Annotated in this window: 47 protein-coding genes and 1 pseudogene (2 of these 48 running past the window's edge); 26 read left to right on the top strand and 22 right to left on the bottom strand. The window is 42.5% G+C overall.

Features of this window, described 5'->3' with window-relative positions:
• From gltB to PSYC_RS09685, 4 genes are all read left to right on the top strand, one after another.
• Nucleotides 1-36 carry the 3' portion of a glutamate synthase large subunit gene (gltB, locus tag PSYC_RS09700; protein ID WP_011281132.1) on the top strand. Its footprint begins 4,428 nt before the window's first position, so 36 of the gene's 4,464 nt are visible here — the last part of the coding sequence; its start codon lies off the left edge, out of view; its stop codon occupies nucleotides 34-36.
• Between the two features lie 183 nt (nucleotides 37-219).
• The gene (locus tag PSYC_RS09695; RefSeq protein ID WP_011281131.1) at nucleotides 220-1,641 is read left to right on the top strand and encodes a glutamate synthase subunit beta; all 1,422 of its coding nucleotides are present in this window, start codon (nucleotides 220-222) and stop codon (nucleotides 1,639-1,641) included.
• Nucleotides 1,642-1,941: 300 nt separating this feature from the next.
• Nucleotides 1,942-3,177: an FUSC family protein gene (locus PSYC_RS09690; RefSeq protein WP_011281130.1), complete on the top strand. Its 1,236-nt coding sequence runs from the start codon at nucleotides 1,942-1,944 to the stop codon at nucleotides 3,175-3,177.
• Between the two features lie 295 nt (nucleotides 3,178-3,472).
• Nucleotides 3,473-4,264 (top strand): 3-oxoacyl-ACP reductase, encoded by a 792-nt coding sequence (locus PSYC_RS09685; RefSeq protein WP_011281129.1) that lies wholly within the window; start codon nucleotides 3,473-3,475, stop codon nucleotides 4,262-4,264.
• Nucleotides 4,265-4,768: 504 nt separating this feature from the next.
• On the opposite strand, the gene PSYC_RS09675 is transcribed toward PSYC_RS09685, so the two are convergent.
• The 3 genes from PSYC_RS09675 to parC form a co-directional block, all read right to left on the bottom strand.
• Nucleotides 4,769-5,566, bottom strand: a complete 798-nt coding sequence (locus tag PSYC_RS09675) for a Cof-type HAD-IIB family hydrolase (protein WP_011281128.1) — start codon at nucleotides 5,564-5,566, stop codon at nucleotides 4,769-4,771.
• 113 nt (nucleotides 5,567-5,679) lie between these two features.
• Nucleotides 5,680-6,687: an NYN domain-containing protein gene (locus PSYC_RS09670; RefSeq protein WP_011281127.1), complete on the bottom strand. Its 1,008-nt coding sequence runs from the start codon at nucleotides 6,685-6,687 to the stop codon at nucleotides 5,680-5,682.
• Entirely contained in the window at nucleotides 6,684-9,002 is a 2,319-nt protein-coding gene (parC, locus tag PSYC_RS09665; RefSeq protein ID WP_011281126.1) for a DNA topoisomerase IV subunit A, read from the bottom strand. The genes PSYC_RS09670 and parC overlap by 4 nt, the downstream gene beginning before the upstream one ends.
• Before the next feature lie 721 nt (nucleotides 9,003-9,723).
• Between parC and PSYC_RS09660 the strand changes: the two genes are divergently transcribed.
• The 5 genes from PSYC_RS09660 to PSYC_RS09640 all read left to right on the top strand — a co-directional run bounded on the left by PSYC_RS09660 (nucleotide 9,724) and on the right by PSYC_RS09640 (nucleotide 16,698).
• Nucleotides 9,724-11,451: an AMP-binding protein gene (locus PSYC_RS09660; protein WP_011281125.1), complete on the top strand. Its 1,728-nt coding sequence runs from the start codon at nucleotides 9,724-9,726 to the stop codon at nucleotides 11,449-11,451.
• A 765-nt stretch (nucleotides 11,452-12,216) separates the two neighbouring features.
• Nucleotides 12,217-13,941 carry an AMP-binding protein gene (locus tag PSYC_RS09655; protein ID WP_049750959.1) on the top strand — a complete coding sequence of 575 codons (1,725 nt, stop codon included), beginning with the start codon at nucleotides 12,217-12,219 and terminating at the stop codon, nucleotides 13,939-13,941.
• Between the two features lie 360 nt (nucleotides 13,942-14,301).
• Complete coding sequence (gene rph, locus PSYC_RS09650; protein WP_011281123.1) at nucleotides 14,302-15,018, top strand: ribonuclease PH; 717 nt, start codon at nucleotides 14,302-14,304, stop codon at nucleotides 15,016-15,018.
• A 182-nt stretch (nucleotides 15,019-15,200) separates the two neighbouring features.
• The gene (locus PSYC_RS09645; protein WP_011281122.1) at nucleotides 15,201-15,692 is read left to right on the top strand and encodes a hypothetical protein; all 492 of its coding nucleotides are present in this window, start codon (nucleotides 15,201-15,203) and stop codon (nucleotides 15,690-15,692) included.
• Between the two features lie 181 nt (nucleotides 15,693-15,873).
• On the top strand, nucleotides 15,874-16,698 hold the full coding sequence (locus tag PSYC_RS09640; protein WP_011281121.1) for a hypothetical protein: 825 nt from the start codon (nucleotides 15,874-15,876) through the stop codon (nucleotides 16,696-16,698).
• Nucleotides 16,699-16,808: 110 nt separating this feature from the next.
• On the opposite strand, the gene hemJ is transcribed toward PSYC_RS09640, so the two are convergent.
• The 6 genes from hemJ to serB form a co-directional block, all read right to left on the bottom strand.
• Nucleotides 16,809-17,243 (bottom strand): protoporphyrinogen oxidase HemJ, encoded by a 435-nt coding sequence (hemJ, locus tag PSYC_RS09635; protein ID WP_011281120.1) that lies wholly within the window; start codon nucleotides 17,241-17,243, stop codon nucleotides 16,809-16,811.
• 91 nt (nucleotides 17,244-17,334) lie between these two features.
• A complete protein-coding gene (bioB, locus tag PSYC_RS09630; protein ID WP_011281119.1) occupies nucleotides 17,335-18,471 on the bottom strand; it encodes a biotin synthase BioB in 1,137 nt (378 codons plus the stop codon).
• A 209-nt stretch (nucleotides 18,472-18,680) separates the two neighbouring features.
• Entirely contained in the window at nucleotides 18,681-19,187 is a 507-nt protein-coding gene (locus PSYC_RS09625; RefSeq protein WP_011281118.1) for a hypothetical protein, read from the bottom strand.
• A 175-nt stretch (nucleotides 19,188-19,362) separates the two neighbouring features.
• Entirely contained in the window at nucleotides 19,363-19,752 is a 390-nt protein-coding gene (gene aciT / locus PSYC_RS09620; RefSeq protein ID WP_011281117.1) for an AciT family ciprofloxacin tolerance protein, read from the bottom strand.
• A gap of 390 nt (nucleotides 19,753-20,142) precedes the next feature.
• Nucleotides 20,143-21,168 (bottom strand): DUF368 domain-containing protein, encoded by a 1,026-nt coding sequence (locus PSYC_RS09615; protein WP_011281116.1) that lies wholly within the window; start codon nucleotides 21,166-21,168, stop codon nucleotides 20,143-20,145.
• 308 nt (nucleotides 21,169-21,476) lie between these two features.
• Complete coding sequence (gene serB / locus PSYC_RS09610) at nucleotides 21,477-22,679, bottom strand: phosphoserine phosphatase SerB (RefSeq protein WP_011281115.1); 1,203 nt, start codon at nucleotides 22,677-22,679, stop codon at nucleotides 21,477-21,479.
• A gap of 447 nt (nucleotides 22,680-23,126) precedes the next feature.
• Here serB and PSYC_RS09605 point away from each other — a divergent pair, with 447 nt between their 5' ends.
• The 5 genes from PSYC_RS09605 to PSYC_RS09585 all read left to right on the top strand — a co-directional run bounded on the left by PSYC_RS09605 (nucleotide 23,127) and on the right by PSYC_RS09585 (nucleotide 27,194).
• Nucleotides 23,127-24,668 carry a hypothetical protein gene (locus PSYC_RS09605; RefSeq protein WP_011281114.1) on the top strand — a complete coding sequence of 514 codons (1,542 nt, stop codon included), beginning with the start codon at nucleotides 23,127-23,129 and terminating at the stop codon, nucleotides 24,666-24,668.
• Between the two features lie 194 nt (nucleotides 24,669-24,862).
• Nucleotides 24,863-25,099: a PA3496 family putative envelope integrity protein gene (locus tag PSYC_RS09600; protein ID WP_011281113.1), complete on the top strand. Its 237-nt coding sequence runs from the start codon at nucleotides 24,863-24,865 to the stop codon at nucleotides 25,097-25,099.
• A 367-nt stretch (nucleotides 25,100-25,466) separates the two neighbouring features.
• Entirely contained in the window at nucleotides 25,467-26,024 is a 558-nt protein-coding gene (locus PSYC_RS09595; RefSeq protein WP_011281112.1) for a UPF0149 family protein, read from the top strand.
• A gap of 162 nt (nucleotides 26,025-26,186) precedes the next feature.
• Complete coding sequence (locus PSYC_RS09590) at nucleotides 26,187-26,663, top strand: YbjQ family protein (protein WP_011281111.1); 477 nt, start codon at nucleotides 26,187-26,189, stop codon at nucleotides 26,661-26,663.
• Nucleotides 26,664-26,714: 51 nt separating this feature from the next.
• On the top strand, nucleotides 26,715-27,194 hold the full coding sequence (locus tag PSYC_RS09585; protein ID WP_011281110.1) for a YbjQ family protein: 480 nt from the start codon (nucleotides 26,715-26,717) through the stop codon (nucleotides 27,192-27,194).
• Here the strand turns inward: PSYC_RS09585 and PSYC_RS09580 are convergent.
• The gene (locus PSYC_RS09580) at nucleotides 27,191-28,276 is read right to left on the bottom strand and encodes a formate/nitrite transporter family protein (RefSeq protein ID WP_041757777.1); all 1,086 of its coding nucleotides are present in this window, start codon (nucleotides 28,274-28,276) and stop codon (nucleotides 27,191-27,193) included. The two genes, PSYC_RS09585 and PSYC_RS09580, sit on opposite strands and share 4 nt — an antisense overlap.
• A 320-nt stretch (nucleotides 28,277-28,596) precedes the next feature.
• On the opposite strand from PSYC_RS09580, the gene PSYC_RS09575 reads away from it, so the two are divergent.
• From PSYC_RS09575 to PSYC_RS09555, 6 genes are all read left to right on the top strand, one after another.
• Complete coding sequence (locus PSYC_RS09575; RefSeq protein ID WP_011281108.1) at nucleotides 28,597-31,551, top strand: valine--tRNA ligase; 2,955 nt, start codon at nucleotides 28,597-28,599, stop codon at nucleotides 31,549-31,551.
• A gap of 194 nt (nucleotides 31,552-31,745) precedes the next feature.
• A complete protein-coding gene (locus tag PSYC_RS09570) occupies nucleotides 31,746-33,551 on the top strand; it encodes a hypothetical protein (RefSeq protein WP_187147098.1) in 1,806 nt (601 codons plus the stop codon).
• A gap of 8 nt (nucleotides 33,552-33,559) precedes the next feature.
• Nucleotides 33,560-33,712, top strand: coding sequence for a hypothetical protein (locus PSYC_RS11710; protein WP_187147141.1), 153 nt, complete (start codon nucleotides 33,560-33,562; stop codon nucleotides 33,710-33,712).
• A complete protein-coding gene (locus PSYC_RS09565; protein ID WP_227500330.1) occupies nucleotides 33,672-34,028 on the top strand; it encodes a hypothetical protein in 357 nt (118 codons plus the stop codon). Before PSYC_RS11710 ends, PSYC_RS09565 begins: the two co-directional genes overlap by 41 nt.
• Before the next feature lie 166 nt (nucleotides 34,029-34,194).
• Nucleotides 34,195-34,617 carry a YbaN family protein gene (locus PSYC_RS09560; RefSeq protein WP_011281105.1) on the top strand — a complete coding sequence of 141 codons (423 nt, stop codon included), beginning with the start codon at nucleotides 34,195-34,197 and terminating at the stop codon, nucleotides 34,615-34,617.
• Between the two features lie 245 nt (nucleotides 34,618-34,862).
• Nucleotides 34,863-35,072, top strand: coding sequence for a cold-shock protein (locus PSYC_RS09555; protein ID WP_010201661.1), 210 nt, complete (start codon nucleotides 34,863-34,865; stop codon nucleotides 35,070-35,072).
• Between the two features lie 269 nt (nucleotides 35,073-35,341).
• On the opposite strand, the gene PSYC_RS09550 is transcribed toward PSYC_RS09555, so the two are convergent.
• Nucleotides 35,342-36,424, bottom strand: coding sequence for a YeiH family protein (locus tag PSYC_RS09550; protein WP_011281104.1), 1,083 nt, complete (start codon nucleotides 36,422-36,424; stop codon nucleotides 35,342-35,344).
• Between the two features lie 242 nt (nucleotides 36,425-36,666).
• On the opposite strand from PSYC_RS09550, the gene PSYC_RS09545 reads away from it, so the two are divergent.
• Complete coding sequence (locus PSYC_RS09545) at nucleotides 36,667-37,602, top strand: LysR substrate-binding domain-containing protein (protein WP_011281103.1); 936 nt, start codon at nucleotides 36,667-36,669, stop codon at nucleotides 37,600-37,602.
• A gap of 179 nt (nucleotides 37,603-37,781) precedes the next feature.
• Here the strand turns inward: PSYC_RS09545 and PSYC_RS09540 are convergent, their stop codons facing one another.
• Nucleotides 37,782-38,243, bottom strand: coding sequence for a universal stress protein (locus tag PSYC_RS09540; RefSeq protein ID WP_011281102.1), 462 nt, complete (start codon nucleotides 38,241-38,243; stop codon nucleotides 37,782-37,784).
• A 317-nt stretch (nucleotides 38,244-38,560) separates the two neighbouring features.
• Between PSYC_RS09540 and PSYC_RS09535 the strand changes: the two genes are divergently transcribed.
• Complete coding sequence (locus PSYC_RS09535) at nucleotides 38,561-41,635, top strand: insulinase family protein (protein ID WP_011281101.1); 3,075 nt, start codon at nucleotides 38,561-38,563, stop codon at nucleotides 41,633-41,635.
• Between the two features lie 330 nt (nucleotides 41,636-41,965).
• Here the strand turns inward: PSYC_RS09535 and PSYC_RS09530 are convergent, their stop codons facing one another.
• The 3 genes from PSYC_RS09530 to PSYC_RS09525 all read right to left on the bottom strand — a co-directional run bounded on the left by PSYC_RS09530 (nucleotide 41,966) and on the right by PSYC_RS09525 (nucleotide 42,992).
• Nucleotides 41,966-42,529, bottom strand: a complete 564-nt coding sequence (locus PSYC_RS09530) for an NUDIX hydrolase (protein WP_011281100.1) — start codon at nucleotides 42,527-42,529, stop codon at nucleotides 41,966-41,968.
• A gap of 173 nt (nucleotides 42,530-42,702) precedes the next feature.
• Nucleotides 42,703-42,783 carry a hypothetical protein gene (locus tag PSYC_RS12050; RefSeq protein ID WP_406621543.1) on the bottom strand — a complete coding sequence of 27 codons (81 nt, stop codon included), beginning with the start codon at nucleotides 42,781-42,783 and terminating at the stop codon, nucleotides 42,703-42,705.
• Nucleotides 42,747-42,992 (bottom strand): hypothetical protein, encoded by a 246-nt coding sequence (locus tag PSYC_RS09525; protein WP_264622157.1) that lies wholly within the window; start codon nucleotides 42,990-42,992, stop codon nucleotides 42,747-42,749. Before PSYC_RS09525 ends, PSYC_RS12050 begins: the two co-directional genes overlap by 37 nt.
• Nucleotides 42,993-43,185: 193 nt before the next feature.
• Between PSYC_RS09525 and PSYC_RS09520 the strand changes: the two genes are divergently transcribed.
• Nucleotides 43,186-43,923, top strand: coding sequence for an NUDIX hydrolase (locus PSYC_RS09520; RefSeq protein ID WP_011281099.1), 738 nt, complete (start codon nucleotides 43,186-43,188; stop codon nucleotides 43,921-43,923).
• A gap of 252 nt (nucleotides 43,924-44,175) precedes the next feature.
• Here the strand turns inward: PSYC_RS09520 and PSYC_RS09515 are convergent, their stop codons facing one another.
• Nucleotides 44,176-45,540 carry an oxygenase MpaB family protein gene (locus PSYC_RS09515; protein ID WP_011281098.1) on the bottom strand — a complete coding sequence of 455 codons (1,365 nt, stop codon included), beginning with the start codon at nucleotides 45,538-45,540 and terminating at the stop codon, nucleotides 44,176-44,178.
• Between the two features lie 337 nt (nucleotides 45,541-45,877).
• Nucleotides 45,878-47,080 carry a Na+/H+ antiporter NhaA gene (gene nhaA / locus PSYC_RS09510; RefSeq protein WP_011281097.1) on the bottom strand — a complete coding sequence of 401 codons (1,203 nt, stop codon included), beginning with the start codon at nucleotides 47,078-47,080 and terminating at the stop codon, nucleotides 45,878-45,880.
• A gap of 569 nt (nucleotides 47,081-47,649) precedes the next feature.
• Here nhaA and PSYC_RS09505 point away from each other — a divergent pair.
• Complete coding sequence (locus tag PSYC_RS09505; protein ID WP_011281096.1) at nucleotides 47,650-48,405, top strand: TSUP family transporter; 756 nt, start codon at nucleotides 47,650-47,652, stop codon at nucleotides 48,403-48,405.
• Between the two features lie 152 nt (nucleotides 48,406-48,557).
• On the opposite strand, the gene PSYC_RS09500 is transcribed toward PSYC_RS09505, so the two are convergent.
• From PSYC_RS09500 to radC, 3 genes are all read right to left on the bottom strand, one after another.
• Nucleotides 48,558-49,931, bottom strand: a complete 1,374-nt coding sequence (locus PSYC_RS09500; protein ID WP_011281095.1) for a dicarboxylate/amino acid:cation symporter — start codon at nucleotides 49,929-49,931, stop codon at nucleotides 48,558-48,560.
• A 385-nt stretch (nucleotides 49,932-50,316) separates the two neighbouring features.
• Nucleotides 50,317-53,301, bottom strand: coding sequence for an acyl-CoA dehydrogenase (locus tag PSYC_RS09495; RefSeq protein ID WP_011281094.1), 2,985 nt, complete (start codon nucleotides 53,299-53,301; stop codon nucleotides 50,317-50,319).
• Between the two features lie 324 nt (nucleotides 53,302-53,625).
• On the bottom strand, nucleotides 53,626-54,309 hold the full coding sequence (gene radC, locus PSYC_RS09490) for a RadC family protein (protein WP_011281093.1): 684 nt from the start codon (nucleotides 54,307-54,309) through the stop codon (nucleotides 53,626-53,628).
• A 118-nt stretch (nucleotides 54,310-54,427) separates the two neighbouring features.
• Between radC and coaBC the strand changes: the two genes are divergently transcribed.
• Together coaBC and PSYC_RS09480 are read left to right on the top strand one after the other, a co-directional pair.
• A complete protein-coding gene (gene coaBC, locus PSYC_RS09485) occupies nucleotides 54,428-55,813 on the top strand; it encodes a bifunctional phosphopantothenoylcysteine decarboxylase/phosphopantothenate--cysteine ligase CoaBC (protein ID WP_011281092.1) in 1,386 nt (461 codons plus the stop codon).
• Between the two features lie 280 nt (nucleotides 55,814-56,093).
• Nucleotides 56,094-56,867, top strand: a complete 774-nt coding sequence (locus PSYC_RS09480; protein WP_011281091.1) for a sulfite exporter TauE/SafE family protein — start codon at nucleotides 56,094-56,096, stop codon at nucleotides 56,865-56,867.
• A gap of 12 nt (nucleotides 56,868-56,879) precedes the next feature.
• On the opposite strand, the pseudogene PSYC_RS09475 reads toward PSYC_RS09480, so the two are convergent.
• Both PSYC_RS09475 and PSYC_RS09470 read right to left on the bottom strand, forming a co-directional pair.
• Nucleotides 56,880-57,242 (bottom strand): annotated as a pseudogene (locus tag PSYC_RS09475) (histone deacetylase); the annotation flags it as partial.
• A 142-nt stretch (nucleotides 57,243-57,384) separates the two neighbouring features.
• Nucleotides 57,385-57,671, bottom strand: the 3' portion of a protein-coding gene (locus PSYC_RS09470; RefSeq protein ID WP_227500329.1) for a hypothetical protein. It continues 751 nt past the right edge of the window; only the last 287 of its 1,038 coding nucleotides appear in the window; its start codon lies beyond the right edge, outside the window; its stop codon occupies nucleotides 57,385-57,387.

The raw sequence follows: 57,671 nt of genomic DNA, 5'->3' as shown, positions 1-57,671 counted from the left end.
ACTTTGCTTAAGACCACGACCGCTGATCCGCAATAATTGATCTGATTTATGGATAGCATTGTGTAGCATAATCTATAGATGTTAGAGATACACAATGTTATTTTCAAGATGAATTTATAGATGTTTTGAGCAGGTAAATGACAGCGCGTATAAGTAAATTTGCCTCATGGAGGCTACCTATACTGACTGTCGTCATCCACTATAAAAGAGAGTTTTACCATGGCAAAACGCTTAGAAAATAGTTTTCAGTTTTTAGATGTGCCACGGCTTGAGCCGATCAAAAAAGACATCGCCACGCGTTCAACGGAATTTGTTGAAATTTATCAACCGTTTGAAAGTGAATCAGTCGCTCAGCAATCGCATCGCTGTTTAGAATGTGGCAATCCGTACTGCGAATGGAAGTGCCCAGTACATAATTATATTCCTAACTGGCTAAAACTGGCAGCTGAAGGTCAAATCTTCCAAGCTGCAGAATTGTGTCATCAAACCAATACCTTGCCTGAAGTCTGCGGGCGTGTTTGCCCGCAAGACCGATTGTGTGAAGGCTCTTGTACGCTTAATGACGGCTTTGGTGCCGTGACGATTGGCAATGTTGAGAAGTATATCAATGACACCGCTTTTGCACTCGGCTGGCGTCCTGATATGTCTGAGGTAATTTGGACAGATAAAAAAGTTGCCATCATCGGTGCAGGACCTGCAGGACTTGGCTGCGCTGATATCTTGGTTAGAAATGGTGTTAAACCCGTTATCTTTGATAAACGCCCAGAGATTGGTGGTTTATTAACCTTTGGTATTCCAGAGTTTAAAATGGAAAAAGACGTCATGCGTAACCGCCGTGTCATCTTTGAAGGCATGGGTATGGAATTTCGCCTTGAGACAGAAATTGGTACTGATGTCAGTATTGATGAGCTGTTAGGCGAATATGACGCTGTGTTTATGGGTATGGGTACTTATACCTATATGCGTGGCGGTTTTGCTGGTGAAGAATTAGAGGGTGTTTATGACGCCTTAGATTACTTGATTGCCAATGTCAATCGCTGTAATGATTGGGAAAAAGACCCAGCAGAGTATATCGATTTGAAAGGTAAAAAAGTGGTGGTACTTGGCGGCGGTGATACTGCAATGGACTGCAATCGTACTAGCATTCGCCAAGGCGCACATCAAGTGGTCTGTGCTTATCGCCGTGATGAAGAAAATATGCCAGGCTCACGTCGTGAAGTGGTCAATGCGCGCGAGGAGGGGGTTGAGTTTTTATTTAATCGTCAGCCCACTGAAATTATCGGTCTCAATGGTAAGGTCAATGCGGTCAAGGTCGTCACTACCCAATTGGGTGCACCAGACGAAAACGGTCGTCAGTATCCTGAGCCGATTGCCAATTCAGAGGAGATTATCCCCTGTGATGCGGTGATTATGGCGTTTGGTTTTAGTCCAAGCCCTGCTGATTGGTTTGAATCGCAGCAGATTTCTATGGACAAATCTGGTCGGGTATTGGCAGCAGAAAAACAAACCTTTAAATTTCAAACTAATAATCCCAAAATATTTGCCGGTGGCGATATGGTTCGCGGCTCTGATTTGGTAGTTACTGCCATCTGGGAAGGTCGTGAAGCAGCTGAAGGAATTTTAGATTATTTAGAAGTATAGTAATCAGTCTGATTACCAGCCAAATGCTCGCTTATAGTTGAAATACTTTAAAGTCGCTACCGTATTGCTGGTGTAAATTTTTTGCAGCCTCTGTCTGCGTAGGCACAGCAAGCAAGAAAAATTTGCACCAGCAGTACGTGTTGTATCGATATTACTTTTCACCGACTATAATCGTGCTTTTTTCTGGTGATATGCTAGCATGCTTTGACACTTAACGTCTTTTATCTTTTAATAGGTAAAAGGCGTTATTTTTATACCCTTTTTAATTCCAATTGCTCTTAATCATAAGAGGCGTGCTGCGTGAAACCGACTATTTGGCAACGATTTACCGCACCGCTTATTGAGCCTTACGCACGCTATCAGCATGCTGACGTACTGCATGCGATACGTTTGGGTAGCGCCGTTCTCATTGCACTAGTGGTGAATGAGTTTACGAACCTGCCACATGGTGAGTGGACAACCATTACTGTGTTTGTGATATTGGGCTTGTTGCAGTATCAAGGGGCGATTTATACCAAGGCAAAAGAGCGGATTTTGGGTACCATACTCGGTGTAGGTGTCGGACTGAGTTTTTTATGGCTGATTCAAGATATCGGTGGCTGGTTGTGGTTGTATTATGCGCTGATTGGTATTATTAGCGGCATCATCGGTTATGTGGCAGTCAAGCAGTTGGGCTATATAGGTCTGCTAACGGGTATTACGATGTTGATGATTGTCTCAAGCCCTGATCACACCAATATCGCCCAAGATGGTCTCTATCGCGCCTTTAATATCTTGCTTGGTGCTGGCGTGGCAGTCGCGGCAACCTTGATTTTACCGCTAAAATCCACCTTGATGTGGCGGTTTTTATTGGCAAGCAATCTTGAAACATGCAGCAATCTGTATGCAGGGGTTGGAAATCATATTGATGCTGAGGTGTTGGTGCCTAAGCCGTTTAAATTTAGCAAGGCTACTAGCTTATCAAGTTTGACTTATCCTGCGAGCCGATCTGTACCTGATACACCAGTTAATAAATCTTTGGTTAAAGCATTACAAAAAATTAATAAGCGCTTGTTAGCTGTACGCCCGCATATCGCTGCGACTGCCAGCGAATCCGGAATCGACAAAGAGACGTTAGAGACGATTCAGCGCACGCATCGTAATATTATTGGTACTATTGATTTATTATTAAGTGCTGCGCCGCGCTTGGCTAATATTGAAATTGACGATGAAAATCATATCCTACTTATACATTATCAACATGAATTGACTCAAGCGATGCAACATATGGCGGCGGTATTGCGTAGCCCAAATGACGAGGTTTTTCGTCCCATTACCCGAATCACGGTATCAGAATATCCAAGTGTGGAAAATTTAGGCTTTGAGTGGCAAGGCTACTTTTGGTTGACCCAAACCTTACAAGTACAGTTGCAGGGGCTCAGTGACTTACTACAAGAGACTAAGCTGCAATGGTTTGCTGCTTCTGGTCTGCGCTACCAGCGCCGTGAACAACGCCGAATTGAACACAAAGGTAGCGAAACCGATTTGCATTTATAAACACCAAATATAATGCACAAAAAAACGCTGAACATTTGAACTGCCCCCCATATAGGGAATCGAGTATTTGTTCTCTGGGTCAACCTTGGTATTGGTATGCGCAATAATTCAAAGGGCAATAATTCAAAGGGCGGTGGCTTCAATGGGTTCGGCGCTAGCCAATGCTAGGAGTACTGCTTACGCAATAATATCGATCAATCAATCATGCTATGATGAATGTGATTTGGTCTTTAGTCAGCGCTCTATAAGTATAGTCATACTCTAACCATAACATAATAATAAAGGATGCAACATCATGGCTCAAACTGTTATTCCGGCACTTCTTACTGATAAAGTCGCCATTGTCACAGGCGCAAGTCGTGGTCTCGGCGCGAAAATTGCTGCACAGCTGGCAGCAGCAGGTGCGAGCGTTTGCGTTAATTATTTGAATAGTAAAGAGGCGGCTGAAAAAGTGGTTGCTGATATCAAAGCAGCAGGTGGGCAAGCGTTTGCCTATCAAGGGGATGTGACTGATTTAGCGCAAATGCAAGCAATGGCAGCAGCAGTTATAGAGCGTTTCGGACGTATCGATATATTGGTTAACAATGCTTTACCGAGCTATCAATTTAATCCGAGCGCTGATTACACCAGTATTGAGACCGTTAAATGGGCACATTTTTCCCAGCAAATTGACGGCATTGTTCAAGGCGCAGTCAATACGGTACAAGCGGTATTGCCACAAATGAAAACTCAGCAGATGGGTAAGATTATCAATATTTCAACCAATCTGGTTTATAATCCGGTGGTCACTTATTATGACTATACTACCGCAAAATCTGCACTCATTGGTCTGACACGCAATTTAGCGGCGGAGCTGGGGCAATATGGTATTCGGGTGAACTTATTGGCAGGTGGACTACTCAAAACGACTGACGCTAGTAAATTAACGACCGAAGAAGTCTTTGATTATATCGCCACGACGACGCCACTGCGCCAAGCGACCTCAGTTGCCGACTTTGCCAATTCAGTATTGCTGATGGCATCTGACTTAAGCTTAGCCATCACGGGTCAATCTATTGCCGTTGATGGCGGTCTGACGATGCCTTAATGATTACACTATTGAGTAACTAAATTGATTTGATTGTACAACAGAGACGATATAACGAATCGTAAAATCGCTGGACTTATTGCTGCTGTGCTAGGTCTGTGCGCAATCATTGCTTTTTTCAATGCTGGTATGGACACGCCCCTCTTAAGCTGGCCATTAGAAGCCTATCTTGGCGTGGCATTCACTATAGTTAAAATACTTTACGGTCGCTACCGTATTGCTGGTGTAAATTTTTTGCAGCCTCTGTCTGCGTAGGCACAGCAAGCAAGAAAAATTTGCACCAGTAGTAGGTGTTGTATCGATATTACTTTTCACCGACTATATTGGCTGGTTGACCGGTATGCCCACATTTTTGGCTTATTTTATCGCGGCATTGATATTTATTTTGATCGCTGTTGCACTTTATAATCTTGGTAGTTGGGTTGATGGATTGGTAGCTGGAAGAGGCTAAATAACGTTGAGGCCTTACATTTTTGACCATGTCATTTAATAGATTTTTTAATCCTATTGGTCCATATGTAAGTGCTTAACAACCGCTTGAATACCATGCTCTTCAATCGTACCGGTGACAAAATCCGCACGCGCGATCAGCTCGGGTTTTGCATCGCCCATTGCCACCGCATAGCCGACCAAATCAAACATTTCTAAATCATTCAACCCGTCACCAAACGCCATACAATCCTTCGCATCAATATTGTAATGCAGGCATAAATCTATGATACCGCGTGCTTTGGATGCTTCTGCTGGTAATATATCTGCGCCAATATGATGCCAATGTACCAGTTTTAAATCATCCTGAGTAAAATCGACATCCTGCATTTTCTCTTCTTGATTGTTAAAGAATACAGAACATTGATAAACCGTATTTGCCTTATGATAGTCTGGGTCAAGAATAGAGTTTGGCGTGATTGCATTGTATTCACGCAGTCGCTCATTCTCATGTGACCATGCAATATGAGTCGCTGAGTCAAATTTGTGAATGAGTTCACTTTTTTGGCATAGCATGACAATCTTGTTAGTCTGCGTAGCTGTTAATGGATAATGACTAATCATGCCATCTTTATTAAAGCTATATTGTCCATTCATACAGATAATGGCGTCGAATACATCAGCCTCAAATAAGGCTAGTATATCCGCAGGCAATATGGCTTTGGAACGTCCGGTTGAAATCACCAGTTTAATATCAGTTTGGGCGAGCGCTTCAAGCGTTGCTTGGTTGTGAGCGGCTATAATACCGTTGCGGCTTAAGGTGTCATCGATGTCAAAAAAGATGATTTTGGGAGTGGGTGTTTTATTATTCATAGTGGCTTTGGCAGTCCTGTTTATAGTAAGTAATGAGACCCATAAAATTCTAAATAATATAAAAATATTAGGCTTTACTACTTCCTTAATATTAATTTATTAATCAGTTTTAATTAGGTAGTAATCCGAATAAGACTTTTATCATCATTAAAATTTACATATTTTGGATCAATAATTAAAATCTTTTGTTCAATCTCGTGTTCTGAAAGGTGAGTTAATATTGGATGATTTCTAACTTGAGATTTTAGATTCTCAATAAGATTGGATAAAAAAACCCAACCATTACTATTAGCATCTTCCTTAGTCATTTCAATAACCGTGGTACGAATCATCTCAATAAAGAGTGGGAAGTTAAACTTTCTAACGAGCATATGGCTGTCTTCAATTTTACATTCAAACTTTAATAGTTTTTTTAACAATCCTGACAGTTTTGCGCGCCCGTATGTACGTGTATCAAAGTCTGGTCTTACGTTATTAATATAATTACCTATCTCCGCTAAGCTTGCCCAACCTTCATCATCAGAGTTATCTTTAATAGCTTTATAAATAAGGTTGAGAGTAGGTATGTCTACTTCAATATTTTTAATATGTGTTGGATTTGTCTGTAAACTCACCGCTTTACTGTCAACTTTAACGGTACTAGAGCTAATGTGAGCGCTTGAATTTCTCGCTATTAAAATTTTGTTTTCATGCTCAGGCAAAAGGTTTTCAACATAAACAAATTTATCACAGGCATTTACGAACGACTTAACCGTACTCTTTTTTCCAAATCCATAGACAAGTAATCCACTTTCACGAATACGAGATGCTAATGGCGTGAAGTCACTATCACTGGAAACAATACAAAAGCCATCGACATCCCCTGCATATAGTATGTCCATAGCATCTATCACTAACTTCATATCAGTAGCATCTTTTTGACTAACATAAGCAAACTGTTGTACTGGTGTAATTGCATTAGGTAGCAACTTATCTCGCCATGATTGCAGCGCTTCTATACTCCAATCACCATAAATACGTTTGATACTAGCAATACCATATTTCGCAATTTCTTCTAAGATAGGCTCTATACTACGGTGTGATGAGTTATCAGCGTCAATTAAAACAGCAAATTTTTTCATTGTATAACCTCAACACTCGTCACATTCTGAAAGCCTCTTGGCAACTGACCACCACGGCTACCGCGTTTGGAGGTATAGTTGGCTAAATCCATCGGCTTTAAGGTCACATGTCGCTTGCCAGCAGTAATGATTAAGCTGTCTTGTTTACTGAGTGGCGTGATGGTAAGCACTTCTTCATCACCTTTTAGAGTAATCATCTTATTACCCTTGCCGCGAGCCTGTTCAGGCAAATCATCAAGCGCAAATATCAATAAATAGCCAGCATTGGTCACGACAGCGATATGGTCAGGCGTAGAGCTATTTTCAGTATCAGATATGCCATTATTCTCAGCGCTTACCAGCAAATCAGCTTGAGTATCGATACACGCAATAGGTAACAATCGGCTATTAGCGGCTAGATTAATGATGTTTTTCCCCGCTTTTTGATTGCTATCAAGATTGCCAATGGTATTGATAAAACCATAACCTTGCGAGCTGGCGAGGATAATGCGCTGATCATCTGCACCGGTTAATAGCTGCTCAAAAGTTGCACCTGCTGGCGGTTTTAAGACACTGGTGAGCGGATCACCTTGACCACGAGCGGAAGCTAAACTATGCGCATCAATGCTATAGCTGCGACCTGTACTATCAAGGACGTAGATTTTCTCATTCGATTTACCGCGCACGTGCGCTTGATAGGCATCGCCTGAGCGATAGCTCATACCAGCGGCATCGACATCGTGTCCTTTGGCAGCACGAATCCAACCGGCTTTTGATAACACAGCGGTAATCGGCTCGCTTGGTACGAGGTCAGATTCTTTTAATGCCTGCGCTTCTTCGCGTTCAGCCAGTGGTGACACACGCTCGTTGCCATGTTCTTTCATATCGGCAGTGAGCTCATCAATCATCAGAGTGGTTAGACTGTCTGGATTATCCAAATACTCTTGAATGATTGCCCGTTCTGCTGCCAGCTCATCTTGCTCGCGGCGCAGCTCAATCTCTTCTAATTTTGCTAGTTGACGCAAACGAATGTCCAAGATGGCATTGGCTTGAATATCGGTGAGATCATAATCTTGCATTAACGATAATTTTGGATCGTCCTCTTCACGAATAATGCGAATGACTTCATCAATATTTAGATAAGCAATCAGCAGACCTGCAAGGATATGCAAGCGCTTATCAATTTTATCGAGGCGATACTGCAAACGGCGGGTGACCACTGAGCGGCGGCAAACCAGCCATTCTTCTAAGATTTCTTTAAGGTTTTTAACTTGTGGCTTACCATTTAAGCCAATCATATTCATATTTACGCGGTAATTGCTTTCTAAGTCAGTACTAGCAAACAGATGACTCATGACGCGATCGACATCGACCCGCGTTGAGCGTAACTCGAGCACGATACGGCAAGCGTTTTCGTGGTCTGATTCATCATGAATATCCGTAATCCAAGGCAGCTTTTTATCGGTCATCAGCTTGGCAATTTGCTCTTGGATTTTATTGCCTGAGACTTGATACGGGAGCGCATCGATGATGACGAGGTTTTTTTCTTTAGGGTCAATATGAAAAGTTGCACGCATTTTATAGCTGCCACGTCCAGTCTCATACATGGCTTGCAGATCTTTTTTGCTGGTGATGATTTCAGCTGGCGTTGGCAAATCAGGCGCTGGTATTGACTGGGTGAGTTGTTTAACCGATAGCTCAGGATTTTTCAGCAGACGAATAGCAGCACGAACCACTTCAATGAGATTATGCGGCGGAATATCCGTTGCCATACCAACGGCAATACCGGTCGTACCATTCAATAAAATATTGGGCAGGCGAGCGGGCAGAGTAGTCGGCTCTTGCATGGTGCCATCGAAGTTATCCTGCCAATCAACCGTACCTTGACCCAATTCCGCGAGTAAGGTATTGGCATAAGCAGACATTTTCGCTTCGGTATAACGCATGGCGGCAAAAGATTTTGGATCATCAGGGCTACCCCAGTTACCTTGACCGGTAATCAGCGGATAGCGATAACTAAACGGCTGTGCCATGAGTACCATCGCTTCATAACAGGCACTATCGCCATGCGGATGATATTTACCCAATACGTCACCGACTGTACGCGCAGATTTTTTCGCTTTAGCCGTTGATTTCAGCCCAAGTTCGCTCATTGCATAAACGATACGGCGCTGGACAGGCTTTAGACCATCAGCGATATTTGGCAGCGCCCGATCCATGATGACGTACATGGCATAATTAAGATACGCTTGCTCAGCGAACTCCGCCACTGAGCGCGTATCCATTGGTTCGTTTGCAAGGATTGGGTCAAGCGTGTGATCGATAACATCGGACATAAAATAGGGTTCACTTATCAGTTTTAATAGGTATAAAAAATCGGTGCAATCGTGCAAATAGGATGGTGCTATCCTAAAGGATATTGGCGCAATTAAAAAGCCACAACTCAGTATAAACGACAGTGCATGACGTGCTTAACGTGATGGTCTTATTGAACATGATGATCCTATAATATGTTGGTCGATAGCTTTTAGAAAATAAGATGAGTATCGTTAATCTCACTTGTTTTTATCATCTTACTTATCAATAAAAGGTGAGTTATTTGGCTGTAATCGCAATTATAGTCGGTGAAAAGTAATATCGATACAACCCGTACTACTGGTGCAAATTTTTCTTGCTTGCTGTGCCTGCGCAGACAGAGGCTGCAAAAAATTCATTCCAGTCCCGCTGTATCGTTTTTATACTGGGCTTACTATAGCGACTTTAAAGTATTTCAACTATAGCTCCCTGATATAAATGGAAATATGGATCGTCAAGCCATTTTGCGAACTCAAGTAGCACTTTTTTGTATTGAGTAGTTTGTATAAAGTGTGTATGTTAAACAATAAAGGGCTATTTACCGCTAAATTGTTGACACATCGCCATATCGCCATATCTTTGTCCCGCCAGCCTTGCTTGCCATCACCATGGTTAGCTGGTGCACCGAGTCTTTGTACGTTTATGACATTGTTGTGATGATGGGTTTACAGTAGCGCACTATTTACTAGGAGAAGTAAGATTATGGAAAATCAAGGTAACCAAATCCGTCGTAACGATAAAGTATGGGTGAAAACTTACGAAAAGCTTGGTATTCAATATGATATTGATATGCCAGCCGCTAATACTTCTTTAATCGATATATTTGAGCAAAATTTTGTTAAACATGCTGGTAAAACAGCTTTTGTCTGTATGGATGCAAAACTCGCTTACGAAGATTTAGATCGCTATAGTAAACAAATTGCTGCCTACTTGCAGTCACTTGGACTGAAAAAAGGCGATAAAGTCGGCGTTATGATGCCAAATATCTTGCAGCTACCCGTTGCAGTATTGGGCGTGCTGCGTGCTGGCATGACCTTGGTTAACGTCAACCCGCTTTACACCTCAAAAGAGCTTGAGCATCAGCTAACAGACTCTGACACCAAAGCATTATTTATTTTAGAGAACTTTGCCAAAACTTATGAAGAGATTGGCAAAGACTTGGTTGACCATGTCGTCGTAACATCGATGGGCGACCTGATGAGTCCATTGAAAGGCTTTATTGTCAATATGGTTGTGCGCCATGTGAAGAAGTTGGTACCTGATTATAATCTTAAAAGCAGTACAAACTTTAAAACGGCACTGAATCGCTTTCCGGCGAAAAATTACAAACGTCCAGATAATATCTGCCTTGATGATGTTGCTGTTCTGCAGTATACCGGTGGTACCACAGGCGTCGCCAAAGGTGCGATGCTCACGCATGGCAACTTAGTCGCCAACCTGATTCAGTGTGATACGTATCTTGGTGATACTTTTGATAAGTTTGAAGGTATGTCTGAGCAGCCTGTCATTATGACTGCATTGCCGCTATATCATATCTTCTCATTTACCGTTTGTGGCATGTTCGGCTTATATCGCGGCTGTATCGGTTTATTGGTGCCAAACCCACGTGATGCTGCAAGCTTAATCAAAGCTTATAAAGATTACCCACCCGCGTTTTTTCCAGCAGTAAATACATTATTCAATGCGTTGGCGAATAGTGAGGTATTTAAAGCCTTAGATCATAGCAAGCTTCAGCTGTCTATGGGCGGCGGCATGGCAGTTCTAAAAGATACCGCTGAAAAATGGCAAAAAATTACGGGTAATGTGATCGTACAAGGCTATGGTCTGTCAGAGACCTCTCCGGTTGCTTCTGCAAACCCACAAGGTAATGGGGAATTCTCAGGTAATATCGGTCTGCCGATGCCAGCGACTGACATGGCTATCTTGGATGAAGAAGGCAATGAGGTGGCACTTGGTGAGCGCGGTGAGATTTGTGTTCGTGGTCCGCAAGTGATGAAAGGCTACTGGAAACGTGATGATGCCACGGCTGAAGTCATGACTGCTGACGGTTATTTCCGTACGGGTGATATCGGCGTGATGGATGAAGAAGGCTACTTTAAAATTGTTGATCGTAAGAAAAACATGATTTTGGTATCAGGCTTTAATGTTTATCCAAACGAAGTAGAAGATGTGATGTCAGCCCATCCAAAGATTTTGGAATGTGGTGTCATCGGTGTCGAAGATGAAAAGAGTGGCGAAGTACCGAAGATTTATGTGGTACGTAGTGACGACAGCTTGACTAAAGAAGAAGTGCTTGCCTATAGCAAAGAAAACCTAACCGGCTATAAGCGCCCACGTTATGTTGAATTTATTGATGAGTTGCCAAAATCGAACGTCGGTAAGATTTTACATAAAGATCTGCGCCTGCTTGAAGAAAAGAACCACGGTTAGATTGTTTATCTACCATCAAGTTCAGAGCGCTTTTTATCCGCTTTTATCTTTATCTATCAGTGAGAAGCAGGGATGCAAACCGTTTAATAGTTGATGTGCTAGCTAGTAGAAATGGCTAGTAAATATCGTTGTAAAAGATGATTGTCAATGATGATAAGGTCGCTTATATAGGACCTTATCATTTTTTTGTTTTCCTATTATGATTTGGTGGTATGCATAGAGAATTCTCCGTAAAACTGATATAGTCCGTATCGATATTTTTTGTGCTTAACGATAAAAGTGTATGGTTTTCAGACTTTTATCGTCCAAAGCTTTCACAGAATGATCACTATAGTCGGTGAAAAGTAATATCGATACAACACAACACAACACGTATTGCTGGTGCAAATTTTTCTTGCTTGCTGTGCCTACGCAGACAGAGGCTGCAAAAAATTTACACCAGCAATACGGTAGCGACTTTAAAGTATTTCAATTATATAAAGCGCTGCAGCCGTGTTCTTTTTAACGGTTTTATAGTAAATAATAGAGTTGAGTGTGAAGGTGATAATTTTTGATTTAAAAGATTTGTGAATGAAAAGATTTGTTTGCTTATGAGCGAAAAGACTTTTTATTCACAAGTTTTTGGTTTTGTAAATGGGTGACTAACGACCACGGTGATTTAATTAGAAATATTCTATATTTTAACGGCAACATTTAAGGAAAATTATGACTGACAATATCAATAAAGAGATGACAGACCATAAAGCTGTGAATAACACTCAATCAATGGCTGCAACTAACGTGTTTCCTACTATGCCGACGATAGCAAGTGACAGTCCATGGTTAAGCGCTTATGAGCGCTATGGCATTAATCCTACTATTGAGATGCCAGATGACAGTACCTCTTTACTTGATGTGTTCGAGCGTAACTTTAGCCGTTATGGACAAAAAACTGCCTACATCTGCATGGGCGCCTCTATTACCTTTAAGCAATTGGATTTATACAGTCGTCAAATTGCCAGTTATTTACAGTCATTAGGACTGGTCAAAGGTGATAAAGTCGGTGTTATGATGCCCAATATTTTGCAGTATCCCGTGGTGGCTTTGGGTATCATCCGTGCAGGTATGGTGCTAGTGAATGTCAATCCTTTGTATACCAGCCGAGAGTTATCGCATCAGCTGCATGACAGTGGTACCAAAGCATTATTCATCGTCGAGAACTTTGCAAAAACTTATCAAGATGCACAGGATAAGGGTCAAGTTAAGCATATCATCGTCTGTAAAATTGGCGACATGCTAGGCACGATCAAAGGGCCTGTGGTCAACCTTGTCGCGCGCCATGTCAAAAAAATGATTCCCGCTTATAGTTTGCCAGAGAGCCTCAGCTTTAAGCATGCACTAAATGCCGTATCAGCCAGCAAGTATAAGCGTCCTGATTTGAATTTAAGCGATGTGGCATTATTGCAATATACTGGTGGTACGACTGGTGTGGCTAAGGGTGCGATGCTCTCTCATGGTAACTTAATCGCTAATATGCTACAGATTAGCGCCTTGATGAACAGCGCTTTTGAAGAGGATGTCGACGCTACTGATGTTCTTTTGACCGCGCTACCGCTATACCATGTGTTTTCGTTTATGGTTTGCGGGATGTATAGCATGTACCAAGGTTGTGCTGGTTTGCTTATTCCAAATCCGCGTGATCTTGATGGTTTGATCAAAGAGATGGGCAAATACAAACCAGCCTTTATCCCTGCGGTAAATACTTTGTTTAACGGACTGGTACATAAAGAAGGTTTTGCAGATTTAGATTTCTCTAGTTTAAAATCCTCTATTGGTGGCGGTATGTCGGTATTACCAAGCGTGGCAAAAAAGTGGCATAAAATCACGGGTCTGCCTATCGTTGAAGGCTATGGTTTGTCTGAAACCTCACCAGTGGTTGCCTTTAACCCGATGACCATTGCTGAATTCACCGGGAAGATTGGTATCCCTGCCCCTAGTACCGATGTTATTTTGATTGACGATGATGAAAACAAAGTGGCTATTGGTGAGCGCGGTGAAATCTGTGTCAAAGGTCCACAAGTCATGATTGGCTACCAAAACTGCCCTGAAGAAACGGCTGAAAGCTTCACTGCCAGTGGTCATCTTAAAACAGGCGACATCGGTATCATAGATGAAAAAGGCTTTATCAAAATTGTTGATCGCAAAAAAGACATGATTTTAGTTTCTGGTTTTAACGTTTATCCGAATGAGATCGAAGAAGCGATGAGCGAGCATCCAGGCATAGTAGAGTGCGGCGCGATTGGTATTCCAAATGATGATCGCGGTGAAGATCCAAAGCTGTATGTGGTCAAAAAAGGTAACGTTACCGAGCAAGAGCTGCTTGATTTTGGCAAAAAACAATTGACCGGCTATAAACGTCCGCGTCATATTCAATTTGTGGATGAATTACCAAAATCAAACGTGGGCAAAATCCTGCGTAAAGAATTGCGTAAGATGGAAGGTTTAGAATAACTTTTACAGCTATTTTCATCCAAAACAGCGGTGTGATAGCTTGTGTGAATCTTGCTATTGCACCGTTGTCACGTTAGGATAACCTAACGTTTAGCCCTGTTAGGGCATTCAGCTGTCATTTATTTTAATATATAGTTGAAATACTTTAAAGTCGCTACCGTATTGCTGGTGTAAATTTTTTGCAGCCTCTGTCTGCGTAGGCACAGCAAGCAAGAAAAATTTGCACCAGTAGTAGGTGTTGTATCGATATTACTTTGCACCGACTATATGAATTTTTTGTAAATACTGACTGGCTAACCAAATAACGATAAACCTTTTATTTTATAACCTTGCTTTTACAACCTCGTACTAGGGAATTTTATGCGTATTGACAACCGTGAGCTTAATCAACTTCGTTCAATCAGCTTTGAGCGCCATTATACTAAGCATGCCGAAGGGTCAGTATTGGTCAGCTTTGGCGACACCAAAGTATTGTGTACCGCTAGTGTTGAATCTGGCGTACCGCGCTGGTTAAAGGGTAAAGGCAAAGGCTGGATCACGGCCGAATATGGCATGCTACCACGCGCGACCAATACCCGTAATCAGCGTGAAGCGGCACGTGGTAAGCAGTCAGGTCGTACCCAAGAAATACAGCGTTTAATTGGTCGTAGCTTACGTGCCATGATTGATTTGAGTAAGCTCGGTGAAAACACCATCTACCTTGATTGTGATGTCTTACAAGCCGATGGCGGTACTCGTACCGCTAGTGTGACCGGTGCTGCGATTGCCCTTATTGATGCCTTAGAGAGCATCCAAAAAACCAAAAAATTGAAAGCGGATCCATTGATTGGTTTGGTTGCTGCCGTTTCTGTCGGTATGAAAGATGGTGAAGCGTATTTGGATTTGAACTACGAAGAAGATGCCAGCTGTGATACAGACCTCAATGTGGTAATGACACAAAAAGGCGAATTCATTGAGCTGCAAGGGACGGCAGAAGAAAAGCCATTCACTCGCGCACAAGCTGATGATATGCTTGTTCTTGCCGAAAAAGGTATCGCTGAGCTTATTGCCATGCAAAAAACCGCGCTCGGTTGGTAATTTTGTTGCTAATGCTCTCTATAGTTGAAATACTTTACTGTCGCTACCGTATTGCTGGTGTAAATTTTTTGCAGCCTCTGTCTGCGTAGGCACAGCAAGCAAGAAAAATTTGCACCAGTAATACCTGTTGTATCGATATTACTTTTCACCGACTATAATTGCCAATTAATAGGTAGTAACCCATGCTTAAGCTGACTGATGACGGCGCCAAAATCACTTTACAAGGACAGCCCCAAGCATTAGACAATGGGCTGTTTTGGTTTGGTGCGGCGTTATTGGTAGGCGCAGTGGCCGTAGCGCTGGCGATGAGTTTGTTGCCGGTACGATGGTCCATTGGTGCGCTAGCATTACTGATTATCGGTAGCTTCTTTTTTAATCGGCAACGCCAACAGCATAAAAAGGCTATGGTAGGTAATATTAATAGCGGCATATTATGGGTGCGTGCTGGTGAACTGGTACATGACAATCAAGGAAAGCGTACGCCTATCCAGCTGGCTGAGAGCGATACGATAAGTCTAGTGGGCGAGCAATTAGAGATCGCTGATGGTGATGCTAGACGTAAATATCACATTAGCGGCTTTGATAATATCCAAGAAGCCACTGCTGCCAAAGCTATCTTACAAGGTCAAGCACTGACCAAACGTCATGTCACTATCAAAATGAGCAATGATTAAGGCCTTTATTATTAAAGGTTTTTTAACCTGCTCATTTTTTTATCGCTCATTTAAGCGTGATAAGGCTTGCACAATCCTGTCCAAATGGTTTATAAATAAGATTGAAAAATCTCACCATACTTATAATTGATACGGTTATCGCTACTACGGTTATTGATACTATATTGACAAGGAGCTAGTCATGTCGCGTTTGCCCATTTGGTCAATCACAACGTCGTGCAGTGCATTATTACTTACTCTGGGTGCCGTCGGTCAAGTTCACGCCGATAGTATGAGCAGCTTAATTGCTCAAAAGTCTTCTCAACCTGATTATAGCGCCCGCTATACACCATCGTACCCCGCTGTTCCTGCTGCTAAAATTAGTACGCGATCCACTATCCAACGTGCTGGTACCTTTAATAGTTATCGTTCAAATACAAGCAATACGCAACCAATTTATTCTAATAGCAGCTATGCCAATAAAAGCGACTTTAACCAAAATGCTTATGTCGGTAACACCCAAACTAATTATCGTTATCCTGAAGTACAACGCCAAGCATCATCAGTTTTGCCCGCATTTTTATCAGGCAATTATGACAATGTCGATAGCGAGTATCTACCGCTACTCAATAATGCTGAGACGCAAAGTAGTCTGGCCGCCCGTGAAGTGATTAGCACCGCCCGTAAAATGGCGCTAAACGAGCGTACGATTATTCAAGGTAGCTGCTGGGATTATCTAAATGCAGTGTTTAAACGAGCAGGGGTGACGCGCGACACCATACATAAAGGTACTTACAGTCAAGGTCCTTATGTCAATAGTGGCGAGATCGAAGTGGGTGACTGGCTCTACTATATCAATCATGGCTATAATGGTGTCGAGCACAGTGGCTTGTTTGTAGGCTGGGTTGATGAGCAAGCTAAGCAAGCGCTGATACTAAGCTATGCTGGCGAAAGCCGCCGTGAGCCTGCGCGCTATCGTGTTTATGATTTGAGCAACGTCTATCAAGTCATGCGCCCGAACGTGTAATGTGGATTTTTTTAATATATTTAATTCAGACATAAAAAAGCGTCCGTCACTTACTAAAGTTAAAGTGACGGACGCTTTTTTATTAAGCATTGCCTGTATTAAAGCCAATTTTAGAATGGTTTAACAACGACCAAAATAATAATAATCACTAAAGCAAAGACGGGTACTTCATTAAACCATCGCCAAAAAACATGCGACTTATATTGCGGGCTATCCACCAGCTTTTTACGATAAAAACCGCAGGCACCATGATAAGCGGACAATAGAATAACTAAGAAGATCTTTACGTGTAGCCAGCCTTGGGTTTTGTAGACGTCCCAACCTAAAAACACCATCCATAAACCAAAAGCCCAGGTCGCTATCATAGCTGGCGTCATGATACCGCGATATAGCTTGCGCTCCATTATAATAAAACGCTCTTGACTGATTTTGTCATCGCTCATTGCATGATAGACAAATAGGCGCGGCAAGTAGAAAATTGCCGCAAACCAGCACACTACAGAGATAATATGTGCCGCTTTAATCCAATTAAAATAATCTGCCATGCTAGAGTCTCTTTGGTTATTTTAAACAATGATAAATGCGGGCAAGCTTAGCGCAGATTATCCCATAATGGTAGCGTTATACCCAAACTACTCAGCTCAAACTAGCCAAAATGACTTGTGATTGATGACCGCTCATAGCATCCAGAACGGGCACTTGCTTTGGTAGACGAGGGGCAGAAAACTGCTTGGTTAAACCAAGCTCACGCATCAATCTATCATCACCTGATTGACTGGCATTGCCAGTTGTCAGAAGTTTATCACCATAAAAGAATGAATTGGCACCCGCCATAAATGCTAATGCTTGCTCAGCGTCGGATAAGCTTTCGCGCCCAGCAGATAGACGTACATAGCTACTTGGACAGCAAATACGCGTCACAGCAATGGTGCGAATCCACTCAAGGACTGACAATTGACCTTCTGCCAAGACCTTATCACCGATTGGAGTTCCTTGAATCGGCACCAGTAAGTTGACTGGAATTGACTCTGGTGCTTTAGGCATTTTTAGCAGCTCATGTACCCAGTCGATGCGGTCGTCACGGCTTTCACCCATACCAACGATATTACCGCTACAGACATTGATACCTGAGTTGCGTACGTTTGCAATGGTATCTAGACGCTCATCATAGCTGCGCGTACTGACTACTTGCTCGTAGTAACTTCTAGAAGTATCCAAATTATGATTGTAGTAATCCAGTCCAGCATTTGCCAACTGCGCGGCTTGATCAGTATCTAGCATACCTAGGGTCATGCAGGTCTCAAGTCCTAAGGCTTTGACTTCTTTGACCAGTTCCACCACATAAGGCATGTCTTTCGCGCTGGGGTGCTTCCATGCAGCGCCCATACAAAATCGCGATGAACCAGTGGCTTTTGCGCGTTTGGCAGCGGCAATCACTTTACTCACCTCTATGCGTTTTTCAGCAACTAGCTCAGTTTTATCGCGGTGGTGACCAGATTGTGAGCAGTAGCCGCAATCTTCAGGGCAGTTGCCAGTCTTGATGGACAACAAGGTACTGATTTGTACTTCATTGGCAGTAAAGTTCTGACGATGTATGGTTTGTGCTTGTAATAACAAGTCCATCAATGGCAAATCGAATAATTGAGCAATTTGCTCGCGACTGTATTTACTGGCAGTAGATTGTGTGGCATCAGTCGTTAATGACGCTAAAAAATGATCGTTCTTGGTATTAGTGTTGTTATTTGGCTCTGTGATATTAAGTAGTGCTGACATAATCTAAATCCTTTTATAAAGATATTAAGCAGGGTCATAGAAGATAAACATCAGATGTCGCTCATCTGTTTTAATTTTTAGACGTACGATCTACAATAAAAAAAGGTTGCGCTATAGTATAGCGCAACCTTTTTAGAAAATCAGAACCTAACGAAATAGTTACGCAGCTACCAGTAGCAGCTATCTATCCATTGCTTCTGATTATTCGATTATTTACCCAACTTGTGCTTAGCAACACCGACCCAATGGTTGGCAAGTTTTTGGGCTTTATAAGCATACGGCTTGGCTTTTTGGATATAAGGCTTACACTCTTCTGGAATAGTTGGCACGATATGCTTGGCAAGCTTATTGAACCACATCATTAGGCTGTAATCGCCTTCTATGCTTAAATTGCCTTCTTGCACGGCAGTCATAAAGGCAGGCAAGCTGCCTTTGGTCAAAAGTTTGACGCCTGTCATTGAATCTTTAAAATTAATAGTCAGATCTGCTTCTTTGGCATGACCACTATGTTGGCTAAATTCACCATTATCAAAGCTATAATAACGCGCCACATCCGCTTCAGTGCTGGCAAGTTCAATCGTAACCTTACGATCCGCTAATAACGCTTTGACGTCTTCATTGTCGCTATCAGCAAGCATAGACAAGCGATAACCAATCACCGCCAATAAAACATCTAATGGGTCAGACTTAATCTCCAAAACCGGTACAGTAAACATAAACAAACTCCTAAAAAATGAGACGCAAAATAATGCGTACTTTATAACAATTTTTGTGACAAATATATAAGTACCTAGATTATAAACGATTGCTAGGTATCAATTCTTTAGGAGTTACGTAGAGAGCCTTAAGTATCTTGTAACATTCGATAACAGCAATATGATAACGCAGGGTTTAATAAAAGCGCGGCTGATAGTCGTCATCATAGACGGGTGTGTGCTCAATATAGCGCGCCGTATGCAGCTCCCGCTCTTGTATCATGCTGCGACTGACATCCTCATAGCGTAGCGCTCGATACAAGACCCATGCGCCTAAAGGCAACCAACTGACACCCATGGCAACCACGTAATTGTGCCATTCTGACCATAGAAACCAATGGGTCACTAAACGATGAATCACTTCTACCGCTAACCAGTAGCCCATGCCACCAAACAAGTACCAAAGCAACCAGCGCTGTGATGACATAGCAATGGCGACAACTGTGCTTAAAAACAAACCATAGCCAATTATGGTGCTTGTGCTCAACGACTCGCTACCAAACGTAGAAAATATTGTTAATAACATTATTCATCTCGCTCTTCATAAGGTGAATTCCAACAAGACTATTATGGAAGTTTACAGCACAAAGCTAAAGAGTCTGAAGGTGCCTTTGCGACAACAGCTGACGTTTGGTTTTTTAAAAGTATTTAGCAAAATAAACGACAAATTTTGCTGTCGTAGACATCAAAAAAATCGCCATGATATGGGCGATTTTTTTTGATGGTAAGGTTTGATAGTAAGGTTTGATAGTAAGGTTTGATAGCAAGAGTAGATATAGTTGAAATACTTTACAGTCGCTACCGTATTGCTGGTGTAAATTTTTTGCAGCCTCTGTCTGCGTAGGCACAGCAAGCAAGAAAAATTTGCACCAGTAATACCTGTTGTATCGATATTACTTTTCACCGACTATATGTATTAAGGGCTAGGGCTACGACGACCCCAAAGCGATAAAGCAGTCACAAGAATGGCACCCAATAGCATCAAGCTTAAGGTGGTTAACCATTGAGCACCGGTAGGGTAATGCCATGGCATGACGTTATGGATGGCTTCACTATTTAATGTCCCTAACGCATCGGTTTTCCATGGCCAGACTTTGACCAACGAGCCTGCAATAAAGCCGATCAGCAAGGCCAGAGTCGCTTGATAATAACGGGATAATAACCATTTTAGCATACGGGTAAAGAGCAATAATCCCGTTGCCATACCAGCCACCAATGTAAAGATAATGACAAAGTTTAAGGTATGAACGGCTTCGAGCACCGTATCATAAGCACCCATCAACAATAAAATAAAGGATCCTGATATGCCAGGTAGGATCATCGCACAAATAGCGATAGCGCCGGCAACAAAAAGATAGGGCAAGCTTGGTGTGGTGTTCATCAGAGGCAAGCTGCTAATAATAACGGCGCTGGCTACTCCAAGCAGGAACAATAACGCCCGCCCGATATTCCAGCGTTTAATCTCACTTAATAAAAGAAAAACAGTTGCGATGACCAAACCAAAAAAGAATGACCAAATCATCAAAGGCTGATTATCTAATAAATGCTTAATAACACTGGCAAGCGTTGCAAGGCTAGTGGCAACACCCATCAACAGGAACAATAAAAAAGTGGCATCGACTTGTCGCCATACCGCTATTAAACCTTTGATACCACCCTCTTGACGAAAGACTTGCCAAAGATTGGGACCAACACTGCTCAAAGCGTTAATTAAGCGCTCATAAATACCAGCAATCAGTGCGATTGTACCACCAGAGACACCCGGTACAATGTCAGCAGCGCCCATTGCCAAGCCTCGAACATAGACACCTAGCAATTGCTTGGGACTATTTTTATAAATCGGGCTGCTTTCGTCAGCCACAGGTTGGTTATCTAACTGGGTGGAAGATGACGGGGTGGAAGATGACTGGGCATCTGGCCGTGGTGATTGTGATGCCGTCATGGACGTTCCTTCTTATTGAACAAGATAAAGTTACTGGACAAGATAAAAGTGACAATAACGAATGGCAGTATAGTATAGTCGGTGAAAAGTAATATCGATACAACACGTACTACTGGTGCAAATTTTTCTTGCTTGCTGTGCCTACGCAGACAGAGGCTGCAAAAAATTTACACCAGCAATACGGTAGCGACTTTAAAGTATTTCAACTATAGCGCCAAAAAATACTGTAAAGCAGAGAGTAAACCATAAAAGCTGGACCAATCAAAATATATTAGCCCAGCTTTTGGATCGATGTAGATGGTAAGTAACTAAGTTTTGCTACGTTCATTGCTATGTGCAAATGCCGGATAGCCTAGGGCATATAGTACCCCTTCAAGCCCTGTGACATTGACAGCTGCATCGGCGCGCGCTTGTACGATGGGTTTGGCATTAAAAGCCACGCCCAAATCAGCCAGGGCCATCATCGGTAAGTCATTGGCACCATCACCGACACAAACCACTTGAGACATGGTAATCCCTAGGCGCTCAGCCGTATGGGCAACGATAGCTGCTTTTTTAGCACCATTAACGATAGGCAGCTGTATATGACCGGTGACTTCACCTTCTTCGATATCTAATGGGTTGGCGTGCACTTCATCAATACCCAATTGCTCAGCGATATAGCGCGCAAAATAGGTAAAGCCACCGGATACCAGTACCGTATGATAGCCCAAAGCTTTTAGGGCGCTGATGGTAGCACGAGCGCCTGTCGATAATATTAAGCGACTGCAAATCTCATCAAGTACGCTGATTGGAATGCCTTGTAATAGTGCCACGCGCTGCGCAAAAGATTCATTAAAATCCATTTCGCCGCGCATTGCTGCTTCAGTGATAGCTTCTACTTGCTCGCCAATACCTGCCGTTTTTGCCAGCTCAACGATGACTTCTTGTTCAATCAACGTAGAGTCCATATCAAAGCAAGCAAGCTTATGGGTACGCAGCATATGACCAACCGATAAGATATGACAATCAACGACATCCGAATGATCGCTTACGACTGTGCTTTGAGCGTTGTTATAAGCTTCAGTCAAGTCGTGACGCAAACGCGTGGTCAATTGGTCATCAATGATGTGTGCGGCTGCGGTTTTTTTGGCAGGATGCATCAGGGTATCAGTCATTGGCACCAATAAATAACGGAACACTTGCACATCGATCAATGAGTGTTTGGCAAAGGGTTGCGTCATGTCTATATCAGCAATCTCAATATCTACAAAATTGGCATCGGCGTCTTCTGCGACTGTGACCAGATGCCAATTTGGCTGCTCATCAACCCATGATTGCACATATTGGTGGATATCGAGCGAGGATACATGCGTCGGCAATACCACAATTAAAGCAAAAATAGGCAAGGATTGTAGTGCATCAACATCCTGTAAGTTGGTACCCTCTGGTAACAGGGAGGCCACGGAATCAACCGCCTGTTGCCATGCTTTGCTGTCTTTTGGTAACGAGTAAGATGTATTGTTTGGCATCGCTCAATTGTCCCTTGTATGCTGATATAAGATTAGGAATAATAACAGCTTTACTGAGCAGCGCCTATAGATGAGACGCAAAGTATCAACGGCAAATAAAACGGCTACCGTAGCAAAAAAAGCTAAGTAAAATTAAAATGAATCATTACAAAAAAATTATGATACTCGCTAACGCCATAACCCTTACTATGGTGATATAGTAGATGTCAATGAGTGGGTGAGCGAATAATAAATACTGGTTAAATGTTTTTACCTACACACAATTGCACAACATAACTACTGTACGATGGCAGCGTCTAATAATCAGTCTCTTTACGCAAAAAAAACGTTATTTAGACAATGCGGTATTGAATTGAACAAATATAGCTGCATACTCTTGCAAAAATGAGCGAATGAGCAATAGCCTCATTTTTTAACTCCATTTATCCAAAAAAAGTTTACCATATCATGACCTATTTAGCGCCGCGGCAAGGGTTGTTTGCCATCATTCTTCTGGTTAGTTTTTGTTTGCAGACGCTATTATTGGTCATCAGTACCGACCAACAGCTGAGCAACAGTCGTGCGCAAAAAGGCGAGCAGATGGTCGCCCAGCTCATCGATGAAGCACGCCTGTCTTTAGAAAACAAAGATCGTGTCAGCTTAAGCGTCATTGCCAATCGTTATACCAGCGAGCAGGATGTGACTCGCATCTTGATTAAAGACAATAATGGCGATATTCTAGTGCCCGTCGGCAATGCGCCGATGCAGCAGGGTGATATCATTAGCCAAATTGCAACCAAAGACGATGCGGTCATCGGTAGTGTGGTATTGACTCTAAAAGACATTAGCAAGGGTGAAATCATCGCCATGCAATGGCTGTTTGTGATTGGCTCGATGGTGCTGCATCTGCTGCTGTGGCTGATTTATAGTTATATCGCCCGTCCAACCAGAGAGCAAATCAACGCCATCAGCCGAGATGTTCAAGATTTGCATCGTGAGCAATATACGCAGCAAGACCAGCGCGGCTATGATCGTGAGCGAGAACGTCGTCAATCAATGCCTACTGCTGATGGTGAGAGTGTTACTAATCAGAATAGCGGCCTGGTAACTGATAATCATACCCTTTTAGATGGCCAGTCTAACTCTCAAGTAGCTGCCGATGCAGCGTATAAGCAGCAAATCAATACGCGTAAATTAGATATTCATAGTGCTGTCAATCAGTATGTTCGAACTCAGCAAAATCAAGACACGCCACTCGATGGTAATACTAATGGTACAATTGATGATACTGATGCTGCCAGTAATATGACAGACAGTCCTCTCAAAGACCATACTGCTCATCAAGCTGTAGACAGTAGTCAGCAGGCTAATAACCACGCTAACAATCATGCCTCTCGATTGTCTGCTACCAGAGCATTTGATAGTGTCAGCATCCAGATTGTCTTTCATGACGAGTTTAATATGCTTGAGCGCTTGGCACCGTCTCAACGTCTGCCGTATTTGGCATTGTGTACGCAGCTACTAAATCAGGCGGTGACTGAGTTACTGAAACAGCCATTGCTGTTGGGTGTGAGCGCACTCAATGAACCACACTTTGATGAAAGTGGTGCTTATGTGATGCTTAAAGCAGAAAATAGCCATGCAAAAGTTGCATTGGCAGGCGTGATGCTAGCCAAGCTATACCTGATGCTGAATAAAATTATTCATGATAAGCATATTGAGCTGTCACGATTCGCCTTGCCAGCAAAAGCTGGCGTCAGTGATAATGCCCAAGTCGATGCCATGACGCATCTGCTCGCCAGTGTCGGTAAAAAAGAGCAGATGCTGATTTTATTGCCGAATGATGGTCTTAAACAAATCAGTCATCACGTACAAGTACAAAGCGTCATGCGTCCAACGACGGTTTATGAGCGTGAGTGCGCAATATTCGATGGTGGCAATGATGCTATGATTCAGCGTTTAGCAGATGTGCGTAATGCGGTATTGATGATTGACGACTCAGAAGAGTAGGCTTAGATGGTCTGTTTAACTGACAGGAATTCTCTACAATTGCCTGCGCGATAATGACCAGTAGTGTCTTGTTGTTGACTTGTAAATGCGTCATGGTAATAAAAAGCATTGACAAGGCTTAATAGAGACTTTATAAGGCATATATATATTGATAACTTTTCAGTAATTTTGCCAAAAAAAGATAGGAGTTGGTCATGAGTGATGCTGATATTGATGACGATTTTGATGATGATTTCGTTGATGATGATGATGCAAAGATGGTTGAAGAAGCAGAGACGAGTGTACGTACACGCTTAAGTAGCCTTGAGAAGCGTCGTCTAATTGATAATTTGCTAGAAGAGAAACGTTTGGCTAAAGAGCTAAAAGATGACCTTGATGATATCGATAATTTCGATGAAGATGGCGATGATTGGGATGATGACGAACTCTAATTCGTCGTCGCTACAATGAGGTTGTCACGCAAATATTTTGCTAATAATTTTTAAGTTTTGATTTGCGTTCTCATGGCTATTAGCTAACCATCGTTAACTAATTATCCTAAGCGTGCTGTGCTAAGCTGGTTGGATTCTGCTTTTAATGGTACTTAACAGTACCTATAATTATTAACAGTACCTATAATTAACAATACCTATTTAACCAGCTATTTTCCACCGCTTTATTTTAGCCATGTTCAATGTAAAAAATGCTTTGGACAGATTGCCTTAGTTCAGATCACCGTCGTCTTTATACCTCTCGTCATTTTATATAACCCTTATTTATTGCGCCTGACGCAATCCATCTTTCAAGGACAACCACACCATGACCAGCCAACTAAGTTTTGATGAACTACTCGATTATTTAGACAACGAAGAAAGCGCATTTGTGCTCGATAGTGTTGCCACTCATGGTTTTTTGACCGCGACTGTTATTGGACGTCCGTTACCTAATTGGTTAGAGGCACTGTTTGAAGATCATGTGAGTGATATTCCAGAAAACGTGATTGATGGCATTCAGCGCTGGCGCGAGTCGATCATCGCTGAGCTAAAAAACGAGACGCCTATTGAGCTACCGTTTGGTGAAGATGCGGGCAATGAAGAAGTGGCGGTCGATTTTTCTGATGATTCAGATATCGTTGCTTGGTCGATTGGCTTTGTCGATGCAATGTATGGTGATGAAGCCAGTGATTGGATGGAAAACGAAGAGACCGCAGAAGATGTAGCAGTCTTGACCTTGCCGATGATTGTGCTGAGCGGTATCGATGATGAAGACCCTGAGCTTGCTGAGATGCGTAAAGATCAAGATAAAATGGTACAAATGGTAAACAGCATCGAAGGCAACTTAACTGAGCTGTTTTTGTTGTTTCATACCAATGACTAAAGAGTTTGCTCAATAAAAGTTATTTGAGCAATGTGCTTTTTAAGGCATCGTGCTTTTATCTTGAACGGACGATACGTTTTTTATCATTCTATACGTCGCTCATTCTTTAAGTCGCTAATTCTTTAAGTCACTCATTCTTTAAGTCACTAATAAGGCCGTACTATGACTGTGCAACTCTCCAATCTTGAGCACTTGCCTAACTATCAGATTACTGAGCGCTTGGATGTGGTATACGGCAGTACCGTGCGCTCAAAGCATGTTGGTAAAGACTTATTTGCGGGTCTAAAAAACATCGTAGGCGGTGAGCTCACTGCCTATACCGAGCTGTTAGAAGAATCGCGTCAAGAGGCGATTGATCGTATGATCGTCAAAGCGGAGGCATTGGGTGCTGATGCAGTGGTTGGACTGCGTTTTTCGACCTCTAGCATTGCGCAAGGTGCCTCTGAGCTGTTTGTTTATGGGACAGCGGTCAAAGCCGTACCCATGCAGCAGCAACCTATTTATCAGTCATCGAATCAGCCACCTAGTCATCATTCAGGCCACTCTCAATATGAGGAGCCTGTACCATCAGCTGCCCAGCCGTCAACAACGGCACAAGCAAATGATGACTTGCCACGCTTTAACCCTTTTGGTGAATAAGACTACGCTCAAATACTGACTGGTAGCCTTTTTGATGATAAGAGACGTTCCATGAATCAATCGTTCACCCAAATGCTGATGAACTATGCACCGCTGCTTGTTTTATTCATAGTTGGCTGGTTTTTTGGTGCGCGCCATGAGCGTCAGCATTTGGCAAGATTGACTATTGCTGAAGCTGAGTTAAGCCATATTATTGTCTCAAGTGAGCGTTTTTATGTACCAAAGATGGTTAATCATTCTGAAGGTGAATTGGTGCTTGGTAGTGTCGTTATCGCGCAAGATTATTTTAAAATGGTGATTGCCAAAGTGCTGAGTCTTTTTGGTAAAAATCTTACCACTTATGAAACTTTGCTGGATCGCGCTCGTCGTGAAGCATTAGTACGTATGCGCACTCAAGCGCAGATGAAAGGCTATAACCATATTTATGGTCTGCGTCTTGAGGTTAGTAATATTAATCAACAAGGGAGTATGGTCGAAGCCATTGCTTACGGTACAGCGGTTATGAGTACTGAGAATCGCAAGCCGCATTAAGATCGACGTGCATCTGTTCTTGCTTTAGCGTCGGCTGCTTGTTCTTTTACTTTTTCGATTTGGAATAAGAAAGTACGGTTTTTGAGGACTGCGACAAATACCACGCCGCCGATGGTATTGCCTACCAACACCACAGCCAAAAATAGCAAATAACGCCCCAAGCTAACTGTATTTCCATAGAGCAGGGCAGAAAAAACCTCGATATTGCCAACGATACTATGGTGCAAACCCAAAAATCCGATACTACCTGTAATCAGGCTGACCAACACAATACGGCTCAGTGTGTCGCGTGCTGAGGTTACAAGCCATGCGGTGACGCCCATCATCCAGCCTGCCAATATGGCACTGCCAAATATCACCCACCATCTAAACCCTAAAATATGCTCGGCATAAGTATCAATATCGCTGACGCTAAATAGCTGCATATTTAAACCCAAGCCTATCATTAACGCCGCAAATAAACAGCCACCAACGATGTTACCCGCAATGACGATGCCCCAAAGGCGTAGCAGCTTATTAAGCGGTTCGATTTTATTGAGAACAGGTAGGCTTAAAAGGGAGGTCTGCTCAGTAAATAATAATGATTGACCAATGATGACGATGATAAAACCAATTGGATAAAGTAAAGAGGCGAGCACAACGGCGTAATGGCTCGGTAGTACGCCACTTAGAAGTGCAAAAGCCGATAAAATCATAAAGAAGCTGATGCCAATCTCAAGACCAGCGGTAAAAGCACTGGTAAATAACGACCCAAGTGAGCGCTCAAAAGTTTCTCTGGCATCCATAACCTGCTCAACTAATATGCTGGCATAGCTTTTTGCTTGACTTAAATTATCATCATTAGCGACTTTTTTGATAGTTTCTTTGTCTTCTTCGCTAATATCCTCAGAGAAATCTTTGTCCTCTAAACTTTCTCTAACTTCAGTGCCGTCTGGCATATCGGCATTTTTATCTTCAGCGTCCAGTTTTGCAATATTCTGTTTGCTAGCGTCATACTGAGGATTAGCGCTAACATCAGTCAAGCGTCTATCGTCCATCTTATCGGCTTCAAAATTACTTTTATGCTCGGTATCTTGGGACACAGTCGGCTCGCTGTTTATCAGATAGTGATTTTAGGATAAAAACACCATTTATTATGCTATGCGATGGCTATATAAGTTATCGCATGACCTATATTTTATAACACGACAAGGATCTGTTTTGTTGGAAGTTCAGCCGATTGGCGTTGTTTATTGGTGTTTACAGTTATTAGTGTCGCAATGATACCCTGCAAGCCTGATAAATTACCTTAGCATCTAACAAAATCTGGCCATCTGCGTTAAAATCACTCTACTAATCATTTTCCTCATTTATCCACTTATGTGTTTGCCTACATTCATTATTAACAAAAGACCATTTCATTATGAGTAATCCCAATAACATTGAAAGCAGCAAAACCAATCTAACCACTTCTATCCAAGCGGCACTTAGCCAACTGGAGAACGCCTACAACCCAAGCGAGGTTGAAGCAGGCATGTATCAAGGTTGGGAAGACAGCGGTTATTTTCAGCCAACCTTTGATAAAGACGAGTCATTTTCTATCGCCTTGCCACCGCCAAACGTCACTGGTTCACTGCATATGGGGCATGGTTTTAACAATGCGATTATGGATGCACTGACCCGTTATCACCGCATGGATGGTGACAATACACTGTGGCAGCCGGGTACCGATCATGCGGGTATTGCTACCCAAATGGTGGTTGAGCGTCGTTTAGAAGCTGAAGGTATCAAGCGCCGTGATATGAGCCGCGAAGACTTTATCGATAAAGTCTGGGAATGGAAAGAAGAGTCGGGCGGCAATATCACCCGTCAAATTCGCCGTTTGGGCAGCTCAGTCGACTGGTCGCGTGAGCGCTTTACCATGGATGATGGTTTGTCCAATGCAGTAAAAGAAGTGTTCGTGCGCCTGTTTGATGATGGTTTGATTTATCGTGGTAAGCGTTTAGTCAACTGGGATCCAAAATTTCAAACGGCGCTTTCTGATTTAGAAGTCGAAAACGTTGATGAAAAAGGCAGCTTGTGGCATTTCCGCTACCATTTCACTGATACAGATATCACCACTCAAGACGGCAAAAACTACTTAGTCGTTGCCACTACACGTCCTGAAACCTCACTGGGTGATACGGCAGTGGCGGTTAATCCAAAAGATGAGCGTTACGCGCACCTGATTGGCAAAACTATCACCTTACCGATTACCGGTCGTATCGTGCCTATCGTTGCCGATGATTATGTTGATATCGAATTTGGTACGGGTTGCGTAAAAATCACCCCAGCCCATGATTTTAATGACTATGAGCTTGGTCGTCGTCATGAGTTGCCACTGATTAATATTTTGGATGCTCATGCCCATATTTTGCCAGCAATGGAAGTCTATCCAGACTTGCAAACGCGTGAGCCAACGCTAGAAACCACGCCCGCTGACTATGCAGGACTTGAGCGTTTTGCCGCGCGCAAACTCTTAGTGGAGCAAGCTGGCGAGCAAGGCTGGTTAGAGAAAATCGAAGACTACGCGCTAAAAGCACCGCGCGCGGAACGTGGCGGCGCAATCGTTGAGCCGTGGTTAACCGATCAATGGTATGTGGCAGTTAAAGAGCTGGCTCAACCTGCGATTGCCGCCGTAGAAGACGGTCAAATTGAATTTGTCCCAGCGCAGTATAAAAACATGTATATGGCATGGATGAATGGTATTCAAGACTGGTGCATCAGCCGTCAGCTGTGGTGGGGACACCGTATCCCAGCATGGTATGACGAGGAAGGTAGCATCTATGTCGCGCGTGATGAGGCGGAAGTACGCAGTAAATATAATCTAGCTGCTGATGTGAAATTGCGCCAAGATGATGACGTCCTTGATACGTGGTTTAGCTCTGGCTTATGGACGTTTAGTACCCTTGATTGGGCAGATGTTAATGCCGATCCACGCGTGATGGAAACTTTCCATCCAACTAGCGTCTTGGTCACTGGCTTTGATATTATTTTCTTTTGGGTGGCGCGCATGATCATGATGACCATGCACTTCGTTAAAAATGAAGATGGTACGCCACAAATTCCATTTAAGACCGTTTATGTGCATGGCTTAGTGCGTGATGGCAATGGACAAAAAATGTCTAAGTCAAAGGGTAATGTCCTTGATCCTATTGACATCATCGACGGTATCGAGTTAGAGGCGTTGGTAGAAAAACGCACCAGCAATATGATGAACCCTAAAGACGCGGCAAAAATTGAAAAGCAAACGCGTAAAGAGTTCCCTGAAGGTATCCCAGCATTTGGTACGGACGCGCTACGTTTTACCTTTACCTCCCTTGCCAGTACCGGTCGCGATATCAACTTTGATTTGAAACGTGTCGAAGGCTATCGTAACTTCTGTAATAAAATCTGGAATGCCAGCCGCTTTGTATTGATGAACTGTGTCGATAAAGAGGGCAATGCCCAAGCCATCGACCAAACCGCCAATGCTGACGTTTGGGAATTGCCAGAAAAATGGATCATGAGTCGTCTGAACTCGACCATTACCAATATCCATCAGCATTTTGACCAGTATCGTCTTGATATGGTCAGCCATGATATTTATGAATTTATCTGGAATGAATACTGTGATTGGTATGTTGAGCTTGCCAAAGCCAGCCTCAATGATGACTCGGTATCAGACGAGCGCAAAGCGCAAATCCGTTACGTGCTGCTGCATGTGCTTGAGACGGCGCTACGCTTTAGCCATCCCATCATGCCGTATCTGACTGAGCAAATTTGGCAGACCATCGCGCCGCTATTAAATCGTAAAGAGACCGATAGCATCGTGATTGCCGCCTATCCACAAACCGATAACAGCCAAATCAGTGAGCAAACTGAGGCGGATATGGCGTGGCTACAGGAGCTGATCGCGAGCGTACGTAATATCCGTGGTGAGATGAAATTGGGCAACGCGGTACGTCTGCCAGTGCTGCTACAAAATATCTCGGCAGCGGAAGACACACGTCTATCGCGTATCGCCAATCAGTTTAAGGCGCTTGCTAAAGTGGAAAGCTTAACCATTCTAAAAGAAGGCGATGAAGTACCATTATCATCATCAAGTATGGTTGGGCAGTTGCGCGTCCTTGTCCCGATGAAAGGGCTGATTGACCCAACGGCTGAGCTGGCTCGTTTAGGTAAGTCATATGATAAGTTGAAAGGTCAATCTGAAGGTATTGCGCGCAAGTTAGGTAATGAAGGCTTTGTCAGTAAAGCGCCTGTAGAAGTAGTCGATGCTGAGAAAGCGAAGTTGGCTGAGTTAGAAGGGCAGTTGACCGCGATGACAGCGCAGATGGAGGAGTTGAAAAACTTATAATTGAAACGTAGATATCTGTATTAACGAAGAGCGCTGTCATATTTATGATGGCGTTTTTTATTGTCTACTGCTTAGTTCTCTGACTAACTCTTGGTCAATTATATAACTGAATATTTGTGTGCTATTGTATGAACTTAAATCTAAGATATGAATGAAAATATTCAGGGCAAGTAAAATATAAGTATTTGATTCTATTGGGAAGTAATGAAATGGTATGTGAACTATCAAGTGGCTGCAAAAATGATGTTTATGGAAAGCTTAAGTACTGTGCGCTGCATTGCTCAGATGGAGAAATTGAAAGTAAAGATATGGATGATTACTTGCAGGAGTTTTCTAAAGTATTTATGAACTATTTATATGAAAATATTTTAAATAATAAATTTTATAAAGTAGGGAAAAATAGGGAGATTACACCTGATTACGAAATTAATGAATTTAAGTATGAAAATATAATAGATAATAAGCTTTTAACTGAAAAACTAAGCACAATGAATATTGTAATTGAAAATATACTTTTCCCGAAAAGTAGTAATCTAGATAACTTTATTTTAAATGCTAGAACAGTTATAAATTATTTAGGAAAGGTTGATTTTAAAAATTGTAGATTCGGTCATCTATATTTTAATGGGATTAAAAATTATTACCATAAATATTGCACTTTTAGTGAAGGTATAGAAATACATCCATCTCCACAAGTGAGAACTAAAGATAACAAGGGAAGTATTGAGTATAGATATGTAGACTGTATCTTTGAGGGAAATATTGCTTTAACCCCATCTATTTTCACTGATGAGATACATTGCAACATGTTCTATCATTGCTTTTTTAAGAGTAATATATTAATAAGTAATTTAAAATTCAAAAAGACATTATTCAAATTCCCTGATATTTTACAGGTCATAAAAAATAAAGAGGCCATTGATGTCAATTTCAGTAGCAAGAAAGAATTTGACAGAATTAAGTATTGTTATAAAATAAAAAAATTGTCGATTATTGACTGTAGTTTTGAATCTGATTTTAAATTAAATGGAATTAGTAAAGAGTACTGTCAAAGAATTGAGAATGCAGGATACGAAATTGACAATGATATTTTACACATAAGTAATCTAGATACTATAGATACCAAATTCAAAGCTAAAGTTGAAATTAAATATAGAAATATCGATAATTTAAAATTTACTAATTCTAATGTAGATAAAGTCTTTGATACATTTCAAAGTAAGTTTGTACAAGCAAAATTCAGCAAGAGTATTTTCAATGATTTCGCTGGCTTTGAAGAAGTTGAATTTGGTGTAATAGATAATAAAAATGATATACAGTTTCTAACTGTATTTGAACATGTGACGTTTCTAGACTTCTCAAGTTTTAGGGGGGCTAATTTTAGGTCGGGTTTGGATTTCTCAAAAACAAATCTAAAAGACAAGCCTAACTTTCTAAATGTGGAAATTAGCCGAGTAAATACTAATCGAGAGACATTTAGGATTATTAAGAACTCTTTTGATGATACAGGGAACAATATTGAAGCAAACAAGTTTTTTATTGAAGAAATGAAGGCTTATAGAGAAGAGGTTAATAAAAATAGTAGAAACAGTAATAAATATATTTTCATAGATAAGGTGTTGATAATATTAAAAAAAATATTTAATAAATTTACTAATGAAAATTTTTATAGAAAATTTATAATTAATGCTAATTATTATATATCTGGATTTGGAGAGAGTTATATAAAACCTACGTTTTGGTTGATATTTTCTTTGATAATTTATACTTTAGTTTTATATATACACGGTTTATATTTTGATTATTTTGATTATTTTATTTGGAGTGGTGTAGAGTGGTTTTGGATATTCTTAAATAATATGGCAATGAACTTATTGCCTTTTAGTAAGTTTTTAGAGAAAAAGAGTGGTATTGAATTTATCAGCTTACTATTTTATATTTGGTTTGGCATACTAATTTGGCAAGTTGTCGTAGCTGTTAAACGACATACTCAACGTTAAGGAACACCATGAACCCTCTCACCGTCGGACAACGCGCGCCTTTAAGCAACCTTGCTATTGACGACACCGTGCCAATAACGCTTAAATTCACTCGTCAAAGCTCTCACCCTAAGCGCCTTGTTGTTAAGCCTAAACGCTTGCGTCTCACTGCCGACCAATGAAAATACTTTAACAGATGCCGATCTCATTCGAGCTGCCCAGCAAAAAGAGTCAGCACCAACCGAAGGCGCACAGCAGTGGGTCATTGGTGTGCATAACGGTATCGAAGTGGTCAAATCATTCCAGTGCTCAGACCTCTGTCCACAAAATACCTTGCGCGTGATTTATTATGACGTGCCTACTGATGCCACTTGTGAGAATATCGGCGGCGTGACCAAATCCATATTAGTACCCATCGCCATTACCGTGATGCCAAAAAAATACTGCTTTCCAAAGGCAATCGCAGACTACTGGGAAAGCTATCCTGCCAAATCATAGTGAATATCGACCTACATTTACCTAACTGCTAAACAAGCTACCTATCCGTAGCAAAACCATGCAAAATCAGTCTTGAACTAAGTTATCAATTTCTTTATCTTTGATAGCTTATATAAGTAGTCCATACCTAATGACCTAACGTCTAACACTGACTGATAAAACTCCCATGACTCAATCAAAAAAAGCCTTTTATTATCGACCCAAGACCAATCAACATACCAGCCCTACCGTACGCTGGATGTTTTTGGTATTTGGCTGGCTGTTTTTCGCCTTGGGTATCATCGGAATATTACTACCTGTCATGCCGACTGCACCTTTTATATTATTGGCAGCGGGTTGCTGGGCACGTAGCTCTCGGCGTTTTCATTTTTGGCTGATCAATCATCGTTATTTTGGGAGTTTTGTACGTGATTGGGAGAATAATCATGCGGTGCCACTCTATGCCAAGTGGCTGGCGACGATAATGATGGCAATTTCAACCACTATGTTATTTTTTAATATTCCCGCCGATATGATATGGGTGGCATGGCTGGTAGGCGCGGTATGTACTGGGGTAGCGGTCTATTTGTTCCGTTTACCAAATGCCTAAAATGCGTTGATTTTAGGGTCAAAAACCGTGAAAAATGGGCTTTGGTTACACGAAACCTAAGATAAGACTTGCGATAATGGGATCTTGCCTTTATAATACCTCCAAGCTTAAGAGCAGTTCTGCACCAAATCATTACCTCGTAGTATTAGTTATAATCCTTCGTTTTAATATTTATCGTTCAGTAGCTATTTGCAAGCGTTACCGGTCACTAGGCCATTAATAAATTAAAAAGTAGGATTATCGATATGTCAGATACTCAAAAAGGTACAGTTAAGTGGTTCAACGAAGCTAAAGGCTTTGGTTTTATCGCTCCAGAAACTGGCGCAGACGTTTTTGCTCATTACAGCGAAATCACTGGTTCAGGCTTCAAAACTTTAGCTGAAGGCCAAGAAGTTGAGTTCACTGTAACTCAAGGTCAAAAAGGTCCACAAGCTCATAACATCGTTGCTATCTAATTTGTCTTTTATAGACAATTAGAGCAAGATGAATAAAAAACGAACCTTCGGGTTCGTTTTTTTTTGTCTGATATTTGATGAGAACTGTCTATAAAAAACGCTTACGCACTATGGTATAGTTGAAATACTTTAAAGTCGCTACCGTATTGCTGGTGTAAATTTTTTGCAGCCTCTGTCTGCGTAGGCACAGCAAGCAAGAAAAATTTGCACCAGTAGTACGTGTTGTATCGATATTACTTTTCACCGACTATATCATAGGCGTTAACGTCTTATAAAAAGCTAATACCGATATTGATAAGACCCCCACCAACGATTAACCAGACAAACATAATTGCGCCGAGTATCAGAGGTTTAACGCCCGCTTGTTTGATAGCGCTAATATGAGTGGTTAGACCAAGGGCAAACATTGCCATCGTAAGTAGGGTGTCATCAAACAAAACCATACTATGCTCAAAGCTCTTAGACATATTTAGCCAAGTGTGGAGCAATACGATTAAGATAAAAATAAAGGCGAACCAAGGTACTTTGACTTCTTTAATACGGCTCATAAATGAAGCGGTTTCACCATTTTCGCTACAGCCTTTGGTCAGCGCAAAAGACAATACCAGTAAGAACGGGGCGAGCATCATGACACGAACCATTTTGGTGACGACTGCTGTGTCGCCAACTTCTGGACTGACAGTATTACCAGCGACGACCACTTGCGCCACTTCATGAATGGTTGAGCCAGTATAGATCCCATACTGTTCGGCACTCAGCCAAGGTTGTAACCAACCGAGATGGTAAAGGAAAGGATACAGTACCATCGCGATGGTGCCAAATACGACGACCGTTGCGACCGCGATAGTGACTTTATGCGTTTCTGCTTTGACGATTGGATCGGTGGCGATAACAGCTGCGGCCCCGCAAATACTGGCACCTGAACCTATCAATATCGTAGTTTCTCTCTCGACTTTTAATAATTTGGTACCTATCCAATAGGTCAATAAGAAGGTTGATATGAGCACCAACGCATCGCTCATCACTGCCGGCAGACCGACACTTGATACTTGAGTTAGGGTCAATTTAAAACCATAGAACATAATAGCGAGTCTTAAAATCTGCCCTTTAGCAAAGCAGACCCCTTCATTCAAACGCTCAGAAAAATTGGTGTAGACCGTATTACCAAGTATCATACCGATTAAAATTGCTAGTGTGAGCGATGACAGTCCCACGATGCGCCCGTTCGTCCAGACGTTCAAGCTGCTATTCAGCCACAAACAAAATAAGCTGCCAATTAGCACGACGATAAGCCCTGCGAGATGGCGTCTGCGTGGAAGATAGCTATTTACTGACTGCATTAAAGCGTTCATGACGGACTGTCCTATTGATAGGTTTTGGGTAGTACTGCTAATCTTTATAAGACTGGCTACTCCCGTTAATCACAAATAGCATAAGCTTATGACTAGACATTATAATGCAGCACTATCTATAATAAAAACAGATTAATAAGATATAAATTATCGATTTTATAGGTTGATAAATTAATTTCAGTCTTTTTTTAAATTGAGAATGAAAAGACTATTAAAAACAGACATAAGGGATAGATGTCCTCATGAAAAAAGCTGTACAGACTGTACCGAAGATTACCCTGCGGCAACTGGCAGTCTTTGTCAGTATCTATCAGACAGGTAGCACCAGCCGTGCTAGTGAAGCACTGCATTTGTCACAATCAGCGGTCAGTAGTGCGCTGACAGAACTGGAGTCAAGGTTACAGATGCCATTGTTTGAGCGCGTCGGGCGCAGACTAAATCAGCATCCCAATGCCCATCCTATTTATATACAGGCGCAATCAATCTTAGGGCAGTCGTTGACGCTTGAGAATTATCATAAATCTCAAGTAGGGCAGATTCACATTGGTGCGAGTACCACCATTGGCAATTATGTACTGCCGCCGCTGCTTGCCAAGCTATACGAGGCGCTGCCAGATGCGGATATTGATATGTATATTGCCAATACTCAAGAGGTAGTAGCAGAGATTGAGCAGTTGAATATTGATATTGCTTTGGTCGAAGGTATGCCGCGCCCAGTAGATATGAAAGTCATCGAGCAACGCAAGTGGCGTACTGATACCTTGATGATTTTTGCTAAGCGTGACAGCAAATGGCTTAAGAATGTGGCTAGCTATAACGATGCCAATCATTGTTATGAGTTGAGCATTGAGCAATTATCAACGCTGCCACTATTGGTAAGGGAAGCGGGGTCGGGTACGCGGCAGATTATCGATGAGCAGTTATTGCAACATCTGCCTAATGCCGAGGTGATTATGGCGATACAGCAGTCGGAGGCGATTAAGTATATGGTCAGCGCTGATATTGGACTTGGTTGTCTGTCACAGCACGTCATTGAAGCAGAACTTGCAACAGGGAAGCTGGTACAAGTGCAGGTTGCAGGGATTGATCTGTCACGAACATGGTGGCTGGTCTGGCACAAGGCGCGCCACCAAAGCCCAATTTGGCAGACCTTTATTGATGTTATTACTGAGGTTTAAGTCTGAAAATTTTAAAGATTTGACGTTAAAGGAAGCATAAAAAAGTGCAGCGTAGAATATGAACTACGCTGCACTTGATGGTTTTCTTGGATTTGACTTTATCACTTTATCGATCGCACTTTATCGATGGCACTTTACGGATATTTTTCATTATTAACAATGATAACGTAGAGTTTTGCCTATTTATTGACCGGCTTATCAAGTCTCACAACTAAGCTATCACAGGGTACGTTTGGCAAGATGTTATCTGCCGTTGCGCCGCTTAACCAAGCCGCTATACCATGACGTTCATGACGACCAATGACCAATAAATCAACATCATGCTTATGGCAATAGTTGACGATACCTTCACTATTTGAGATGGCGGTCGTCACCTCAGAATTGACGACATGTAAGTCGTTACGATCCAAAAACTGCGCCAGTTTTGCACGCGCTTCTTGGCAACGCTCATCATCAATCTCATCATATAAGCTTGAGGCAGGCACCAGCTCATAGCCAAAGCCCACCATGGTATCTTTGACAATATGCAATACCGATAATTTGGAGTCAGGACGATTATCAACGATACGTTTGGCTTTTTGAGCAACCAAGTCAGCATCGGATAGTAAGTCGGTGACCAATAAAATATGTTGGTAACTCATGAGCGGCTCCTTCCTTATGACAGATGATTTTAACTATAGCACTACTAATGACCGCTGTTAAGTAAGCTTTGTAAAATACAGGTTATCTTTCTCCATGTACTGTCTTGACTTATCAGCGTATTAGCCCCATCTACTGTCGTTAGGCAAATTCTTTTTAGCTGATAAATGCCATCAAATTCGAAGATTACCTATAAGGTTTTTATAAATACAGTTTTATAAAGACAAATTTTATAACTATAAACTTCACTATTTTCTATTATTTATGATGATGTCATCCATTAATGACGATGATATCAAAGTAATGTATGAGGACAACTATGACTGACACGCCGTTTACTGCTGATTTAACCCTGCATCCTGCCTTTGAGCTGCTTGAGCACCGCCATATCGATGCATTATCGATGGATGTGTTGATCAGTCAGCACGTAAAAACAGGAGCGATGCACTATCATTTGGCGCATCCAAGTGATGAAAATGCGTTTTTGGTCGGCTTTCGTACCCAGCCGATGGATTCAAAGGGTGAAGCGCATATTTTAGAGCACGTAGCATTATGTGGCTCGAAGAAATTCCCCGTTCGTGATCCGTTCTTTTCAATGATTAAGCGCTCATTAAATACTTTTATGAATGCGATGACGGCTGCTGACTGGACGGCGTATCCGTATGCCACGCAAAATAAAAATGATTATTTTAATTTGCTTGCCGTTTATCTTGACGCGTCATTTTTCCCAAATATTCATCCGCTCGATTTTGCCCAAGAAGGCATCCGTGTTGAATTAGACGAAAGTGATAAGCCGCAATTTAAAGGTATCGTCTTTAATGAGATGAAAGGCGCGATGAGTGGTGAGATTGATCAGCTATATCATACGGTCGCCCATCATTTGTTCCCAACGACGACCTATCATTATAATTCAGGCGGTGATCCTGCTGATATCCCAGACCTGACTCATCATGAGCTGGTTGAATTCCATCAGAGCCATTATCATCCGTCGAATAGCGTGATTATGAGCTTTGGTAATATTCCGGTCGCTGAGACACAAGCAAAAATTCATGACGATGCCTTGATTGAGTTTGAAGCCGGTAAAAAACACGTATCGCGTCCAGAGCAGCGTTTGTCTGCGCCGATTAGTGCCACTGATACTTATACCGCTGACGAAGCCGGTCCTGATCAAACACATCACGTACTTGCCTGGTTATTACCATCGATTACTGATTCGAAGCAGCGTTTAGCACTGCGTTTATTAGAAGGCGTATTGATTGAACATGCTGGCTCGCCGCTACGTGCGTATCTGGACAGCCATCCGCTAGGCAAAGCGCCAAGTCCGTTATTGGGGCTTGATGACAGTCATTATGAAATGGTCTTTTATACGGGTCTGCGCGGCTCAAACCCTGAGCATGCTGAAGCGGTAGAGCAGGGCATTATTGATTTGCTAACCGAAGTTGCAAGCTCGCCAGTCGATGATGAGACTATTGAAACCATTTTGCATCAAATTGAGATAGATCAGCGTCATATCGGTGGTGATAGCATGCCGTATGGTCTAAATTTAATGTTAGAGGGCTTTAGTACGGCGATTCATGATGGCAATCCTATTGATGTCTGGGAAGTTGATGAGCATCTACAATGGCTACGTGAGCAAGTAAAAGATGAGCAGTGGCTACCAAATTTAATAAAAATGCATCTGTTAGACAATCAGCATCGTGTGCGCGTCACAATGACGCCAGATAGCGAAAAAACAGCCCGTCTTGCGGCAGCTGAACAAACACGTCTTGATACCATCGAGATGGGTTTGACCGCTGATGATAAAGATATCTTAAAGCAGCAAGCATTAGACTTAGCAGCACGCCAAGCAGCGCCTGATGATTTAAGCTTATTACCAAAAGTGGGTCTAGAAGATGTACCGACCGATATTAGCTTTAAACAAGGCACGCAAAAGCAGGTTAATCTAAGCGGAAAAGAAAGCACGTTGTTTGAATATGAAGCGGGCACTAACGGCTTGTATTATTATCAAATAATCGTACCGTTAACCGATGAGATTGGTCAGAACCTCGTTAATAATGGCAATGAAGAGCTGCCAGTCAATGAGGTGATCAATCATCCATTATTGCCAATTTATTTGAGCTTATTGTCAGAGCTGGGTACGGATTCGCTCAGCGCCCATGAAATGCAAGCCAAGCAAGCGGCGCATTCATCTGGCGTGACCGCCCGTATCAGCCAACGTACCAATCTCGATGACAGTCAAGCGATTAGTAGCTATTTTGTGGTGGCAACGCGTGCGCTAAACCGCAAGCCTGAAGCAATTGATTTGCTCAAAGAGGTGATGGAGCACAGCATCTTTAGTGAGCATGACCGCATCAAAGAAATCTTACAGCAGCGTCAAGCAGGCTGGCAATCAAATCTTGCCGGTTCAGGGCACTCCTATGCGATGCAAACTGCCAGTCGTGGCATGAGTCGTCAAGCGCAGCTAGAGTATGTACGCAGCGGTCTACCGGCATTAAATGCACTAAAAGACTTCCTAACGCATGCGAATACCGATAATGCACAGTGGGATAAATTGGCAACAAGCTTGATGGATTTACATCAACGTTTGATTGGTTTGCCTAAGCACGCAGTCATTATTTGCGAAGCGGAGCAAACCGAACGCTTAAGCAATTTGATTGTCGATAGCTGGAAGGACAGTCAAGCGTCGAAAATGGCTGAAAAACTCAGTAATTCTACGACAGATATTGAAGCAAATATTCCAAGTGAGTTTACAGAGTTACCGCTGAATGCCGCATTAAGTGGTGAAAATACGGCTGCAATAGAAGAGGTAGAAGTTGAAGATTTGGCATGGTTGGTTCCGACTAACGTCTATCATAATGCCAGTGCTTATACCGTACCAGCGGCTGATCATCCTGACACGGCAGCCCTGATGGTATTAGCGCCGTATCTGCGTAATGGCTACCTGCATAGTGCCATTCGTGAGCGCGGTGGTGCTTATGGCGGCGGTGCAGGTTACGATGCCAATGCTTGTGCTTTTAAATTCTTTAGCTACCGCGATCCGCAGTGTGCTGAAACTTTTGCGCATTTCGATGCCAGTATCGAATGGTTGTTGAATGAGCCACAAACGGATGAGCAGTTGGAAGAAGCCATTTTAGGGATTATCTCAGGTATGGATAAGCCCGGCTCTCCAGCAGGCGAAGCAATCAAAGCCTGCTTTGCTGACTTACATCATCGCGGCATAGACTGGCAGCGCAAAATGCGTGCCGCCATCTTAGCGGTTACGGTTACTGATTTACAGCGCGTAGCGAAACAATATCTGCAAGGGCAAAAACACGTGCGTGCGGTATTAGCGCCCTATGATAAAGAAGCTGCTGTAAAAGAGTTAGGCTTTAATGTTTGTAAAATTAAAAGCTAGTAGCGTTTAATAGCCATACAAAAAAACCGCCGCTTCCACTAAAAATGAAAGCGGCGGTTTTTTTATTACTTATAGTTGAAATACTTTAAAGTCGCTACCGTATTGCTGGTGTAAATTTTTTGCAGCCTCTGTCTGCGTAGGCACAGCAAGCAAGAAAAATTTGCACCAGTAGTACCTGTTGTATCGATATTACTTTTCACCGACTATAGTTATTAATATCTTTCTATCTGTTTTAAAAGCATTGTATCTGTTTTAAAAGCATTGTATTTTTTTTATAAAAGATTGGCTATACTTGCTTTTGTAAGTCAGTGGCTTTGGCTGGCGTTGTTATTAATAGCGCTTAATGGCTTGGTCTTTGCCAATGATCTCTTGATGAATCGGAAATTGATTATAACTGTCGTAGTGTTGACGGTCTGAAAAATAGCTTTTTAAGGTACGACGTACCGCTTCAAAGGCAAGATTATCCCACGGAATGTCTTCTTCTGTGAATAATGCACAATCAAGACTTTCAGAGCCGATACCGTAAGCGCCATCTTTTAGTTCGGTGATATATATACTATAGATTTGAGCAATATCTGGAATGTCATACAAGCAGTATAAATGTGGATTGATAACGACCGCGTCAGCCTCTTCAAAGCTCTCACGCGCCGCACCTTCGGCCATGGTTTCGCCATTTTCCATAAAGCCTGCGGGTAGCGTCCATAATCCATACTGCGGCTCGATTGCGCGTCGACAGAGCAGCACCCGATGTTTATGGACGACCAGTGAGCCACAAATTACTTTGGGATTTTCGTAATGAATATAATGACAGTTTGGGCACACCAAACGCGGTATATTATCCGTGGCTGGTATTTTGCGTTCAGCTTCACAACCGCATTGTAGACAATAGCGCATATCGACTGCCTTATATAGTAAAAATAGGACGAAAGAGAAGTAGGCTTATTTTAAGAGTGATACTTTTCTAATGATAATAATAGTTGTTCTATGAAATAGTCGTTATATAAGATAGTAGGACTATCAAATATCAAATATCACAGCCATCAGGTGTTTGGTCTGATAATAACCTTTTATCCTAAGATAGCACAAATTTTCATCGCACTGGCAGTGATAATCATAACAAAGATAGTAATAAGATGACCGCCGACGATGTTTCTTGGCTGAGCAAAAGGGCTTTCTGGATAAGCAAAATAAGCAGACAGCTGGCACCAAATGAGCCCAAAATCATCGCTATATTTTGCCAATTTCCCAGTAATGCCAATAATGCCAGTACAGCAGTGGCAAATGTTCCGCCAGCCCAAGCAATGGCAATGATGACTAATGACAATCTTTGCGGGCAATCATCAGTTTTGCCCTGCATTTTATGTCATGAAAAAATCTTATCCACGAGCATTTCCTAAATAATATAGGAATGATACCCTTGATCCATGAGGATCAATCGCAGTCGTACAATGATAAAAGACCGTGTCTGTCTTACGCTTGTCGCCGATCCACTTGCTGCGACTATTCAATGTTTTGATGGCTAATACTGATAAAAACACAGGGCAATTATAATGCTAAATCCCTCACAGTCCGTACGTTTTGATGAACTGACCGTCGCTGTACCAGATTTTATACGTTATCCGACTATCAGAAAGTTGGCTGAACGGGTGCAGCATGAGACCTTAAAGGCTATTGCTAGTCCGGCGCTTTATGATTCTCATGACCATTCGCGCAGTGCCCGTATCTTAAACACTCTTTATCAAACCCCTATCGCCGATGCCTCTATTTTGGTTGCTATCACCCATGAGCGCCATCCTAAGCTGCTGCTGACTCGCCGCGCTGCTCATATGAACAGTCATGCTGGCGAAGTGTCCTGTGCTGGCGGCAAACATGAAGCAGGTGATGGTAATAATGTCGTCACCGCCCTACGTGAAGCCTGTGAGGAAACCGCGCTACCGCCCAATAAAGTTCAGCTGCTTGGTCAATTACCCATCCAAACCTCTAAAAGTGGGATGAGCGTGCGTCCTATTGTGGCGCTGATTGCGCCAGATCTGCTGTTAGTACCGGAGCTTGGTGAGATATCACGGATTTTTTGGGCAGATTTTGAGACATTATTGACTCAGCCGACCGTTGAATATTCCATAGAATATATGTTGCAGGATCAGTCAGCAACGCTCCTCACACCGAGCTGGCAAGTGGATGGAGAGACGGTATGGGGTCTGACAGGACGAGTCATTGCCAGTTTATTGGAGACAGGCTTTGATCGGCAGCTAGAGTGGTATTATCGTATACAAGATACCCGATTATAGAGGTAATAAACACTCATCAAAAAATACGTTTTTATGGAAGGATAATAGTTACTATAGACGTTAGTGTGCTAATGGCTGAGTATCTTCTACTGAGTAATATAGTTGAAATACTTTACAGTCGCTACCGTATTGCTGGTGTAAATTTTTTGCAGCCTCTGTCTGCGTAGGCACAGCAAGCAAGAAAAATTTGCACCAGTAGTACCTGTTGTATCGATATTACTTTTCACCGACTATAGTATTGATGAGAGCATTCTATTTATAATAATCATCGTTTTTCTTGAGCCACCAGTTCATATTGTCTTGGCGCTTGGCACGAAATGCCTCCAACTTATGGGCGACTGTACTATTATGCTGGCGTGCGGTATCAAGGGCAAATAGAATCGGCACGGAAGACAACACCCCAAACCGTATTTTTGATTTTGGTAGGTTTAGTCCATCGCCAATATCATCACCGACCAAGGTACGGGTCACGCTGGCATTGACCATCTCAACAAAGCGCCCACGGCGATTATCCTCACCCATTAGCTGACGCGGTAAATCATGTAATGCTTTTGCCAGTGGTTGTCCCATTTTAAAATCAAGCTGTTGAATGGATAAATAGGTATATAGCCATTTCCAACAGGCAGTCTCATCTTTAGGTAAGCGTTGCAAATCAACGCCCATCCAATAGCTGGCAAGATTCCACAAATGCAAAATACCTTCAGCTTCTTCAGTACTAATACGAGCGCCAAGCAATCTTAATCCGCGCATAATCAATAATGAAAACTGTAAATGGGTGGCAATCATATCAGTTTGGTTGATCGGCACGCCCCAATAAGCGGCGTTCCAGCTACCATCAGGCAAATGGTGCTGGTCGGCATTCGATATGACACCATTCGCTGCCTTGGCTTTACCTTTAAGTAAGTTTTGACGTACTAAGGTATGGATTTGACGTACTTTTATAGATTGCTGCCAGCCTTCAGAGCCGATAGCTAATATTCGCTCAATAGCAGGTTTGCCATGCTGCGAGGCTGAGTGCAACTGAGGGTGCTCAGAGACTGCTAGGATATAGGCGTAGGTACGCATCAATCGTGGCAAGGCATCGTGCATCAATGCACCGGTTTGAATCAGAGGTAGCGATAAGGCAGGGATGCTGTAGCCTGCCATGAGTGCCACGTTACGTAATAGCCAGATCAGCATCAGCGGATAACGCCGATAGGCAATCGCGCCAATGTGTGCAAGCTTGGGGTCAAACCAATCGGGATGGCGGCTAAATTGTTCGGTTAAAGCATTAAATGAAGGGTGGTTTATAAGAGTATTGTCTTCAAAGCGAAGGTTTGTTTTATCATCAATAATAAACTGCTGTAACTGTTTGGCAAAACGAATGCCGTCAGTGGCTAGATCATCTGCTAGTGGATCACCAATATCATAACCAGCAACCATCTCATTTAACAAATCTTGCGAAATGACAAAGTCTTTTGGCAATAAATAGCGCTTAATACGTTTTAAAACTTGCAAATCGCTGTGGTCATCAATGGCAGTGGTGCGTCCATGACGCTGATGGTTTATCGCGTTTTTATGAGCGTGCTTATCTAAGGCACTCGAATGAACTATTTTATCTCTATCGATTGAATCCATTGTTATCCAATACTTTTTTATCAGGCCTTGTATCAAGTCTTATATCGAGCACTATAGTTGAAATACTTTAAAGTCGCTACCGTATTGCTGGTGTAAATTTTTTGCAGCCTCTGTCTGCGTAGGCACAGCAAGCAAGAAAAATTTGCACCAGTAGTACGTGTTGTATCGATATTACTTTTCACCGACTATATTTACCAAGCCCCTTTTGTATCGACAGCTTTGACAAGGTGTTTACTAAAGGCTTTCGACAACAAATGTTATAAAAGCCTTTAATCTAATAAAGCGCCGACAAATAATCTCTTAAAGCTTATAAATAATTTGACGATGAAAAATACAATTAAGAATGACGTGTTAAGTCTACAGATGTCACATTAACCTCATCTTTTAAGGTAGTTTTTAACATCATGTAACCGGCGATACCAGAGACGATTGAACCCATAATGATACCTAAACGCTCATCAAATAATGGAGTCTCACCGGCAAATGCAAGCCCACCGATAAACAAACTCATGGTAAAGCCGACACCGCATAGCAATGCTGCGCCATAAATTTGCTTAAAATTCATGCCTTTTGGCATGGTAGAAATACCCAGCTTAAAGATTAACCAGCACATCAGCATGACGCCTACTTGTTTACCGATGAACAGTCCAGCGGCAATACCAAGCGGCACAGAATGAAACAGCTCACCAAACCCTGCGCCCTTGAGCGAAATGCCTGCATTGGCAAAAGCAAATAGGGGTAAAATGCCATAGGAAACCGTGTTTTGTAGATCGTGCTCAAGCTCTTCAAGCGGGGAGTGCTCAGGGTCAGTGCGGTCAAATAAAGGAATAAATAGCGCCAATACGACCCCTGCTAACGTTGCATGGATACCGGATTTGAGTACCGCAATCCACATGATAACGCCAATTAGCAAATAGGGGGTGATACTGGTCACATTACGACGATTGAGCATATATAAGAACGGCAGACATAAGCCTGCGATAGCGAGTGAACCGAGTGATAAGTCATTGGTATAAAATAAAGCAATAATGATGATCGCGCCAATATCATCAAAAATAGCAATAGAGACTAAGAATACTTTTAATGAGTTGGGTACGCGATTGCCAAGTAGGCTCAAAATACCAAGGGCAAAGGCAATATCAGTCGCTGTAGGAATCGCCCAACCTCGCCAAAATTCAGGCTCATTATAGTTAAAAAACAGATAGACAATGGCTGGCATAACCATACCGCCAAGTGCTGCCCCTGCTGGCAAGATAATTTGCTTTACATTGGACAGCTCGCCAATTAACACTTCACGCTTAAGCTCAAGACCCACTAAAAAGAAGAATACCGCCATCAAGCCATCATTAATCCAATGATGCGCATCTTTAGCGATTGAAAAGCTGCCAATTTGAATAGCAACAGGTGCGTGAATAAAGGATTCGTACCAAGTATTTAGAGAAGTATTAGCAATAATCATGGCTGCGATAGCTGCCAGCGCTAAGACAATACCGCCCGACGCCTCGAGATTAAAAAACGCTCTGATTTTATGTATTGCCATATTATCCTCATTAACCAAATAAAACGTGCGAAAGTATTCAAAAGCTCAAGTGTTTTTCATATATCTGTAATGGCTTCGCCTTAAGTGCGATACCTTATATGGGAACAAGTCTTTGTTAGCGCTGATGTTTATATTACCAGTGTCATAGATGTATATCGCTAGTTTCTCATATTTTTATTCATATAAACAAATGAAATAGGTTACCGGTTTTTCCCTCTTACTTGAAGGCTTGATGAAGATAAAAGCTGTTTTTAAAGCATCTTGTGCGATAAATCTAGCAGACTTTTCTAGGTTTTTGGCTTTTTTTGCGGTTTTATCTTTATAATAAGCCGCTTTACGCAATGGCTAGCATCAGACTTTGCTGTTATAAAATTAGCTGTTATCAAAATAATATGTACATTATCTATCCCTATGTTTTTTTGCCTGATATTCACTCAACTACTTTTGAATGAGCGCTTTTAAATAAATGTGATCAAAACGTATTGCTAAAAAATGCTGCTAAAAAGTAGGATTGGTTGAATTTTCCAAGGCTTGTGTCTCTTATATCATAAATTTTGCAGGTCAGTGCCATGGACGTATCCCTTTCTATTGAAGTTATTTTAATGTTGACGGCTGTAGCCGCACTGGCAGGTTTCATTGATGCCATTGCCGGTGGCGGTGGTCTGTTGACCATTCCTGCTATGCTGCTCGCCAATATTCCGCCTGTACTGACATTGGGCACCAACAAGCTACAAGCCGCTTCAGGGGCACTAGCAGCGTCTATTACGATGATTAAAAAGGGCATCGTCAAACCCAAAAACATTAAAACGGCGATTATTGCTGCTTTTATCGGCTCCATCTTTGGTTCAATTGCTGTGCAGTTGTCGCCGCCCGATCTATTAGAAAAGCTGATTCCATTTTTGATTGCGGCAATTGGTATCTATACCTTGTTTGCACCCAAACTTGGTGAGGTAGAAGCTGCCCCACGTATATCAGAGGGCGCTTGGCAAAAAATTGCCGCTCCTTTAATTGGTTTTTATGATGGTTATATGGGACCTGGGACGGGTATGTTTTTTGCGCTCGGCAATGTGGCGCTACGTGGTCGAAAAATCATCGAAGCAACTGGTGCGGCAAAGGTACTGAATCTGTCTACCAATATTGGCTCATTAATATTCTTTATATTGGGCGGTAATGTCTTGTGGACAGTGGGGCTAGCGATGATGGTCGGGCAAATCATAGGGGCGTATTTTGGCTCGCATATGGTGGTAAAAGGCGGAAGTAGACTCATTCGTCCGATGATTGTGTTGGTCTGTCTCGTGATGGTGACCAAATATGTACTTGGTTGATGGACAGTATATTAACTGAAAATAAAGCATCTCTTGATCTAAAAATATATTTTCTGCATAAAAATACCCCATAAGTTGTGTCCAGCTTATGGGGGTCAGTTCAACGGCGGTGGTTTTTTTATTAATGATTTATAGGCGATTACTAATTACGATTAGCCGCGCTTAACATCGTCATACTCGCTGCCCATAATGCCATCGCTAAAGACTTCAGAGAATTCGCGTTCGCTGTTCTCATCGATATGACCGTCAAATACGTCTTTTGAACCAGCATCAGGATCATTATAAATTGCTAAATCCATTTTACCTTCTGATTTTGCAACGATAGCGGTCACTGCAGCATCGCCACCGACGTTGACCGCTGTACGTAACATATCAAGAATACGGTCCACACCTAAGATAAGACCAATGCCTTCAATCGGCAGACCCACTTGGGCAAATACCATTGAAAGCATAATAAGACCAACACCTGGAACACCTGCCGTACCGACAGAGGCGAGCACCGACATCAAGATAACGGTCAAATACTCGGTTACACCCAAGTCAATACCATAAATATTGGCAATAAAAATGGTCGCTGTCCCTTGCATGATAGCCGTACCATCCATGTTGATGGTCGCACCAAAAGGGATGGTAAACGAAGCAACCGAGTTATTAACACCCATGCGCTTGGTGACCGTACGCAAGGTGATTGGAATCGTTGCATTTGAGCTTGAGGTACTAAAAGCAAAAATCTGTACTTCACGCATTTTTGCTAAAAACGTTCTGACTGATAAGCCTGAAGATAGCTTGAAGACAATCATCATGGTCACAAAGAAATGGAATGCCAGTGAGCCAATCAGTACCGCAACATAACCAAGTAATGACCAAATAAGGTCTAAGCCAAGCTCAGCCATTGCTTTGGTCAACAGCGCAAAAACACCATACGGCGCTAAATTCATAATGATGGTCACCATTTTTAAGATGACTTCATTGATTAACTCTAAACTTTGAACCAAGCCTTTAGCTGGTTTTCCTACCATCAAAATACTAATACCAATCAAAACGGCAAAGAAAATAATCGATAGCATGTCGCCATTTGCCATCGCACTGATGGGGTTAGATGGAATAATATTAGAAAACACATCGAGTAGTGGTGGCGCTTTCTCAGACTCAAACGCCGCCTCTGTTTCTATATTCATGCCTTTGCCAATACCGAATAGCACGCCAAGCCCGATAGCAGTTGCAATCGCTAGCGCCGTCGTCACCATATAGATGAAAAAGGTTTTGGTGCCAATGCGTCCAAGCAGACGTATGTCACCAATACCGCACACGCCGCAGATAAGTGAAATCAAGACCAGCGGTACGACGAGCATTTTGAGCGAGTTAACAAACAGCTTACCGACAATGGCAAGAAAACCATTGGTGACATAATTATTAACGAAGCTGCCTTCCGTGTTCAAGCCAGAATAGTTTATAAATAGACCCAGTATAATACCGAGCACCATGGCAACAATAATCTTGCCCGTCAAACCCATATTTTTCCACATAAACGCTATCCTTGGTGTCCGTTACGCACAACAATAGACACAATAGCGCGCTCAATATGAGTGCAATATTTCTGTCATTACTGTTGTTGTGACGTCTATAAATATATGACCTGACAATCAAGTCAGATTTTGGGGGACAATATAAAAGAATAGTTAGGGATACTGCAAGATTTTTTTATGATTTAATTGGCGTGACTTTACAAGATTAGTATGTTTGAGGTTTTTTATCCGTCAATAATTTATATAAATTTGACTGAACGAAGCACTGTTAAAGAAACGGAGAAAAGTAATATGAGCGGTTCAAATAAAAAAGCGAGATGACTCTGATGCCACCTCGCTTACTGCAATCAATATAGATAGATAACGATAGGTAGACTAATCCTAATTATACATTGTCGTTTTCATCACGGCGCAAACCATCTTTCCATGTAGGGTCACTACTTTCTGTTTGCTGCGCGTGATCGGCTTGCCCACTATCTGGGCTAACAAATTTATCTTTGTTCAGGCGATGGTTGTAACTCATACGTTCATTCAAGTGTGATGCTGCATCACGGTGACGCGAGCCAAGGGCTTCTATTTCAGGATGTGAGTCCTGAAAATCAGTCTGTGCATTAATTTCCTTGGCAGTATCTTGCTCATTCACCATTTTTACATCGCCATCACTCTCATAGCCATGATCAGGGTTAGCATCTCCTGTTGGTTGGTTACTATCTGGCATTGATGCCATATTTGCAGAGGTCTGCTGCAAGTTATCAGCGCTTAATGCCTGGTTTAACTGAGCATGACTCTTTAACTCAGCATGACTCTTTAACTCAGCATGACTCTTTAACTCAGCATGACTCTTTAACTCAGCATGACTCTTTAACTCAGCATAGTCAGTTAGCCTATGTACGGCATTCTCTAGACTGTGCGGGTTTTCACGTTCTTGCACTTTGGATAAATGTTTATCAAATACATCGGTCAATAATGAATCATAGCGTATCGCATTATAGGTTATCAGCTGCTCAGCTTCTTCTTCAGTAATATCACCATTTTGACTGGCATAAACCACATGGTCTTCAAAGGTCAAACCTTCAAAGCTGTCTTTATGTTCCGCTTTCTTAAATTTTTGCCATAGAGGTTCGACTTCGAGCAGTATTTGATAGGCATGCTCCATACGCCCCGTGACATCATCGGGCTCAGTATTATAATACACCATGGTTTTAAGGTAATCGCGAAAAGGATTGGCTTCAAAATCATCCATAAAGGTATCGCCCAATTGGCGTTTTAGCGCATCGCTCACTGGCGCAAAGATACGACCACTTGGGAAAGTAACAAAGCTCACCAAATTGGCTGCCATACGATTTGGGAAGTTGGCAAATAAAGAGAGGAATGCTTCTTGAATAGTGTAAAGGCTATTTTTTAGCGCCACTTCAGCATGTAAGCGTTCAGCGACTGATTTACTGCCATATTCATAAAATTGTAAAATTGCTGTACAGATAAACAGATGAGAGTGGATGTCTGCTAAGCGTCCAGAGAGCATCTCTTTACGTTTTAAATCACCAGCAAGCAACCCTAAAGACATGTCAGCGGTTAAAGCAAAGCCTGCGCTTAAGCGGTTGATGTCCTTATAATAAGGACGGGTAAAATTGTCCGAAAAGCTTGGCGCATCATTGCTGCCACCGACGTAGCCTGCGACAAATGCTTTGGCACCGCGATTAAAGGTATAACCTAAATGCTTAAAGAATAAGTTATCGAACTGCTTAAGCGCGCCTTCTTTATCTTCGCTTTGCAACAGTTGTAGCTCATCGAATAGATAAGGGTGGCATCGCATGGCACCTTGACCAAAAATCATCAATGAGCGTGTCAATATATTGGCACCTTCAACGGTAATCGATACAGGAATGGCTTGATAAGGAATCGCTAAAAAATTACGTGGTCCCATTTGTACAGCGCGACCACCAACGACATCCATACCATCATTAATCACTGAACGCATGGTCTCGGTGGCATAGTATTTTGCCATTGCTGTCATTACTGATGGTGTACCACCTTGATTTAGACCACAAGTGACCATATGCCGAAAGGCTTCTAACATATAAGTATTACTGGCAATGCGGCTGGTGGCATCTTGCACGCCTTCAAATTTACCGACGGAGATTTTAAACTGCTCACGAACCTTTGCAAAGGCACTAACAGACAAATAGCTCATTTCACTGGCTGAAGTTGATAGGGCAGGCAATGAGATTCCGCGACCGACACCCAAGCACTCCATCAGCATCCGCCAACCGCGTCCTGCATTTTCAACCCCACCGATAATATAATCTAGTGGTATAAAGACATCTTGACCATCGACTGTCCCATTCATAAATGGCGAACCGATTGGATTGTGCCGTGGACCAATAATGACCCCTTGATGGCTGGCTGGCACCAGCGCACAAGTAATACCATAATCGGTTTTTTCAGCATCACCAAGCAGGCCTTCAGGGTCATGCAGTTTAAACGCCAAACCTACCACTGTAGCGATAGGCGCTAAAGTAATCCAGCGCTTAGAAAAATTCATCCGCAGACCAAGCGCTTGCTCGCCTTCATGTAGCCCATAACAAACCACACCGGTATCAGGAATAGCACCGGCATCAGATCCAGCTTCTGGACCTGTCAAACCAAAGCACGGAACTTCTTCACCTTTAGCCAGACCAGGTAGCCAGCGTTGCTTTTGCTCATCGGTACCGTAATGCATCAATAGCTCACCAGGACCGAGTGAGTTTGGTACCATACAAGTCACTGCGGCAGTCGGCGAGCGAGATGCAATTTTACTCATCACCCGACTTTGGGCATACGAGCTAAATTCCAATCCACCATATTCTTTGGGAATAATTAAACCCAAAAAGCCATTAGCTTTGATAAATCGCCACGCCTCTGGTGACAATTCTTTATCTTCATGATGAATTTGCCACTCATCAAGCATTGCGCAAAGTACTTCTACTTCGTTGTCTATAAAGCTCTGTTCTTCTTTTGATAATTCTGGATAGGGGTATTTTGCAAAGGTATCCCAATCAGGCGCACCCATAAACAGCTCTTTTTCCCACCAGCTGGTGCCTGCATCAAGCGCTTCACGCTCTGTGTCACTCATACTTGGCATCGCGCCGCCCAATGCTTTATAGACAGGCTTGGTAATCAAGCTTTGACGGATAGGGGTGATAAGCAGCACTAGGCAAAGTAGCGCAATGGGTAGACCTAAGATAAGTGACCATGGACTGATAAAAGCAGTAACGAGGACAGTAATTAAGGCAACGACGCTGCCTGTGACACGCGATAACGACAACAAAAAGATGGCCAAGACCATGGCTAATTGAATGATGACTGCCAAAATAAATAAGCCAATGGCCATAACTGTCTCCTTTGCAACGCTCAATAAAAAAGCGTAAAAATATAAGTGAATAAGAAAGTTTGAAATAAATATGATTGTTGTTGTGTATTCCAGCCGTTCTTTTTTATAGTAGATAATAGTTTTTATTTTTTGAAATGGGTGATTTCAGCTGTCGCTGCTCTAAAATTAAAACTTTATTTTGAGAATAAAGGCTTTCCCAAAAATAAAGTTAACTACTAATATGAAACAGTTGTTTATAACTATCAAGAGCGAAAACGCTACGCTGTGTCGATAATATGTATCAAGATTTGTTGATATAACTCAATGTTCAACAGGCCCTAATTTTCAGCCGAAAGGTGCTAAACAGTTTTCAGCATAAGATAAAGTCTCATTACGTCCAACGATGACATGGTCAATCAAAGATAAATCTATGAGGTCACAAGCCTTTTTGAGCTCATACGTCAAAAGGTTATCCGCCGTTGATGGTGTAGCATCGGTATGCGGATGATTGTGAGCAATAATGAGCTGGCTTGTGGCATGGCTTAACGCATGACGCAAAACGTGCTTAATACAAACGGAGCAAGAGGAGATGCCGCCCGTAAACAATATCTCAAAATTTATTAAGTTTAAGGCATTGTCCAAGCAAAGGACGGCAAACACTTCTCGCGGCTCACCGCGCAAATGAGTGCTGATATAATCCTTAACCATTTGCGAGCGCCCAAGTCCTTGACCAGTTTTCAGCTGACTGTCCAAATAGCGTCTGCCTATCTCAAGTGACGCAAGTATCTGCGCGTATTTGGCAGGACCGATACCGTGACAAGCAAGGACAGTCTCTTGCGGCGCCGCTAAAAGCTCTGCAAGGCTACCAAATTGCTCAATCAGATGACGAGCCAGATCGATGGCTGACTGCGACTGTGTACCTGTGCGCAAAAATATCGCTAATATTTCAGCGTCAGATAAGTGTGCTGCGCCAAATTTTAGCAGTTTCTCACGTGGTCTATCATCCTCATGCCAGTCTTTGATTGCCATGGTCACTCCTTGAGATGTCATTGCGACGAGATAAATTCAGAAAACTCTCCCTAACTTATCGCATAATTGTTACTATAAGCGCAATTTTATCTTTCAACTTTTTGCTGATGCCACGCTTATGTCAAATATTCTGCTTGCTATCACTGGCGGTATTGCCGCTTATAAATCTGCTGTATTTGCCCGGCTATTAATCAAAGCCGGCTTTGAGGTTCGCGTTATTATGACCTCGGGCGCTCAAGCTTTTATTACTCCGTTGACCCTACAAGCTTTGACTGGCAATGAGGTACACATCTCATTACTCGATGAAAAAGCGGAAGCGGGCATGGGTCATATCGAGCTTGCTAAGTGGGCAGACCTTGTAGTCATAGCACCGGCATCCGCTAATACCTTGGCGCGCCTTGCCATGGGCATGGCAGATGATTTATTGACGACCGTATGTCTTGCAACGCCGGCTCCAGTCATCATTGCACCGGCGATGAATCAGCAAATGTGGGCGCATCCAGCGGTCAATCTAAATGTGCAAACCTTGCGTGATATGAATTATCAAATCATTGCGCCTGCTAGCGGTGAGCAAGCTTGCGGCGATGTGGGTGCAGGGCGTTTGCCTGAGCCTGAACAGCTATTAGAAGAAATTTTGCTGTTTCAAGCAATGCAAACGACACCTCAGTTATTGGCAGGTAAAAGAGTGGTGATTACCGCAGGACCAACGGTTGAAGCCATTGATCCGGTGCGTTATTTGTCCAATCATTCTACTGGCAAAATGGGTTTTGCTTTGGCGCGTGCCTGTGTGGCTGCTGGGGCAGACGTTATCTTGATTGCTGGTGGTAAAATTGCTTTGCCAACGCCGCTTAATGTGACGCGTATTGATGTATTGTCAGCTGAAGAGATGCTGATGGTCGCGCAGCAGTGTGTGACAGGCACGCATAGTGCCCTGCAGTATATGCTTGAAGAGGAACATGATCATTCTCACGATCACAGCCATGATCATTCTCACGATCACAGCCATGAACATGCTCATCAGCAGGGCGACTGTGATTGCGGTGAAGATCATGAAGAGATTATCATCGATGGCAGCTTAAAAGTCGCTGATATCTTTATTGCCACTGCTGCTGTTGCTGATTATCGTACTGAAGAAGCGGCGCCGCAAAAAATTAAAAAAACCCAAGAAGCGATGACGCTGAGCTTGGTGAAAAATCCTGATATCTTGGCGACGATTTCGCTTGCTCACCCCGAGTTATTTGTCGTTGGTTTTGCGGCAGAAACGCAAGATGTTGAGCGTTATGCTCGCGGTAAACTGCTCTCTAAAGATTTAGATTTGATTGCTTGCAATGACGTCTCACGTGCTGATATTGGCTTTGCCAGTGATGACAATGCGATGGAGGTTTTTTTCTCAACACATTATGAGCACGATAGCATCACGCTTGATAAAGCGAGTAAAGATAAAATTGCTGAGCAGCTGACGACGATTATTGGTGAGGCGATTTGGCAACGTCACAATGTTTAGTATAGTCGGTGAAAAGTAATATCGATACAACACGTATTGCTGGTGCAAATTTTTCTTGCTTGCTGTGCCTACGCAGACAGAGGCTGCAAAAAATTTGCACCAGCAATACGGTAGCGACTTTAAAGTATTTCAACGATAGTGCTCAGTTCAGTGCTGCTCATTACAGTGCGGATTGTAGTGACGATTACAATTATTAGTACGATGGCTTGTTACATAAGCATAATAGATATCGAAAAAGATATTAAGTCTTGCTTGGCAGGGCTGACATAGGGCTGAAATAATGGATAGCGATAGCACCCAGACGTTATTACTCATTGCGATTTTTGCGCTGGCATCCTTGCTACACGGTATTAGTGGCCTAGGTATCACCTTGGTGACTACTACCGCGCTTGCCAGTATGTATCCTTTGCCACATGCCATCGTATTAGTCATTTTTCCATCGTTAGTGCTCAATGCGATGACTTGGCTGGCAGGTGGCGGTCGCACGATTTGGCAAAATTTCATCTATTATGGCAGACACTATTGGCTGCTAGCGTTAACCAGTCTACTCGGTAGCATTTTAGGCGCCAAGCTATTGTTATGGGTGGATAGTGCTTATATTTTATTGGTATTGGCAGCTGTCATCGGCTTTTACGTCATCAGTAGCTTGCTTGGTAAGCAAATTCGACTACCTGCTACTAAGCCTATACTGATTATCGTTGGATTTAGTGCAGGAGTTATTGGCGGCGCGACCAATGCTATGTCGACTATATTAATGATGTACTTATTGTCTGCGAGCGACGATAAGCACACCATCGCTAAAGTCGGCAATATGTGCTATTTCTTGGGTAAAATCGCTCAAATCATTGTATTGCGTGAGCCTATCATGGCACTGAACAGTGGTGAATGGGAGTTGATTACTTTACTGAGTGTCATGTCAATCGCCGCGCTTTTAATTGGCATCCGCTTGCGTCGTTATTTACCGCAAGCACGCTTTCGTCAGCTTATTTTAGTGATTCTCACGGTACTTGGTATACGTGTGGGCTGGCAGGGAATTATGTCGTTTATGGCTTAGTAGTAGCGAGAGTAGGACGTATTCATCACGCGCCTTGCAGCCTTCTATTGTTAATCCAAACTTACCTAATTTATCCGTTGCTAGTACATCAACCGCCGACTGATAAAAAATCATATCAGGTGCAAAATCCATTATCAGTCTTGGCAAGGTCTGCGCTAAAATCTGTAAATATTGCTCATCACCAGTATCGTTATCCAGTTCAATGTCCAAATCTGATACTTGCTTACGAAACGGATGGTTCTTTGCACCATGCATACTAAACACAAAAACGCGTGGCTCATCCGCCATGATACTGGCATTGCCATTGCCTTGATGGACATCCAAATCAACAAACAAAATTCTTTGCGCTTGTCCGCGATTTAGTAATATAGTTGAAATATTTTAAAGTCGCTACAGTATTGCTGGTGTAAATTTTTTGCAGCCTCTGTCTGCGCAGGCACAGCACGCCAGAAAAATTTACACCAGTGCCGCGTCAAAACATGATGTATCTACTTTATTTGGAATCGACTATAGTAAATTAATGGTTGTTAAAACCCAAATTGTCTGTGATATTGGGCTGGCTATAAAACGCCTGTAGCATCTCACGGATATGTGCCGTCAACCAAGTGCTATCAAGTGCATCATTAATGACAGGCAAGAGAGCCTGATTCAATTGCGCCATTGCTTGCTCGTCGATATGTAAGCTTGCTGCCACACTTGCTATGGTATCGGACTGATGATTGCGATACCAGGTATCGACGCCTGCTGCCACGAGACTGTGCAAATAAGGGGACATGCGCAAGCGGTTATAGCTTTGTTGAATAC

The organism is Psychrobacter arcticus 273-4, from assembly GCF_000012305.1.
Lineage (GTDB): Bacteria > Pseudomonadota > Gammaproteobacteria > Pseudomonadales > Moraxellaceae > Psychrobacter > Psychrobacter arcticus.
Note: the sequence above shows the minus strand (reverse complement) of the source record. Positions and strands in the feature narration are given on the sequence as shown.

Coding starts and splice junctions, on each gene's coding strand:
- PSYC_RS09695 (WP_011281131.1), top strand. CDS start 220: ATGGCAAAACGCTTAGAAAATAGTTTTCAGTTTTTAGATGTGCCACGG.
- PSYC_RS09685 (WP_011281129.1), top strand. CDS start 3,473: ATGGCTCAAACTGTTATTCCGGCACTTCTTACTGATAAAGTCGCCATT.
- PSYC_RS09675 (WP_011281128.1), bottom strand. CDS start 5,566: ATGAATAATAAAACACCCACTCCCAAAATCATCTTTTTTGACATCGAT.
- PSYC_RS09670 (WP_011281127.1), bottom strand. CDS start 6,687: ATGAAAAAATTTGCTGTTTTAATTGACGCTGATAACTCATCACACCGT.
- parC (WP_011281126.1), bottom strand. CDS start 9,002: ATGTCCGATGTTATCGATCACACGCTTGACCCAATCCTTGCAAACGAA.
- PSYC_RS09660 (WP_011281125.1), top strand. CDS start 9,724: ATGGAAAATCAAGGTAACCAAATCCGTCGTAACGATAAAGTATGGGTG.
- PSYC_RS09655 (WP_049750959.1), top strand. CDS start 12,217: ATGGCTGCAACTAACGTGTTTCCTACTATGCCGACGATAGCAAGTGAC.
- rph (WP_011281123.1), top strand. CDS start 14,302: ATGCGTATTGACAACCGTGAGCTTAATCAACTTCGTTCAATCAGCTTT.
- PSYC_RS09645 (WP_011281122.1), top strand. CDS start 15,201: ATGCTTAAGCTGACTGATGACGGCGCCAAAATCACTTTACAAGGACAG.
- PSYC_RS09640 (WP_011281121.1), top strand. CDS start 15,874: ATGTCGCGTTTGCCCATTTGGTCAATCACAACGTCGTGCAGTGCATTA.
- hemJ (WP_011281120.1), bottom strand. CDS start 17,243: ATGGCAGATTATTTTAATTGGATTAAAGCGGCACATATTATCTCTGTA.
- bioB (WP_011281119.1), bottom strand. CDS start 18,471: ATGTCAGCACTACTTAATATCACAGAGCCAAATAACAACACTAATACC.
- PSYC_RS09625 (WP_011281118.1), bottom strand. CDS start 19,187: ATGTTTACTGTACCGGTTTTGGAGATTAAGTCTGACCCATTAGATGTT.
- aciT (WP_011281117.1), bottom strand. CDS start 19,752: ATGTTATTAACAATATTTTCTACGTTTGGTAGCGAGTCGTTGAGCACA.
- PSYC_RS09615 (WP_011281116.1), bottom strand. CDS start 21,168: ATGACGGCATCACAATCACCACGGCCAGATGCCCAGTCATCTTCCACC.
- serB (WP_011281115.1), bottom strand. CDS start 22,679: ATGCCAAACAATACATCTTACTCGTTACCAAAAGACAGCAAAGCATGG.
- PSYC_RS09605 (WP_011281114.1), top strand. CDS start 23,127: ATGACCTATTTAGCGCCGCGGCAAGGGTTGTTTGCCATCATTCTTCTG.
- PSYC_RS09600 (WP_011281113.1), top strand. CDS start 24,863: ATGAGTGATGCTGATATTGATGACGATTTTGATGATGATTTCGTTGAT.
- PSYC_RS09595 (WP_011281112.1), top strand. CDS start 25,467: ATGACCAGCCAACTAAGTTTTGATGAACTACTCGATTATTTAGACAAC.
- PSYC_RS09590 (WP_011281111.1), top strand. CDS start 26,187: ATGACTGTGCAACTCTCCAATCTTGAGCACTTGCCTAACTATCAGATT.
- PSYC_RS09585 (WP_011281110.1), top strand. CDS start 26,715: ATGAATCAATCGTTCACCCAAATGCTGATGAACTATGCACCGCTGCTT.
- PSYC_RS09575 (WP_011281108.1), top strand. CDS start 28,597: ATGAGTAATCCCAATAACATTGAAAGCAGCAAAACCAATCTAACCACT.
- PSYC_RS11710 (WP_187147141.1), top strand. CDS start 33,560: ATGAACCCTCTCACCGTCGGACAACGCGCGCCTTTAAGCAACCTTGCT.
- PSYC_RS09560 (WP_011281105.1), top strand. CDS start 34,195: ATGACTCAATCAAAAAAAGCCTTTTATTATCGACCCAAGACCAATCAA.
- PSYC_RS09555 (WP_010201661.1), top strand. CDS start 34,863: ATGTCAGATACTCAAAAAGGTACAGTTAAGTGGTTCAACGAAGCTAAA.
- PSYC_RS09550 (WP_011281104.1), bottom strand. CDS start 36,424: ATGAACGCTTTAATGCAGTCAGTAAATAGCTATCTTCCACGCAGACGC.
- PSYC_RS09545 (WP_011281103.1), top strand. CDS start 36,667: ATGAAAAAAGCTGTACAGACTGTACCGAAGATTACCCTGCGGCAACTG.
- PSYC_RS09540 (WP_011281102.1), bottom strand. CDS start 38,243: ATGAGTTACCAACATATTTTATTGGTCACCGACTTACTATCCGATGCT.
- PSYC_RS09535 (WP_011281101.1), top strand. CDS start 38,561: ATGACTGACACGCCGTTTACTGCTGATTTAACCCTGCATCCTGCCTTT.
- PSYC_RS09530 (WP_011281100.1), bottom strand. CDS start 42,529: ATGCGCTATTGTCTACAATGCGGTTGTGAAGCTGAACGCAAAATACCA.
- PSYC_RS09525 (WP_264622157.1), bottom strand. CDS start 42,992: ATGCAGGGCAAAACTGATGATTGCCCGCAAAGATTGTCATTAGTCATC.
- PSYC_RS09520 (WP_011281099.1), top strand. CDS start 43,186: ATGCTAAATCCCTCACAGTCCGTACGTTTTGATGAACTGACCGTCGCT.
- PSYC_RS09515 (WP_011281098.1), bottom strand. CDS start 45,540: ATGGATTCAATCGATAGAGATAAAATAGTTCATTCGAGTGCCTTAGAT.
- nhaA (WP_011281097.1), bottom strand. CDS start 47,080: ATGGCAATACATAAAATCAGAGCGTTTTTTAATCTCGAGGCGTCGGGC.
- PSYC_RS09505 (WP_011281096.1), top strand. CDS start 47,650: ATGGACGTATCCCTTTCTATTGAAGTTATTTTAATGTTGACGGCTGTA.
- PSYC_RS09500 (WP_011281095.1), bottom strand. CDS start 49,931: ATGTGGAAAAATATGGGTTTGACGGGCAAGATTATTGTTGCCATGGTG.
- PSYC_RS09495 (WP_011281094.1), bottom strand. CDS start 53,301: ATGGCCATTGGCTTATTTATTTTGGCAGTCATCATTCAATTAGCCATG.
- radC (WP_011281093.1), bottom strand. CDS start 54,309: ATGGCAATCAAAGACTGGCATGAGGATGATAGACCACGTGAGAAACTG.
- coaBC (WP_011281092.1), top strand. CDS start 54,428: ATGTCAAATATTCTGCTTGCTATCACTGGCGGTATTGCCGCTTATAAA.
- PSYC_RS09480 (WP_011281091.1), top strand. CDS start 56,094: ATGGATAGCGATAGCACCCAGACGTTATTACTCATTGCGATTTTTGCG.